Genomic DNA, 56,665 nt, shown 5'->3' with positions numbered 1-56,665 from the left:
ACGGCGGCGGGGACATCACGACCTGATTTCATCGGATAAATGACTTGAACACGCATTATTCGGCCGTTGTACGTCACTGGTCAACCCTCCTAGGTTTCCCCCGTGTTGCTGCAGATGCGGGGGATCGTCAAGGACTTCCCGGGGGTCCGCGCGCTCGACGGCGTCGACCTCGACGTCGCCGCGGGCGAGGTGCACTGCCTGCTGGGCCAGAACGGCGCGGGCAAGTCGACGCTGATCAAGGTGCTCGCCGGGGCTCACCGGCCTGACGCGGGCGAGCTCCGCTGGGCGGGTGAGCCCGTCTCGTTCGGCTCCCCGCAGGCCGCCGACGCCGCCGGGATCGCCACCATCCACCAGGAGCTCGACCTCGTGCCCGGCCTGAGCGTCGCCGAGAACATCGTGCTCGGCCACGAGCCTGCGCGGCTGGGCTTCACCCGCCCCCGCGACGCCGAGGACATCGCCCGCGCGCTGCTGCGCCGACTCGGGCACCCCGAGATCCCGCCGCGCCGCGAGCTGGGGCGGCTGCCGGCCGCGGGTCAACAGGTCGTCAGCATGGCCCGCGCACTCGCCCGCGACGCCCGGCTGATCGTCATGGACGAGCCGTCGGCGGTGCTCGACCCGCACGAGGTCGAGAACCTGTTCCGGGTCATCCGCGAGCTCACCGCCGAGGGCGTCGCCGTCGTCTACATCTCCCACCGGCTCGCCGAGATCCGCGAGATCGGCGACCGCGTGACCGTCCTCAAGGACGGCCGGACCGTCGCGCGCGACCTCCCCGCCCGCACCACCCCCACCGCCGAGGTCATCCGTCTGATGACCGGCCGCTCCAGCGAGCACGTGTTCCCGCCGCGCACCGGGGAGGCCCCGGGCGACACCGTCCTGGAGGTCGACGGCCTCGCCCGCACCGGTGAGTTCGCGGGCGTCTCGTTCACCGTGCGGGCCGGGGAGGTCGTGGGGCTGGCAGGGCTGGTCGGCTCCGGGCGCTCGGAGATCCTCGAGACGGTCTACGGCGCGCGCCGCGCCGGCGCCGGCACCGTCCGCGTCAACGGCCGGGCGCTGCGCCGCGGCTCGGTGCCCGGGGCCGTGCGGGCCGGGGTCGGGCTGTGCCCCGAGGAGCGCAAGAGCCAGGGTCTGCTGCTCGGCGAGCCGGTGTACCGCAACGTCACGCTGCCCGCGATGGGCCGCTTCGCCCGCGGCGGGTTCGTGCGCGAGAACGCCGAGCTGAGCGCCGCCACGGAGGTCACCGAGCAGCTCGACGTGCGCCCCGCCGACGCGCGGCGCGTCGTCCGGACGCTCTCGGGCGGCAACCAGCAGAAGGTCGTGCTCGCGCGCTGGCTGCTGCGCGGCTGCACGGTCCTGCTGCTCGACGAGCCCACCCGCGGCGTCGACGTCGGCGCCCGCAGCGAGATCTATGCGCTGGTCCGGCAGCTCGCCGCGAGCGGTGTGGCCGTGGTGCTGGTGTCCAGCGAGGTGCCCGAGGTGCTCGGCCTCGCCGACCGGGTGCTGGTCGTCCGCGAGGGCGCGGTCGTCCACGAGGCGCCCGCCGACGAGCTCGACGAGGGCCGGGTCCTGGACCTGGTGATGGAGGGGACGGCACATGCCTGACCAGAAGATGGCCGCACCGCCCGTCGAGCGGGTGGCGGGGGCCCCGTCCGCGGTGGCCCGGGTGCTCGACAGCGGGGCCGGTCGCAACCTCGGCCTGGTCGCGGTGCTCGTGCTGCTGTGCGTGGTCGGGGTGTCCACCGCGGACACCTTCGCCACGACCTCGAACCTGCTGACGATCCTCACCTCGGCGTCGATCATCGGCGTGATCACCGTCGGGGTCACGTTCGTGATCATCGGCGGCGGCATCGACCTGTCCGTCGGCAAGGTGATGGCGCTGGCGTCGGTGTGGGCGACCACCGTCGCGACCCAGTCCTACGGCCCGTGGGTGATGATCTTCTGCGCGCTCGCGGTCGGGGCGGGCGCGGGGCTGGTCAACGGGCTGCTCATCGCCTACGGACGCATCGTCCCGTTCATCGTGACGCTGGCGATGCTGATCACGGCCCAGGGCCTCGCGGAACGGATCTCCGCGCGGCGCAGCCAGATCGTGGTCGACCCGGTCATCGCCGGGATCGCCACCACCCGCCTGCTCGGCATCCCGCTGCTGGTCTACATCTTCGCCGCGGTGGTGGCGGTGGGCTGGGTGCTGCTCAACCGCACGACGTTCGGTCGCCGCACGTTCGCCATCGGCGGCAACCCCGAGGCGGCCCGCCTCGCCGGCCTCGACGTCAAGCGCCACACCATCGCGCTCTACGTCCTGTCCGGGCTCTGCTGCGGCATCGCGGCGATCATGATCGCCTCGCTCACGACGACCGGGTCGAGCACCCACGGCACCCTCTACGAGCTCGACGCCATCGCCGCGGTGATCATCGGCGGCACGCTCCTCACGGGCGGCCGCGGCACGCTGATCGGCTCGATCCTCGGCGTGCTGGTGTTCACGACGATCACCAACCTGTTCGTGCTGAACAACCTGGCGACCGAGGTCCAGAACATCGCCAAGGGCGTGATCATCGTGGTCGCCGTCCTGATCCAGACCCGCGCGCAGCGCTCGTCCCCCTGAATCCCTTCCCGCACACAGGAGTGCCCACCATGTCTGACTCGTCCGGTCTCGCGCGCCGCGGTTTCCTCGTCGGCGCCCTCGGTGTCGGTGCCGCCCTCACCGCCGCCTGCACCAGCAACGCCGCCCCGGCCGCCGCGGGCGGAGGCGCCAACGTCGCCGCCGCCGCGGGCGACAACGCCGAACCCGGCACGCCCGTCACCATCGGCTTCTCCGCCCCGGCCGCCGACCACGGCTGGATCGCCGCCATCGCCGCGAACGCGCAGGCCCAGGCCGGCCAGTACAGCGACGTCACGCTGGAGGCGGTCAACCCGACCAACGACATCACCCAGCAGATCGCCGCGGTCGAGACGCTGATCAACCAGGGCGTCGACGCGCTGGTCATCCTGCCCAACGACGGCAGCCAGCTCACCTCGCTGGGCCGCCGCGCGATGGACGCGGGCATCCCGGTGATCAACCTGGACCGCATCTTCGACTCGCCGCTGGCCTACCGCACCTGGATCGGCGGCGACAACTACGGCATGGGTGTCTCCGCGGGCACCTACATCGGCACCCGCCTGCGCGACGCCGGCGTCGCGAACCCGGTGATCGGCGAGATCGCCGGCATCGACAACCTCCCGCTGACCCAGGCCCGCAGCCAGGGCTTCTCCGATGCGCTGGCGTCGTTCGGGTTCGCCGTGGGCCCGCGCCAGGCGGCGGACTTCACCGCGCAGGGCGGGCAGCGGGTCGCGGCGAACCTCCTGCAGGCCGCCCCGCAGCTCGACGCCCTGTGGAACCACGACGACGACCAGGGCATCGGCGTGCTCGCCGCGATCACCCAGGCCGGGCGCAGCGAGTTCTTCATGGTCGGCGGCGCCGGCTCGGCCAACGCGATGCGCGAGATCCAGGCCGACACCTCCGTCCTCAAGGCGACGGTCACCTACAGCCCCACCATGGCCTCCTCGGCGATGGCGCTGGCGCGGCTCGTCGCGCAGAACCGCGGCATGGGCGACCTCGTGGAGAAGGAGGTCCCGACGTCGATCACGCTGGCCTCGGCCACGATCACCAAGGAGAACGTGGACACCTACCTGCCCCTCGGCTTCGAATCATGACGCTGGGGGTGGGGATGGTCGGCCACGCCTTCATGGGGGCCGCCCACTCCCAGGCCTGGCGCACCGCGGGGCGGTTCTTCGACCTCCCGCTGACGCCCGACATGGCGGTCCTGTGCGGCCGCGACGTCACGACAGCACGGGCTGCGGCCGACCGGCTGGGCTGGCGCGACGTCGAGACCGACTGGAAGCAACTCCTCACCCGCGAGGACGTGCAGCTCGTCGACGTCTGCGCCCCCGGTGACGTGCACGCGGAGATCGCGGTCGCGGCGCTGGAGGCCGGCAAGCACGTGCTGTGCGAGAAGCCGCTGGCCAACACCGTGGAGGAGGCCCGCGCGATGGTGGCGGCCGCCGAGCGGGCGCAGGCGGCGGGCGTGCGCAGCATGGTGGGCTTCAACTATCGCCGCGTGCCCGCGGTGACGCTGGCCCGGCGGCTCGTGGAGCAGGGCCGGATCGGGGAGGTCCGGCACGTCCGGGCGACCTACCTGCAGGACTGGATCGTCGACCCGGACGCGCCGCTGGTGTGGCGCCTGCAGGTCGAGCGCGCCGGGTCGGGGGCACTCGGCGACATCGGGGCGCACGTCGTCGATCTCGCGCAGTTCGTCACCGGCGACCGCCTCACCGGCGTCTGCGGACTCACCGAGACCTTCGTGCGCGAGCGGCCGCTGCCGTCGGGGGAGGGCCGGGGGCCGGTCACCGTCGACGACGCCGCGCTGTTCCTGGGCCGGTTCTCCGGAGGGGCGTTGGCGAGCTTCGAGGCCACCCGCTTCGCGACCGGGCGCAAGAACCAGATCCGCCTGGAGGTCAACGGCAGCGCGGGCTCGCTCGCGTTCGACTTCGAGCAGATGAACGAGCTGCAGTACTTCGACGGCGGTGACGACGCCGAGGTCGCCGGGTTCCGGCGGATCATCGTCACCGAGCCCGCCCACCCGTACGCGGGGGCCTGGTGGCCGCCCGGTCACGGGCTGGGCTACGAGCACACGTTCACCCACGAGATCGTCGACCTGGTGCGCGACGTCGCGGCCGGGGCCGACCCGGTGCCGTCGTTCGCCGACGGCCTGCAGGTCCAGCTCGTGCTCGACGCCGTGACGCGCTCCGCCGCGGCCGGGAGCCAGTGGAAGGAGATCGACGCATGAGACCGGTCACGCTGTTCACCGGGCAGTGGGCGGACCTGCCGTTCGAGGAGGTGGCGCGCCTGGCGGGGGAGTGGGGCTACGACGGTCTGGAGATCGCCTGCTGGGGCGACCACTTCGACGTCTGGGCCGCGGTGGAGGACGACTCCTACGTGCAGGGGCGCCGCGACATCCTGGACGAGCACGGCCTCCAGGTCTTCGCGATCTCCAACCACCTCACCGGCCAGGCCGTCTGCGACGACCCGATCGACGCCCGCCACGAGGCGATCCTGCCGCCGCGCGTGTGGGGCGACGGGGAGCCCGAGGGCGTGCGGCAGCGCGCGGCCGAGGCCATGGCGATGACGGCGCGGGCGGCGGCGAGACTCGGCGTCGACACCGTCGTCGGGTTCACGGGGTCGAGCATCTGGAAGACCGTCGCGATGTTCCCGCCGGTGCCGCAGTCGATGGTCGACGCGGGTTACCGCGACTTCGCCGACCGCTGGAACCCGATCCTCGACGTGTTCGACGAGGTCGGCGTCCGGTTCGCCCACGAGGTGCACCCCAGCGAGATCGCCTACGACTACTGGACGACGGTCGCCGCGCTCGAGGCGGTCGACCACCGCCCGGCCTTCGGGCTGAACTGGGACCCCAGCCACTTCGTGTGGCAGGACCTCGACCCGGTCGGTTTCCTGTGGGACTTCTCCGACCGGATCTACCACGTCGACTGCAAGGACGCGAAGCGCCAGGTCGGCAACGGGCGCAACGGCCGGATGGGGTCGCACCTGCCATGGGCCGACCCGCGGCGCGGCTGGGACTTCGTGTCCACCGGCCACGGCGACGTCCCGTGGGAGGCGTGCTTCCGGATGCTCAACACCATCGGCTACTCCGGCCCGATCTCGGTCGAGTGGGAGGACGCGGGGATGGACCGGCTCGTCGGGGCCCCGGAGGCCCTGGAGTTCGTGCGCAGCCAGGCGTTCGACCCGCCGTCGGCGGCGTTCGACGCGGCGTTCTCCCAGAAGTAGCAGTGTTTGCGTAGTCAACTAGTGTGGGGTGCATGACGGACCTCGCCCCGCACGGGCTGCACCACGTCACCGCGATCGCCTCCGACCCGCAGGCCAACGTCGACTTCTACACCGCCGTCCTCGGCCTGCGGCTGGTCAAGCAGACGGTGAACTTCGACGCACCCGACGTGTACCACCTCTACTACGGCGACGAGACGGGGTCGCCGTCGTCGATCCTCACGTTCTTCCCCTGGCGGGGCGTCCCCGCCGGGCGGCAGGGCACCGGGCTGACGACGGCGACCGCGTTCAGCGTGCCGCCGGAGTCGCTGGGCTGGTGGCAGAGCCGGGTCGCCGGGCTCGGGATCGAGCACGAGGGCCCGCGCACCCGCGACGGCGAGGAGGTGCTGACCTTCCGCGACCCCGACGGCCTCGTCATCGACGTCGTCGCGGCTCCCGGCGACACCCGCTCCGGCTGGGACGGCGTCGCCGACGTGCCCGCCGAACACGCGGTGCGCGGCCTGCACTCCGTGACGCTGTCCGAGCGCCTGCCCGAGCCCACCGTCGAGCTGCTCACCGGGCTGCTCGGCATGACCGCTGCGGGCGAGGACGGCGACCGCGCCCGGTTCGCGATGGCCGGGGGCGGCGCGGGCGCGGTGCTCGACGTCGCGGGCGACCGCAGGCCGGAGGGGCTGCAGGCCGGAGGCACCGTGCACCACGTCGCGTTCCGGGTGGCGGACCGGGCCACGCAGGCCGCGTGGCGCACCGAGCTGGTCGAGGCGGGGCAGCAGGTCACCGAGATCCTCGACCGGCAGTACTTCACCTCCATCTACTTCCGCGAGCCCGGCGGCGTGCTGTTCGAGATCGCCACCGACGAGCCGGGCTTCGCGGTCGACGAGCCGCTGCTGGAGCTGGGCCGCGCGCTGAAGCTGCCGCCGTGGCTGGAGCCCTCGCGCGAGCAGATCGCCGCGTCCCTGCCGACGCTGCGGGTGCCGTCATGACCTTCGAGCACGTGCTGCTCCCGGGTGCGGGCACCCCGTTGCTCCTCCTGCACGGCACCGGTGGCGACGAGCACGACCTGCTCCCGCTGCGCGACCACCTGGGGTGGGCGGGGGACGGCGCAGGCCCCGTCCTCTCCCCGCGTGGGCAGGTGTCGGAGAACGGGGCGAACCGGTTCTTCCGGCGCCTCGCCGAGGGTGTGCTCGACGAGGACGACCTGCGGGCGCGCGTCGACGAGCTCGCCGACTTCGTGCTCGGCGTCGACGCCGGCCCGTGGGTCGCGGCGGGGTTCTCCAACGGGGCGAACACCGCGTCGGCGCTGCTGTTCCGTCGCCCCGAGGTGCTCTCGGCCGCGGTCCTGCTGGCGGCGATGGTGCCGTTCCGGGACGGTCCGGGAGACGTCGACCTCTCCGGCAAGCGCGTCGCGGTCTCCAACGGCCGCCGCGACCCGCTCGTGAGCACGGCCGAGACGGCCACACTGCTCGCCCAGCTGCGCGGGTGCGGCGCCGAGGTCGAGGAGTTCCCGCACGACGGCGGTCACGGTATCGACGCGTCGGTTCTGCCGGAGGTCAAGGCGTTCCTGGAGCGCTAACCTCGCGGGATGGCCCGCTACTTCGATGTGCATCCCGTCGACCCGCAGCGGCGGTCGATCACCCAGGTCGTCGACCTCGTCCGCGACGGTGGCCTGATCGCCTACCCCACCGACTCGTGCTTCGCGCTGGGCTGCCAGCTCGGCAACGGCAAGGGGCTCGACCGGATCCGCGAGATCCGGCACCTCGACGACCGCCACCACTTCACGCTGGTGTGCGCCGACTTCGCGCAGCTCGGCCAGTTCGTGCAGGTCAGCAACGCGGTGTTCCGGTCGGTCAAGGCGGCGACGCCGGGCCAGTACACGTTCATCCTCCCCGCCACCAAGGAGGTGCCCCGGCGGCTGCTGCACCCGAAGAAGAAGACCGTCGGGGTGCGGATCCCCGAGCACGTCGTCACACAGGCGCTGCTGGCCGAGCTGGGCGAGCCGCTGCTGTCCTCGACCCTGCTGCTCCCCGACCAGGAGGAGCCGATGACGCAGGGCTGGGACATCAAGGAGCGGCTCGACCACGTCGTCGACGCCGTCATCGACTCGGGGGAGTGCGGCACCGAGCCCACCACCGTCGTCGACCTCTCCGGTGACGAGCCGGAGATCGTGCGGGTCGGGGCGGGGGACCCGTCCCGCTTCGAGTAGGGCCTGGCGTGCAGGAGCTGCTCAGCCGACGCGGCCGAGCAGCTCCGGGGCGATGACCGGCTGCTCGGCGAGCACGATCGGGGTGAGGTCCTCGGCCGAGGCCGGTCGACCGATCAGGTGGCCCTGCACCAGGTCGCAGCCCAGCCGGCGCAGCTCGCGGAGCTGCCCCGGCCGCTCGACGCCCTCGGCGACGGTCCGCAGCCCGAGGTGGCGGGTCAGCTCGAACAGCCCGACGAGGAACCGCTTCTTCTGCACGTCGTGGTCGATGTCGGCGACGAAGTACCGGTCGATCTTCACGGTGTCGACGGGGGTGCTGGACAGCCGGGCCAGCGTCGAGAAGCCGGTGCCGAAGTCGTCGAGCGCGAGCCGGACCCCGCAGGCCCGCAGCGCGTTCATCACGTCGACCGCGGTCTCCGGACGGGTGGTCATCCCGCTCTCGGTGATCTCCAGGGCGAGCTGCCCGGCGGCGAGCCCGTGCCGGGCGAACAGCTCGACGATCCGGTCGGGGAAGGTCGCGTCCATCAGCTCGGAGGGGTTGACGTTGACGGCCACGCGCAGCCGCCGGTGCCCCAGCGCACGGTTCCACGCACCCAGCTGGGCGCACGACCGGTCGAGCATCAGCCCGGTCAGGTGCTCGGAGAGCCCGGCGCGCGCGGAGATCGGCACGAACGTCGTCGGCGGGATCTCGACGCCGTCGTGGGTCCACCGGGCCAGCGCCTCGAAGGCCCCGATCCGCCCGGTCACCGGGTCGACGACCGGCTGGTAGACCGCGCGGACCAGGCCCTGCTCCAGCGCCGCGGCGAACGCGCGCGCCACGGCGGGCTCGTCGCGTCCGCGCCCGACGTCGAGCGAGGGGGAGTGCTGCAGGATCCCGCCGCCCCGGCCGGCCTCCTTCACCGCGTACATCGCGACGTCGGCGCGGTGCAGCAGGGAGGCTGCGCGGTCCGCCCCCGGCGGGTCGACGCCCGGCTCGACCGAGGCCACGCCGATGCTCGCCGACACCGACACCGTGCGCCCCCGGATCTGGAACGGGGTGCTGAACGAGTCGAGCAGGTGCTGCGCGACGGTCGCGGCGTCGTCCTCGAAGCGCGACCCCTGCTCGACGAGCACCGCGAACTCGTCGCCGCCGAGGCGGGCCAGGGTGTCCGAGGCCCGCAGGGTGGCCCGCAGGCGCTCGGCGACGCGGACCAGCAGGGCGTCGCCCATCGCGTGGCCGAGGCCGTCGTTGACCGCCTTGAACCCGTCGAGGTCGAGGAACACCACCGACACCGGCCGGCGGTCGCGCGCGGACAGGTCGAGGGCGTGGCCCAGGCGGTCCAGGAACAGCGCGCGGTTCGCGAGCCCGGTGAGCCCGTCGCGGAAGGCCAGCTCGTGCAGCTCCGCCTCCCGCACCTGCACGGTCCGGGCGAGCGTCACGTTGTCGCGGACGGTGGCGTACTGGCGGACCAGCACCAGCCCGACCAGCACGACGATCACCGCGACCGCGACCGGGTCCAGCCCGGTCCCGGTGGCCGACTCGACCGCCGCGACGAGCACGACGGCGGACAGCGGCAGGTAGGGCAGCAGGCTCGCCGGGGCCACGGTCCGCTCCGCCGGGGGCCGGGGCTGCCCGGACCTCGGCCCCGTGACCAGCGACCCCGCCGTGCCCAGGAACAGGAACGCGGCCCACCACCCCCAGTCGACGGCCGAGCCGGACAGGTAGGTGCCCGCCGTCGTCGCGTAGGAGAACAGGACGTCGGAGACCGTCATCGCGACCATCGAGAGCCCGAGCAGCGCCCACAGCAGCGGCTTCTCGCCCGTCTGGGTCAGCGTCAGGACGGTGACGGTGAGCAGGACGACGTCGAGGACCGGGTAGGTCAGCGACACCGCGGCCTCGAGCAGCGGATGGCCCGCCGCGAGGGGGTCGATGACGGTGAACCACGCGAGGAGCCCCAGCGCGCAGCCGACCGTGAGCGCGTCGAGCAGCCGGCGCGGGCCGGCCCACCCCGACCGCGGGGACAGGAGCGCGAGCCCGACCAGAGCGGCCACCGGGAACGTCAGGTAGCCGATGTCGGCCACCGACGGGAACGGGGCCGTGATCCCGAGGGACTCCAGCGCCGTCCAGACGACCTGCCCCGCGCCCCAGGCCCCGGCCCCGACGGCGAGGGCGGCCCAGCCCCGGCGGGAGCGGCCCCGGGAGCGTCGCGCCGCCCGCACGCATCCAACGACCGCGGCGGCCGCGAACGCCAGGACCCCGATGTTCGCCGCCCACTGCTGCGCCGCCCCGTCCACCGCGGTCGTGAGCCCGGCCAGGAACAGGAACGCCGTGACGGCGGCGACGCCCGTCCCGGGCACCACCGCGCGCGCGGCGGGGAGCGGTGAGACCGTCATGGCTCTGACTTCGGTGGCCGGGGCCGTCGGGTTGACGTCGTGGGCCCGGGGTGCGTCACGCGGCGAGGATCCTGAGATCGGCGGTCGATGCGCGGTTCAGCGGCTCTGCAGCGCGTCCAGCGCCACCGCCATCGACGCCGCCACCCGGAAGTCCAGACGCGGATCCTGCACGGTCACGGCGTAGCGGTCGCGGACCGAGCGCTGCCGCTCGCTCGTGAGCACCGGCGCTCCCGTCACGGTGTCGACGAAGTCGAAGTGGAAGACGAACGGCACCCAGACCTCGCCCAGGTAGGGGATCGCGGTCCAGACCCGGCGCAGCACCGCGATGACCGGACGGCGCTCCTGCCCGCGCGCGTCGAGACCGGGCGCGCCGAGCGTCCAGGTGGAGCGCAGCAGGCTGGCCGCGAACTCCTTCTTGAAGTAGCCGATCGGCTGCCCGGACTCGTCGAACACGTCGTGCTCGGCGCGGACGTCGAGGCGCTGGCGGGCCTTGAAGGAGAACACCCGCCGCTGTTTCGACTCGTCGGTGAAGAAGGTGATCTCCTCCTTCAGCTTCATCCGCTTCTGCTCGGCGAATGCCATCAGCCGCCCCTCGGTGCCGTCCGGGTTCGCGGCGTACACCAGGTACCGGTTCACCATCAGCGTGACCTTCTGGCGGACGAAGAACCGGGGGACCTGCATCGTCATGCGGGCGAGTGTGGCAGGTCACGCAAACGCAGCGCGGAGCGGAACCGGCGGGCCGCGCCGGTGACCGGGTCGGTGAACGCGAGCTCGGCCGCCAGCAGCTGCAGGGGCCGGCTGAAGTCGTCGAGCGGCTGCTCACGGACGTCCGGGTAGAAGTCGTCGTCGACGATGGGCACGCCGAGAGAGGCCATGTGCAGGCGCAGCTGGTGCGTGCGCCCGGTCCGCGGGGTGAGGCGGTAGCGGGCCAGCCCGCCGCCCACCTCCACCACCTCGACGAGCGTCTCGGCGTTCGGCGGGCCGTCGACCTCCCGGGCCTGGAGCACGCCGCGCTCCTTGACGATCCGGCTGCGGACGGTCCGCGGCAGCTCCAGGGCCGGGTCGTGCGGGGCGAGCGCCTCGTAGACCTTGTGGACGCGGCGGTCGCGGAACAGCGTCTGGTAGGCCCCGCGGCGCTCCCGGTGCACGACGAACATGACGAGCCCGGCGGTGACGCGGTCGAGCCGGTGCGCGGGGCTCAGCTCGGGCAGCTCCAGGTCGCGGCGCAGGCGGACCAGCGCGGTCTCCGCGACGTGCTGCCCGCGCGGGATGGTGGCCAGGAAGTGCGGCTTGTCGACGACGAGCAGGTCGTCGTCGCGGTGCACGATCCCGATCGGGAACGGGACCGGGGTCTCCACGGGCAGGTCGCGGTGGAACCACAGGTAGGTGCCCGGACGGTAGGGCGCCGCGGCGTCGAGCGGGCCGTCGGCGTCGACGATCCGCCCCTGCTCCAGCATCTCCTCGACCCGCTCGGCGGCGACGCGCGGGAGCCGTTCGACGAGGTGGTCGCGCATCGTCGCCCAGGGGGCGCTCCCGGCGTCGGGCGTGCGGAGACGGACCGGGTCGAGACCCAGCCTTTGGGGGAGGGGGGATGCCGGCCGTTTCCGCAGGGCTACAGCTCCGCCCGGATCGCGCGGAGGATCGCGCGGGTGCGGTCGAGCGGCTCGATCTGTGCACACAGCCGGTCCATCACCTGACGGTACTGCTCCACGTCGGAGGGCTCGTCCAGGTACAGCGCGCCGCTGAGCTGCTCGAGGTGGACGACGTCGGGCACGTCGCGCCCGGGGAAGCGCAGGATGGTGAACGGCCCTCCCGCCGCGGCGTGACCGGCGAAGTGGAACGGGGCGACCTGCACCTTCACGTGGGGCCGCTCGGACAGTGCGATGAGGTGGTCGAGCTGGGCCCGGCTGATCTCGCTGCCACCGATCGGGCGGCGCAGCGCGGCCTCGTCGACCACGGCCCACAGCGTCGGGCCGCCGGGCGCGGTGAGCAGCGCCTGGCGGCGGACGCACAGCGCGACCCGGCGGTCGACCTCGCGCGCGTCGTCGTGGCTCAGGCGCGTGACCGCCCGCGCGTAGTCCGGGGTCTGCAGGAGGCCGGGGACGAACTGCACCTCGTAGGTGCGGATCAGGCTCGCGGCCCGCTCCAGGCCGATAGGGTTCTCGTCCCAGCCGGGGTGCAGGTCGTGATAGCGACCGCCGTCGTCGTCCTGCACCGGGCTCCCTGGGTCGACCCGCCGGATCGGGGTCAGCCGGCGAGGTCGTCGAACTCCCCGGCGCGGACGCCGTCGAGGAACGCCGCGATCTCGGCGCGAGTGTAGACGAGCGTGGGACCGGTGGGATGGCGGGAGTTGCGCATCGCCACCGCCCCGTCGGGCAGGGCGGCCACCTCCACGCAGTTCCCGCTGGGGTTGCTCGCGGAGCTCTTGCGCCAGGCGAGTGGAGCTTGCAGATGCACGTGCAGATGTTCACGCAACAGCACTTGCAGATGCAAGCTCGTTCCGACACGATCAGGTTGCGGTCGACACAGCGGGGGCTGCACGTGCAATCGGGGGGATGCTCATGAACCGGTCGTGGGGGGCGGATCCGCCGGTACGGCGCACCGCGGAGGCGCCGGCGGGCTCGGCGCGGGTCACACCCCTGCCGAGGATGGGCGATCCCGACGCCCCCGGGCTCACCAGCCCCCAGCACTTCCGCCTCGCCGACGAGCTGGCCCCGATGGTCGAGGTCTGGGAGCGGCTGCTGACGCTGCACCTGCCCGACCGCACCGGTCGCTGCCGCACCTGCACCCAGGGCGGCACCGGGCTCCCGGGTACCGCGTGGCCGTGCGCCCTGCACGGCATCGCCGAGCTCGCCCGCCGCCGTCACGGCCGCGCGCAGGGCGCCTGAGCACCGGCGTATCTTGCCGGGGCGCATGAAGCACACCCGTCTCGTACCGAGCGTGTTCACGGTGCTGCACGACCCCGTCACGGGGCGTGCCGCGGCCGGGCACCGCGCTGTCCGCGCGGCGCTGGTCGGGGCCCAGCTGGTGAGCCTGATGATCTCCGGGCGGCTGGCCGTCGAGGGTGACCGGGTGGTGCTCGTCGGCCGCCGCGGCCCCCGCCACGACGACCCCGTCGGCGACGTCGTCGTCGGGGCCGTCGCCGCCGACGGGGCCGAGCGGGACGTGCGGGGATGGGTCGAGATGCTGGGCGGCACCGTCCACGACCTCGCGTCCCGGGAGCTGGTCGAGGAGGGCGTGCTGCGGTGGGAGGCGCCGCGGCGGCTGCGCTCGGCCGCGCGCTGGCCCGCGGCCGACCCGGTGCGGGCCGCCCGTGCCCGCCTGGAGATCGAGCAGATGGTCGCCGACCCGACGTCGTTCGACCTGCCGGGGGCGGTGGCGCTCGCGTGCACGCTCGCCGCGGGGGCGGAGGGGGTGATCGGGACCGGGTCCGGCTTCCTCGACGAGCTGGTGGCCGAGCTGCCGGCGGGCCCGGCTGCCGTCGTCGCCGCGCTGGCCGAGGTCCCGGTGCGGGCGATGCCGGGCGGGGGCCGGTTCGCGGGCTCGCGGCTGGTCGTCGAGAGCGCGGTGATGCAGCGTCGGGCCGAGGACCCCGCCGCCCGTCCCGGGCGCGCCGGGCTGCGCGCCCGGCACGACGCCGGGGCCGCGCTCGTCGCCGCCGACCGCCCGCACGACGCGGTGCCGGTGCTGGAGGAGGCCGTCGCCGAGGCCGTCCAGGACCTCGGGGCCATCGACCCCGACACCCTCGTCGCCGAGGGCAACCTGGCCGTCGCCTACCTCGCGGCAGGGCGTCCCGGGGCCGGCATCCCGCTGCTGGTCGACACGCTCGACGACCGCGAGCGCACCCTCGGGGCCGACCATCCGCTCGCCCTCACCGCCCGCGACGTCCTCGCCGCGGTGCACCGGACCGCCGACCGGCCCGCGGAGGCGCTGGCGCACTACCTGCTCGTGGTGGCCCACCGCACGCGCGTGCTCGGGCCGGCGCACCCCGACACGCTCACCTCGCGCCTGGGTGCGGGTCTGAGCCACGCCGACGACGGCGACACGCGCGCGGCGCTGGTCGTGCTCGGATCCGCGCTGCGCGACGCGCTGGAGACCTGGGGTGCGGGGCACCCCAGCACGGTCGCGCTCCGTGGTGCGCTCGCCGAGTGCCTCGACGCGGCCGGGCGCCCGGTCGAGGCCCGCTCGGAGTACGACCGGGCCGCCCGCGACGCCGCCGACGGACTCGGCCCGGCCCATCCCGACACCGAGGCACTGCGGGAGGCGTCAACCCTGCGGTGAGGGCACCAGGCCGCGGGCGATCGCGACCGTCACCGCCGCCGTGCGGTCGCCGACCGCGGGCTTGTCGAACACCCGCAGCAGGTGGCTCTCCCCGTCGCCTCGACCATCGCGGTGATCGCGGCGATCGGCGCGGTCGTCGTCGGTGTGGTGCGGGTGATCACCGGCCTACTGCGGGGCGGGTGGAGGACACAGGCGTAGGTCGCAGGTCGAGCAACCGGGGCCGGACGTCGTCGAGGGCGACGCGGACGGCCCCGAGCAGCACGCCGCGGTCGGCGAGGGCCGACGCGGCCAGCCGGACCGGCCGCTCCGCCACCCGGGCGACCTCCCGCCGCAGGGGGGTCAGCAGGACGTCGCCCGCGGCGGCGACGGCGCCGCCCACCACGAGCAGCTCGGGGTCGAGCAGGGTCGCCAGCACGGCGAGGGCCCGCGCGATCCGGCGCGCGACGGCGTCGAGGACGCCGCGGGCGGCCGCGTCGCCCGCGGCCGCCGCCGCGACGACCTGCTCGGCCCGCACGGTCCGCCCCAGCTCGGCGGAGCCCCAGCGCCGGGCCAGGTTGCCGATCGCGGCGGTGCCGCCGACCCCGTCGACGAGGTCGAGGAAGCCCATCTCGCCGACGCCACCGCGGTGCCCGCGCACGATCCGCCCGCCCAGGCAGACCCCCGCACCGAGGCGTTCCCCGGCGAGCACCAGCACGACGTCGTCGACGCCGCGGGCCACGCCGCGCCAGCGCTCCGCGACCACGGCGAGGTTGGCGTCGTTCTCGACCACCGCCACCGCGACGGCAGGGGCGAGCGCGGTGCGCAGGTCGAGCGCGGCGAGCCCGGGGAGGTAGTCCTCGTCGGCGCCCGCGCGTCCGATGGCGTCGACGGGGGCCGGGACGCCGAGCACCGCACCGAGCAGCTGTTCCGGGGCGGCACCCGCGGCGTCGAGGGCACGTAGGCAGGTCTCGCGGGTCAGGGCGAGGCGATCGGGCGCCGCGACGTGCTCGTGGGCGAACACCGCGCCGGCCTCGCCCGCGACCGCTCCACCGAGGTCGGCCACCGCGGCCCGCACCGAGGTGGCCCCCATGTCGACGCCCAGCACGAACCCCGCACCCGGCCGGGGTGCGTAGATCCGGGCCGGGCGGCCGGGCCGGGCGGCGTCGGGCCTCGGGGGTTCGACGAGCCAGCCGCGGCCGATGAGGTCGTCGCAGAGCGCGTGCACGGTGGGGCGGGACAGGCCCGTCCGCGCCATGAGGTCGGCACCGCTGCAGCGGCCCGTGTCGAGCACGGCGTCGAGCACGCTCTGCGTGTTGAGCCGCCGCACCACATCGGTTCCGGACACCCGCGCACACCCCTCTTGCCGGACTCGGGGAGAGTAACGCAAGGTAGCGAATCAATCCGACTCCCGAGGAGCGCGATGAGTACGGCGACGACGACCTCCACGACGACGACGGCGGCGTGGTGGCGCGATGCCGTGGTCTACCAGCTCTACATCCGCAGCTTCGCCGATGGCAGCGGCGACGGTCTGGGGGACGTCGCCGGGATCCGCGCCAAGCTCGGCTACCTGCGCGATCTCGGCGTCGACGCGCTGTGGATCAACCCGTGGTACCCCTCGCCGATGGCCGACGCCGGCTACGACGTGGCCGACTACCGCGCCGTCGAGCCCGCGTTCGGCACCGCCGACGAGGCCGCCGCGCTCGTCGAGGAGGCCCACGCGCTGGGCCTGCGGGTGATCCTCGACATCGTCCCCAACCACACCTCCGACGAGCACGAGTGGTTCCGCGCGGCGCTGGCCGCCGGGCCCGGTTCGCCCGAGCGGTCGCGGTACGTCTTCCGTCCGGGGCGCGGCGACGGCCCGCCCAACGACTGGCGCAGCGTGTTCGGCGGCCCGGCCTGGCAGCAGGTTCCCGACGGCGAGTGGTACCTGCACCTCTTCGACGTCAAGCAGCCCGACCTGAACTGGGACCTCCCCGAGGTGCGCGCCGAGTTCGAGTCGATCCTGCGGTTCTGGTTCGACCGCGGCGTCGACGGCTTCCGGATCGACGTCGCCCACTCGCTGGTCAAGGACCCGGCGCTGCCGGACGTCGGCCCGGACCGGCAGATGGACACGGTCGGCGACGGCGCGCACCCGTTCTGGGACCTCGACGGCGTGCACGAGGTCTACCGCGGCTGGCGCCGGGTGGCCGACTCCTACGCCGAGCCGCGGATCTTCGTCGCGGAGGCGTGGGTCGCCTCCCACGACCGGCTGGCCCGCTACCTGCGTCCCGACGAGCTGCACACCGCGTTCAACTTCGACTACCTCGGCGCCCGCTGGGAGGCCGACGACCTGCGGAAGGTGATCGACTCCTCCCTCGCGACGATGGGCGGGGTCGGCGCGCCCGCGACCTGGGTGCTGTCCAACCACGACGTCGTCCGGCACGTCTCACGGCTGGGTCGGCCCCCGGCGACGGGGCACGCGCTGGGCGACCTCGCACCCGTCGAGGAGCTCGACGTCGAGCTGGGCCGCCGCCGCGCCCGCGCCGCGGCTCTCCTGATGCTCGCGCTGCCCGGTGGCGCCTACGTCTACCAGGGCGACGAGCTGGGGCTGTGGGAGGTCGAGGACCTGCCCGACGCGGTGCTCCAGGACCCGACGTGGGAGCGGTCCGGGCACACCGAGCGCGGCCGCGACGGGTGCCGGGTGCCGATCCCGTGGTCGGGCGCCGCGGCACCGTTCGGGTTCAGTCCCTCCGACGCGACCGCGGAGCCCTGGCTGCCGCAGCCCGCCGGGTTCGCGGACGTCAGCGTGGAGGCGCAGGACGGCGACCCGGCGTCGATGCTCTCGCTCTACCGCGCCGCGCCGCGCTCGCTCTGCGCCGCTCGCATCCCGCGCTCGGGGACGGGACGCTGGAATGGCTGCCGTCCGACCCGGGGGTGCTCGCGTTCTCGCGGGGGGACGGGTTCACGTGCATGGTGAACCTGTCGGAGTCCCCGGTCGCGCTGCCGTCCGGCGCGCAGGTCCTGCTGGCGACGGAGGCCCTGCTCGACGTGCTGCCGGTCGACGCGGCGGTGTGGCTGGCGACCTGACCCCACCCCTCCCCGACCGCGGGTCGTGGGTCCTCCGGCGCTGACGAGGCGCCGCGGAGACCCGGCCGGGTGACCACGCCCGACGGCCTCCGCCACGCTGTGCTCATCCCGTCGCGGCCTGAGGCCGCGGCTCAGAGGAGTGCCTCGACGCCTCGACCGGCGCGCAGGCCTACTGCCAACCCCGCGGCCACGGTGAGCACCCCGATCCACACCGCGGGACCGGGGACGGGGCCGCCCAGCACCACGCCCGTCCCGGCAGCGGCGATCGGGGCCAGGCCGCACAGCAGGCCCGCGCGGCCGGCCCCGACCCGCCCGACGCAGCCGTACCAGAGCACGAACGCCAGCGCGGTCACGACGACGGCGAGGTGCAGCGACGCCGCGAGGTGCTCCGGGCGCAGTGTCGCGGCGGCACCCGGGCCCTCTGTGACCAGGCCGATCCCGGCGAACGCCGCCGTCGCGAGGGCGCAGGTGTGCACCGACACCCCGAACGGGCCGTGCCGGCGCAGCACCGGCACGGCGAGCAGGGTGAAGCCGACCTCGCAGGCCAGCACGAGCGCCGCCCAGCCGACGCCCGCCGCGTCGGTGCGCCCGCCGCCCTGCACCAGAGCCGCGCCCGCGGTGACGACCGCCGCCCCCAGCAGCAACCCGGGGGACGGACGGCGCGCGCCGCCCAGCGCGAGGGCCAGCGGCACGCACGCGACGGCCACGCCGAGCACCGCGGGCTCGGCGTGCTCCGACCCCCGCACCAGCCCGACGTTGAACAGCACGAGCCCCGACCCGGCCACCCCGGCGAGCCACGCCCACTCGACGCCGCGCGGGCAGCGGACGCGATGCCCGGTGAGTCGGGCGGCGAGCAGCAGCAGGACGGTGGCGAGGGCGTAGCGCAGGGCCTGCGCCGTCCAGAACGGCGCATCGGCGAGCAGGCCGGAGACGGCCACGCTGCTGCCGACGAACATCATGGCGGCGGCCCCGGAGGCGAGGGCGCGGAGATCGGTCACGCAGCGAGCCTGCGCCGCGTACGGTCCTGCGGACAGGTCCATCGGGACCATGATCGGGAGGACCAAGATGTCGGGTGCCGACTTCCTCCAACTCGACCGCGCACACGCCCCGGCCGGTGACCTGGCCGGCTGGCTCGCCGACGCCGTGCACGCCGCGGCCTCGGACGGACGGCTGCCGGTGGGGTCGCGGCTGCCCGCCAGCCGGCTCCTCGCCCGCGACCTCGGCGTCTCGCGCGGTGTCGTCGTCGCGGCCTACCAGCGGCTCGTCGACTCCGGGGTGGCGCTCGGCGCGGGTGCGGCCGGTACGCGGATCGCCGCCCGCCCCAGCCCGGCCCCGGAGCCGGCCGGCCCCGTCGTGACCGACACCGACCGCGTCGACCTGACACCGGGCGTCCCGGACCTCGCCGCCTTCCCCCGTGCCGCCTGGCTGCGCGCGGAGCGGGAGATCCTCGTCGGGACCGACAACGCCGACCTCGGCTACGGCGACCCCCGCGGCCACCCCGTCCTGCGCCGCGAGCTCGCCGCCTGGCTCGGCCGGACCCGTGGCGTGCGCGCCGCGGCGGACGACATCGTGGTCGTGGCGGGCGTCGCGCAGGCACTGGCCCTCCTCGCCCGCGTACTGGGGGAGCGCACGCGGATCGCCGTCGAGGACCCCGGCTCGCAGGGCGCCCGCGAGCAGATCGCGTTCTGGGGGCTCGACCCCGTACCGGTGCCGGTGGACGAGCACGGCGTCGACGTCGACGCGTTGTGCGCCACGGGCGTCCGCGCGGCCCTGCTCACCCCGGCCCACCAGTTCCCGACCGGGGTCGTGCTCGCCCCGGACCGTCGACGCGCGCTGCTCGACTGGGCCCGGTCCGGCGGCCTGGTCATCGAGGACGACTACGACGCCGAGCACCGCTACGACCGTGCCCCGGTGCCGGCGTTGCAGGGGCTGGCGCCCGCGCACGTCGTCCACGTGGGGAGCGTGTCCAAGACACTCGCCCCGGGGATGCGGATCGGTTGGATGGTGCTTCCCGAGCCGCTGCGCGAGCCCGTCGCGCACCTCAAGTCGATGGCCGACCTCGGCAACGCGGCGCTGCCGCAGCTCGTGCTGGCGCGCCTGATCGCGACGGGGCAGCTGGAGCGCCACGTGCGGCGGGTCCGGCCGCGGCAGCGGGCCCGCCGCGACGCGATGCTCGACGCACTGGCGAGGCACCTGCCCGACGCGCGGGTCCACGGCGTCGCGGCCGGGATGCACCTGCTGGTCACCCTGGGTGCCGGTGACGACCGCGAGCTCGCCGCCCGCGCCCGCGACGTCGGGGTCGTGGTGCACGCGCTGTCGAGGCACCGCGTCGCGCCCGGCCCGCCCGGTCTCGTCCTCGGCTACGCCGCCCAGCCGCCCGACCGGATCCGCGACGGCATCGCCCGCCTGGCCGCGGCCCGGTGAACCCCGCCCCTTACCCTCCGTGCGTGTCCAGAATGCACCGCACCGTCCTCGCTGCCCTGATCGTGCTGTTCACCGTCGCCGGCTGCGGCGCGGGCGGCTCGAACACCGACTGCGGCCTCGACGGCTGCACCGTCACCTTCCCCCGCTCCGGCGACGCGTCCGTGTCGGTGCTGGGCATCTCGGCGCAGCTCGTGGGCGTCGACGCGGGTGCCGCGACGATCGTGGTGGCCGGGCAGACGGTCACCGTGCCGGTCGGCGGGGAGACGCAGGTCGAAGGCTTCGCCGTCGGCGTGGAGTCCGTGACCGACACCGAGGTCGTCGTGCGCGTTCGTCCCGGAGCGGGCGGCTGAGCTACGCGAGCGGGTCGTCGACGTCGGGTTCGTAGACCCAGGTCCCGCCCTCCGACGGGTGCGGCCCGCGCCGTCGGTAGGCCCGCTCCGGGATGCGGACCGGCAGGTGCCCGGTGTCCTCGGTGTAGATCGTCGTGTCCCGGAACCGGGGGATCAGCCGCGGCGGTACGCCGTCGGCGTCGAGCGTCACCTCCTCGGTGTGCCCGTCCCACGGACCGCCCACCAGCACTGCCGTCGCCATTGGTGCATTCTGCACGGCATGAGCGACGAGGAGTGGTACTACAGCCTGACCGACGGCCGGGTCGTGACCGCCGACGAGGGCGTGCGGGCGGCCGACCGGCTCGGTCCCTACCCCGACCGGGAGACGGCCGCCCGGGCCCTGGAGATCGCGCGGGAGCGCACCGAGGCCAACGACAGGGCCGACCGGGAGTGGAAGGGGAACGACGACTCCGACGACGAGGACTGAGCCGCCGGGTCAGGCCAGGCGGCGCCGTCGCGCGAGCACGGCGCCGCCCACCAGCAGCAGGGCCAGCCCGCCCGCGGAGACCAGGAACGGCAGCGAGCCCGGCTCGGTGCCGTACGCGCCGATGCCGACGAAGGCGGTGACGGCCGGGAGCATCCCGAGCCCGCTGCCGACCAGGTAGTCCCGGGTGCGCAGCGCCGACAGCCCGCACGCCATGTTGATCACCGCGAACGGCAGGATCGGGACCATCCGGATGACCAGGACCGCGACCAGCCCGCGGCGGCGCAGGAACGCGTCGAGGCGGGCGAGGCGTTCGCCGCCGACGCCGTCGAGCGCGGTGCGGCCCAGGTGGCGGGCGAGCAGGAACCCGATCGCCGCGCCGGTGAACGCCCCCGCCATCACGACCGGCACGCCGACGGCCCACCCGAACAGCACCCCGGCGGCGATGCTCAGGACGGTCGCGGGCACCGGCGTCAACGACAGGCCCGCGTAGAGCCCGGCGAACAGGACCGGGCCGGCCCACCCGGCACCGGCGACGGCCGCACGGACCTCCGGGATCGGGGGCACCCCGACCGTCAGCGCCACGACGACGGCGGCCACGACGATGGCAGCGAGCAGGGCGGGCTTCCACCATCGACGCACCGGACACCTCCTCGACCTCGCGCCACGGTAAGGCCCGGGTCGGGTGCACGTCCTGTCGAACCGCCGCAGCGCGTGCGACCCTGATCGGGTGCTGCGCCGTGCCCCGCTGGTCGCGCTGGCCGTCGCCCTCGGCGCGGGCCTGCTCGCCGTGCCCGGGGTCCTGCCGGACGCGCCGCCCGGACCGACCCCGCCGCCGGTGTCAGCCTCCCCGGTGGCCGCCTCCCCGGTGGAGGCCGCCTCGACGGAGGCGCCGTCCCCGGCCGTGCCGCCTGCCGATGCCGCCGCCGGGATCCTGGAGGCCGTGGTGCCGCAGGTCGGGACGGGGGCGACGGCCGTCGTCGCGGGTTCGGCGGCGGCCCCCGGGGCCGGGCCGGTCCGGACGGTGCGCGTCGAGGTCGAGGGCGGGCTGCCCGTCGACGGGGCGGTGTTCGCGGGGTTCGTCCTCGCCACGCTGAACGACCAGCGCGGCTGGGGTCGCGACGGGGCGATGACGTTCGCCCGCACCGACGGCGACGCCGAGATCGTCGTGGTGCTCGCGAGCCCGGACACCTCGGCCGCCCTGTGCCGCCCGCTCGTCACCTACGGGAAGCTGTCGTGCCGTTCCGGTCCGCGCGCGGTGATCACGTTCCACCGCTGGGTCCTGGCCCATCCCGACTACGGCGACGACCGCACCGGCTACCGGCACTACGTCGTCAACCACGAGGTCGGGCACGTGCTGGGGCACGGGCACGAGTCGTGCCCGGCGCCGGGTGCTCCCGCGCCGGTGATGCAGCAGCAGACCAAGGGCGTGCCGCCGTGCGCGCCGAACCCCTGGCCCTACCCCTGACGCAGGCGTCCGAGCAGCGGGATCGCCGCGATCTTGGCCTCGGTGAGCTCCGACCAGCGGATGCCGCCGGTGGGGCGCTCGGCGCGGCGGCCGCGGCAGTCGACGATCCGGTCGGGTGTGACGACGAGGTCGACGGGGGCGTCGTGGCCCGCGGTCGGGATCGTCCCCGCCGGGCGGACCTGCAGCTCGTGCACCGTCGTGACGACGAGGGTGTGCGGACCGATCAGACCGGCGGCGCTGGCGAGCGCGAACTCGAGGTCGGCGAACCCCCCGCCCTTGCCGAGCCGGGCCCCGTCCTCACCGACGGCGACGCAGCCGGTGACGACGAGGTCGACCGGCTCGAGATCGGCCACCGCGACCCGCCGCGCCGAGCGGGTGGCCCCGGCGATGGAGGCGGCCCTCCGCGGCGGGTCGGCGAGGTGGTCGGGGTCGAGCAGGAAGAACGGGTCGGCCTCGGCCAGGCGCGGCACCGCCATGTAGACGGTGCGTCCGTCCTCCAGCGCGCGCTGCCGGACGGGGAGCTGCGCGGAGTCGGGGTTGGCCTTGACCGTCCGCGCCGCGGCCCACGCGTCGGTCCCGCGCAGGCGCTGGGCCGCGGCCTCGGAGCCGGTGAAGTTGGAGATCCGGTTGCGGGCTCCGGGGAAGCGGGACACGCCGCCGTCGACCAGTGCGGTCCACACCTCCTCGCGCAGCGCGGCCTTGGCCGCGAGCAGGTCGGGGTCGCCGCCCGCGTCGTGATCGTGGCGGGTGCTCACGACCCCGCGACGCGGCGCTGCTCGCCCTGCGCCCGCATCCGCGCCAGCACCGGCAGCGCGACGCTGGGCAGCACGGACCCGGAGCGGGCCATCACCGCGCGGCGCAGCGGGAGCGAGAGCACCAGCCGCTTGCCGTCGAGCAGGCCCATCGCGGCGTCGGCGACGGCCCCGGGGGTGAGGAGGGTCTTCTGCGAGTGCAGGATCGCGGTGTCGCGGTGGCCCTGCTCGGCGCGGACGAGCGCGGTGTCGGCGGCGTCGGGGCACAGCGCGTGGGCCCGGATCGGGATGCCGTCGAGATCGAGGTCGCCCTGCAGGCTGGTGGTGAAGTTCAGCACCGCCGACTTCGACGCCGCGTAGACCGCGAGCCCCGGGACCGGGCCGTGCGCCGACATGGACGCGATGTTGAGCAGGTGCCCGCCGCGCCTGCGCATCACGCCGATCGCGGCGCGGGACCCGTGGATGACGCCGTGGACGTTGGCGTCGATCATCAGTGCGATGTCGTCGTCGGAGTGCTCCCAGACCTTGCCCGCCTTGAGCACGCCGGCGTTGTTGACCCACACGCCGACGGTCCCGAGCTCGACCGCGGCGGCGGCGACGCGGGCGTGGTCGGCGGCGATCCGCGCGTCCGCGGCGATCCCGGTCGCGCCCAGCTCGGCGGCCGTGGCGGCGACGGCGGCCTCGTCCAGGTCGGTGATCACCACCCGGTGCCCGCGGGCCACCAGCCGCCGTGCGATCTCGCGCCCGAACCCACGGGCCGCGCCCGTCACCACCGCCACCGTAGCCACTCCTGGGTTACCCACGGGTACACCCTCTCATCCGGTGCGCAGCCACCGACAGCCGTACGGGCCGAGCGCCACCGGCGCCGAGCCGTCCTTCCCCACCCGGACGGGGGCGGCGGTGGGGTCGAGGACGTCGGTCAACACGGCCCCGGCGAGCTCGGGCAGCCACCCGTTCGGGGTGCGCCGGAACGCGGCCCGGGGACCGGGGTCACCGCCGCCGGTTCGCCGCCGCCGCCACGTCGCCGGCCATCAGCTTCTGCAGCAGGCCGGTGAGGGTGGCGGCCTCCTCGGTGGTGAGGGCGGACGCCCAGCTCCGCTCGCGCTCGTGGTGCGCGGTGAACGCCTCGGTCAGGGCGTGCTCGCCGGTCGGCGTCAGCGTCAGCTCGACGGCCCGACGGTCGCGCTCGGCCGTGCGCCGCGACACCAGCCCGTCGCGCACGAGCGTGTTGACCAGCGCCGACACCGCGGCCCGGCTCATCCCCGACAGCTGGGCCACCCGCGAGGCCTCCAGCGGCTCGCCCGTCGTCCACAGCACGAACAGCACCCGGAACCCCGGCCAGGACCAGCCGCGCGGGCGGTGCACGGCCGACTCCAGGTCGTAGACCAGCGCGTTCGACGCCCGGTACAGGCTCAGCACCAGCCGCATCGCGCCCGCGTCGAGACCGGGCAGGCGCTCCGCGGCGCGGTCGACGGCGACGTCGACGAAGGACCAGAAGTCGGGTTCGCTCACCGGAGCTCCCCCACGAGGAGTTCTCGCAGGACCGTGAGCCCGTCGTGCACCTCGGTGAAGCTCGTCGACAGCGGCGCGAGGCCGAGCCGGATGCCGTCGGGCTCGCGGTAGTCGGGGATCACGCCGCGCTTCCACAGGGCGTCGAGGACGTCGCGGAACCCGGGGCGGCGGATCGTGAGGTGCCCGCCGCGGCGGTCGGGATCGCGCGGGGAGACCAGCTCGACGTCGGGCAGCCAGGCGTCGACGAGCTCGAGTGCGTACGCCGTGAGCGCCCGCGACTTGGCCCGCACCGCGGCGATCCCGGCCTCCTCCAGCAGCTCCAGCCCGGCCAGGAGCGGCACGGCGGCGAGGATCGGGGGAGTGCCGCTGACGATCCCGCGCACGCCAGCGGCCGGGGTGTAGCCGGGGCCCATCTCGAACGGGTCGTGGCGGCCCATCCAGCCCTGGACCGGCTGGCGGAGCCGGTCGTGCAGGCCGCTGCGGACGTAGCCGAACGCGGGGGAGCCCGGGCCGCCGTTGAGGTACTTGTAGGTGCAGCCCACTGCGAGGTCGACGCCCCACGCGTCCAGCTCCAGCTCCACCGAGCCGACGGAGTGGCTCAGGTCCCAGAGGACCGGCGCGCCGGCGTCGTGGGCGATCGCGGTGATCGCGGCGGCGTCGGCGATCCACCCCGACCGGTACGCGACATGGCTCAGCAGCACCACCCCGGTGCCCGGTCCGACGGCGGCGGCGACCTGCTCCGCGGTGATCCCGGCGGCCGGGTCGGTCTCGATCCAGCGCAGCCGCGCGCCGCGCTCGGCGGCGATGCCCTCGGCGACGTAGCGGTCGGTGGGGAAGTTGTCGGTGTCGAGCACGATCTCGCGGCGGCCGGGGTCGAGGTCGACGGCGGCGCGGAGCAGCTTGTAGAGCAGCACCGTCGTGGAATCGGCGAGGACGGTCTGGCCCGGGGCGGCGCCCAGGGCCGCGGCCGCGATCCGGTCGCCGACCTGCTCCGGCCACCCCATCCAGCCATCCGTCCACCCGCGGATCAGCCGTCCCGCCCACTCCTCGCGGACGAAGGCGTCGAGCCGGTCGGGGACGCCGGCGACGGGGCGGCCGAGCGAGTTGCCGTCCAGGTAGGCGACGACGCCGGGGGCGGGGAGGAACCGGTCGCGCAGCGGCGCCAGTGGATCGGCGGCGTCGAGCTCCCGCGCGCGGTCCCGCATCAGCCGATCTCCGTCCGCACCGCGAACAGCTCGGGGAAGAACGTCAGGTCCAGGGCCTTGCGCAGGAACCCGACCCCGCTCGACCCGCCCGTCCCGCGCTTGAACCCGATCACCCGCTCGACGGTCTTGAGGTGCCGGAACCTCCACAGCTGCACGTTCTCCTCCAGGTCCACGAGCTCCTCGCACGCCTCGTAGGCCTCCCAGTACCGGGTCGAGTCCTCGTAGATCGTGCGGAACACGGGCACCAGGTCCGGGGTGAACACGTGCGCCCGGGTGACGTCGCGCTCCAGCAGCGCCGCCGGGACGTCGTGGCCGGCGCGGGCGAGCAGGCGCAGGAACTCGTCGTAGAGGCTCGGGCGGGCGAGCTGGTCGGCGAGCAGTGCGCGGGCGTCGGGGTCGTCGTCGAAGAAGTCGAGCATCGCGGCGTCCTTGTTGCCGAGCGCGAACTCCACGGCCCGGTACTGGAACGACTGGAACCCCGAGGACGTGCCGAGGAAGCTTCGGAACTGGGAGTACTCCGACGGCGTCAGCGTGGCCAGCACCGACCACTGCTCGGTGAGCTGGCGCTGGATGTGCTTGACGCGGGCGAGCCCCTTCAGCGCGGGCCGCAGGTCGTCGGCGGCGAGCTGGGTGCAGACGGCGCGCAGCTCGTGCAGCACGAGCTTGAGCCACAGCTCGGAGGTCTGGTGCTGCACGATGAACAGCAGCTCGTCGTGGTGCTCGGGACGGCTCACCGGGTGCTGGGCCGACAGCAGCTCGGGAAGGTGCAGGTAGGCGCCGTAGGACAGGTTGCGGGCGAAGTCGCTGACCAGCCCGTCCTCGAGCGGTCGCGTGCCGGTCTCGTCCATCACCCCACTCTCGCAGGTCAGAAGTGGGTTCCGGCGTACGGCTCGCGATCCGCGGCGCAGGCGGCGTCGAACCGGCCCAGTACCTCGGGGGCGTCGGCGGAGAGCCGTCCGGCGCGGGCCAGCGTGTGCGCCCGCGTTCCGCCGAACGCGACCGCGCCCAGGGCGGGGACGTCCAGACATAGGTCGGCCGCGGCCTCGGTGGGGGCACACTCGGCGCCATCCGGGCCGCCGCGCACCCGGAACCGCCCGCCCGCGTACCCGTCGGGGTCGTCGACCTGCAGCACCACGTCGACCTCGACGGCGTAGCGGCGGGCGGCGAGCACGGCCGGGGTGTCCAGGACGCGCGCCCACACGCCGTCGGCGACGCCGGTGGTGCGCACGGCCCGGGCGTCGGTGAGCAGCCAGCGCAGCGGGTCGTCGTCGGCGACGGCCTCGGTGGTGATGGTCCTGACGAGGTCCATCCTCAGCAGCACCCGCCACAGGGCGAGGCGGGCCTCCTCGGTGACGGCGAAGAAGTCGACGACCCGGCAGACCCCGGAATCCAACCGGTACCCCACGTAGCCGTCGGCGTGCAGCAGGTGGAACCGGGAGGTACCGCCGCGGCGCTGGTGCGGCCGGTCGAGCAGGGCGAACTCCCACCACCGCGGAGGGCGCGACAACGCGCCCGGCTGGACGGCGCACCAGCGGCGGTGGATGGCCGGGACCCGCTCGCGCACCTCCTCGGTGTCGGCGAAGCGCACGCCTGCCGGATCGGGGACGTCGGCGCGCAGCACCGCGCGGGCCCGGTCGATCTCGACGTCCCGCGAGGCGGTGGCGACGCCGTAGCCGAAGCGGCCGTAGATGCCGCCCTCGCTCGCGGCGAGCACGGCCAGCGGTGTGCCGGCGCCCGCGTAGCCGGAGTGGAGCTCGCCCATCATCGAGCGCAGGATCCCGCGGCGGCGGTGGGTGGCGGCCACAGAGACCCAGGTGACCCCCTCCGCGGTGATCGGGACCCCGCCGGGAGGGGTGATCTCGAACGGGAACGACCCGGCGACCCCGACGACCTCGCCGCCGCCGCCGTCGCGGGCCAGGACGAACCGGTCCGGGTCCAGGATCAGGCGGAGGTCGGTGAGGTCCTGCTCGGAGTAGTCGATCCCGAACGCGCGCCCGTCGGTGGTGGCCATCGCCGGCAGGTCGTCGGCGGTGGCCCGGTGCAGGGCGACCGTCACGCGAGCACCCCGTCGTAGAGCGTGCGCAACCGCTGGGCCCAGCCGACGGCCTCGAACTCGGCGAGGTAGCGCCGCCGGGCGGCCGCGCCGAGGCGCTCGCGCCGCGCCGGGTCGGCCGCGAGCGCGACGATCGCGTCGGAGATGGGGCCGGGCTGCAGCGACACCAGCACCCCCGTGTCGCCCGAGACGACCTCCGGGACCCCGCCGACGCGCGTCGCGACGGCCGGGACGCCGGCCGCCATCGCCCGCAGCAGAGCGGTGGGCAGCGCCCCCGACGCGCTGGTGTGCAGGACGAGGTCGGCGGAGGCGAGCAGCGTGGCGGCGTCCTGGCCGCGGTGCACGAACCGGACGCGGTCGCGCAGGGTGTCGGAGGCCGCCACGCGCGACTCCAGCCACGGCCGCAGCGGGCCGTCACCGGCGAGGGCGACCGTCAGCGGGGTGGCGACCGGGATCAGCTCGAGGGCGTCGAGGAGCAGTTCGTGACCGGCGTCTCGGCGCATCGGGGCCGTCGACAGGGCCAGCGTCCCGCCGTCACCGACCTCCAGGATCGCCCGCACCCGCTCGCCCTCGGCCACGTCGACCGGCGCGGGATCGACCACGCCGTCGGGCAGCACGACGATGTCGCCCGCCGGCCCGCCCAGCCCCCGGTACCACTCGCGCTGGGTCCGCGAGATCGCGACCGTGCGCGACATGAACCGCTGCCGCGCCAGGATCCGGGCGGTGCGCCGCAGCCGGTCGAGGCGGTCGGCGGGCTCGTTCTCGATGTGGTGCAGCGTCGACACGACCGGCACCCGCATCCGGAGCGCCGCCGCGGCCCCCACGACGTCGGCGTGCGGCAGATGGGTGTGGATCAGCTCCGCGCCGCGCTCACGCAGGGCCCGCGCCACCCGGCCCGCCGACCGTGGGTCGTAGGGGGCGAGACCGAGCTCCGCCACCGGGACCCCGAGCCGCCGCAGGGCGCTCACCTGCGTGGTGTCCGACGTCGTCGACAGCGCGACGACCATCAGCTCCAGCCCGGCCTGCGACGCGGCGGCCGCCAGGTCGACGAGGCCGGTCTCCGGCCCTCCGGGATGCAGGGTGGGGACCAGGTGCGCAACCTTCACGGGCTCTCCGACTTCTCCGGCGGCGCCCCCGCGGGGGCGATGACGGCCGCCGACCCTACCGTCCGGATCACCCGTTCGTGCGACCCGATTCCCGGCGGCCCGGCCACCGGACCGCGCCGGGGGCGTTCCGTGGAACACCGCACAGGACCCGGTCTGCGGCGATCGGTGCCGTTCAGTGCGATCAGGCCGCAACCCCCTCCCCGGGCGACACGTCCTCCGCCGGTTCCGCGTCGTCGTCGATCCCGGCTCCGACGGTCAGGGGCAGCAGTTGCGCCAGGATCGCGTGCCGGTCGAGGGGCTCCCCGCCCCAGCTGGGGGTGAGCCCGCGCGCATCGATCCGCAGGTCCGCGCGGGCCTGCATCTCGATGAGGCTCTCGACGTCGCCCACCAGCGGTTCGCCTGCCGTCGGTACGGGGGTTCCGTCGGGGCGCAGCGACACCCACCCGGACCCGGACTTCCGGATGCCGAAGCCGCGTTCGTGGATCAGCGTGTGGTGGAAGCCGCACAGGAGGACGAGGTTGTCGAGGTCGGTGCGGCCCGCCCGTAGCCAGTGCACCACGTGGTGGGCGTGCAGGTGCCGGTTCTGCGTGCATCCGGCGAATCGGCACCGGCCACCGTCGCGGACCGTGAGTGCGGCGATCTGGGCGGGGGAGGCCAGCCGCCGGCGCCGCCCGAGGTAGAGCCGGTTGTGGCGTCGGTCCCTCAGCAACACCTGCGCCCGGGCGTCGCAGGCCAGCCGTTCGGCGGTGGCCGGGGGGATCTCCGGGCCGCCGGTGATCTCGGCATCCCCGTCCGCGGCGTCGATCAGCACGACGACGTCGGTGCGGCTGCGCCGGACCGTCGAGGGCCGGGCGCCCGCCGGCGTCGGGCCCGGGTCGGCATCGACCCCCGCCTCGGTCGCGGTCGTGACCAGCGACAGCAGCGCGTCGGCCCGGCGGGCGGCGAGGCGGTCGGTGGCGGCGCCGGGGTACTCCGACTCCGCGCGTTCCCGCCAGCCGGGCGGTGAGGGCCGGACGGGACGGCGGACGGGTGCCGGAGCGGGGCCCGTCGTCGCGTCGATAGCGCTGATCAGGGCCGCTCCGTCGGCGGGGGTGAGGCGGGCGGTGACGACGAGCGACCCGTCGTCGGCCCACCGCCAGGCCAGGGACCGGCGTGCGGACTGCCGGGCGGGATCGGCCTGGATCCGCCGGGTGGCTCGGACGATCGTCTCGACGTGGCTGGCGGTGCCGCCGAGGGCCAGCTTGAGCAGGGTCCGCTCGGCGTCCGCACCGGGTACCCGGAGGGGGCGCGTCGCCCAGCCGGCCTGATCGTCGGCGGCTATCCGGCCGTCGGGGGAAGGGGCCGCGGGTCGGACGGTCTCGTCGCCCGGCGCAGGGGAGTCGGTGGCAGGGGAGTCGGTGGCCGGGGAGTCGGTGGCGGCGGGCCGGGCGGCGGCATCGGGTGGGGCGGCGTCCGGTGCGGGAACGGTGATGCGGGTGATCGCCCGCACCTTGGAGTAGGAGATCCGGCCCTGGGCGAACGCCTCGGCGACGAGCGGCAGCCGTCGCAGTGCGTGGGCCACGCGCACGTGCTCGTGCGCGGTGCGCAGGCTCATCCCGATCCGCCAGGTCAGCCAGTGGGCGCACGACCGCAACCCCGGTCCGGCCCAGCCGGACCGGTCGTCGAACTCCGCGAGCAGGCTCAGGAACCGGTATTGGGCCGCGGCCAGGTGCCCGGCCAGGCCGAGCAGCTCGTCCTCGAGCTGGGGCAGGGTCAGGGTGGGTCGGGTGGGCTGGAGCACGGCGTCCTCCGGATCGGGTGTCGAACATGTGTTCGTGACCGTGCCACGGGGGTACGACACTTTCGGCCCGACGGCGGGGTCGTTCCGCGGAACGCCCGTCGATGATCACCGGTGGGTGACCCCGATCACCGGATGAGACAGGATGGGGTCGACCGTCGGGGCCGGCGTCGGAACGCAGTACGGAAGGGGCGCGGATGGGACTCGCGACGGAGACCGGGCCGGTGCAACCGTCGGTCGGTGCGACCGAGGACTCCGGGGCGTCGACGATCCTGCTGGTGCAGGCGTCCACCGACGTCGAGCGGGGCCTGATCTCGCGCTGGGCGCAGGAAAGCGGCCTCGACCCGGTGCAGGTGCTGCCGCTGCACGGCCCCGCGCTCACCCGTCCGCTCGCCGATGCCGACGGCGCCACGGTGGTCACCGCGGCCCGCGTCGCCTGGCTGCCCCGCGAGCGCAACGGCGTCCGCCGGGTCCGCTGGGCCGATCTCGCCTCGCTCACCGACCCCCGCCGCCCGCCCGCGCGTCAGCAGGCCCGGATCGCGCGACGCGAGCCGGACCGCGCGCCCGTCGTCGTCGCCGAGCCGGCCACCGTCGCGGAGCTGCGGGCCCGGCACGGCGGGGGCGGTGACCTGGGCCGGTTCGTCGCGGGCCAGGCCACGCTGGCGCTGGAGCGGGCGGAGCGGTCGCTGGTGGGCGACCGGTACAAGGTGCCGAAGCAGATCGTCGAGATGATCGAGGACGACCCGGCGTTCCGCCGCGAGGTCACCGCGCTCGCCGAGCGCCTGGAGCTGCCCGAGGTCGAGGTGGCAGGCAGGGCCCACTCCGACCTGGAGGGGCTCGTCGCATCGATGAGCCCGATGGCCGTCGACCTGCTCTCGGGTGCGCTGCGCCCGCTGCACGCCCGCGCGTGGGACGTCCAGGTCGACACCGCCGGTCTGGAGCGCCTGCGCGAGCTCAACCGTCGTGACGCGCTCGTGTTCCTGCCGAGTCACCGCTCCTACGCCGACCCGCTGCTGCTCGCCGACGTCCTCGCCGAGCACGACTTCCCGCGCAACCACGTCCTGGGCGGGGAGAATCTGCGGTTCTGGCCGGTCGGGCCGGTCGCGAAGCGGGCCGGGGTCGTGTTCATCCGCCGCAGCTTCGGCGACGACGAGGTCTACAAGCTCGCCGTGCGCGAGTACTTCGGGTTCCTGCTGTCCAAGCGCTTCAACCTGGAGTGGTACATGGAGGGCGGCCGGTCGCGCACCGGCAAGCTGCGCCCGCCGAAGTTCGGGCTGCTGGCCAACGTCGCCGAGGCCGTCGAACGCGGCCGCGTCTCCGACGTCCACCTGGTCCCCGTCTCGATCACCTACGACCAGCTCCGCGAGGTCGCCGCGATGGCCGCCGAGCAGGCCGGGGCCGCGAAGCAGGGCGAGGGCGTCGCCTGGCTCGCCCGCTACGCCCGGGCGCAGCTGAGCCAGATCGGCACCGCACAGGTGCGGTTCGCCGAGCCGATCTCGCTGCGCGCGGCCCTCGACGCCGGGCCGGACCGCCGCCTCGCGCTGCAGAAGGCCGCGTTCGAGGTGGCCGTCGGGATCAACCGCGTCACCCCGGTCATGGCGACGGCGCTGGTCACGCTCGCGCTGCTCGGGGTCCGCGACCGTGCTCTCACCCTCGGTCAGGTGCGCCGGGTGCTCGCCCCGGTCCGCGAGTACGTGCTCGACCGCGACCTGCCCCACTCCGGCGATGCACTCGACACCGACGCCGGGGTCCGCGGCGTTCTCGCCGCCCTCGCCGCGTCCCGGGTGGTCACGACGTACGCGGGCGGGGAGGAGCCGGTGTACGCGATCGAGCGGGGCCAGCACCTCGTCGCGGCGTTCTACCGCAACAGTGCCATCCACCACTTCGTCGACCGCGCGGTCGCCGAGTTGGTGCTGCTCAGCCCGCCCGAGGAGCGGTGGGACTTCGCGTTCACCCTGCGTGACCTGCTGAAGTTCGAGTTCTTCTTCCCCGACCGCGACACCTACCGGGACCGGCTCACCGCCGAGCTCGAGCGGCTGGACCCCGGGTGGGAGACCGCGCAGGACGGGCGGACAGTGCTCGCCCGCGCCCCGTTCCTCATGGCGCACCGCGTGCTGCGGTCCTTCGTCGACGCGCAACTCGTCGTGGCGGAGCGCCTCGCCGCCCGCGTTCCGCGGAACGCGATCGTGGAGAAGGAGTTCCTCGACGAGTGCACCGGCGTCGGGCAGCAGATGCTGCTGCAGGGCCGGCTGCACGGGCCGGAGTCGCTGTCCCGGGAGTTGTTCGCCAGCGCGCTGCGCCTCGCGGGCAACCTCGATCTGGTCGACCCGGGTCGCGAGGAGCTGGGTCTGCGCCGAGCCGACCTGGCGAGCAGACTGCGGGCCGTGCTGGAACGGGTGATCACGATCGACGAGCTGGACGCGGCGTCGCGACGGGAGGTCGTCGGTGTCGCACCCTGACCTCACATGGACCGAGTCCGACCTGATCGCCGACGTCGAGGCCGGGCCGCAGGGCCCGGAGATCGGCGCGTTCTTCGACTTCGACGGCACGCTGATCGACGGGTTCTCCCTCGGCGCGTTCGCCCGCCACCACGTGCGGTCCGGGCACGTCGAGCCCGTCGACCTCGGCCGGATGCTGCTCATCGGCATGCGGGGGCTCACGACCGAGGACGATTTCGAGCGGTTCTTCGTCCTCGGCATGCGTGCGTGGGCCGGGCGCAGCGAGGACGAGCTGACCGAGCTGGGGGAGCGGCTGTGGCGCCAGGGCGTCGCCGGGTCGCTGTTCCCGGAGGCCTGGCGGCTCGTCGCGGCGCACCGCCGCGCCGGGCACACCGTCGTGCTCGCCTCCAGCGCCACCCGGTTCCAGGTGGAGCCCGCGGCGCGCGCGATGGGGGTGGAGCACGTGCTCGTCACACCCGTCGAGTTCGCCGACGGGCTGTGCACCGGGCGTCCCGGCGGCCCGCCGCTGTGGCGGGCCGGGAAGGCCGTGGCGGTGCGGGAGTTCGCGCCCCCGCACGGCGTCGACCTGGAGCGCAGCTACGCCTACTCCAACGGTGACGAGGACGTGCCGTTCCTGGGCGCCGTCGGTCGCCCGCGCGCGCTCAACCCGGGCGACGGGCTGGCGCGCGAGGCCGCGGAGCAGGGCTGGCCGGTGGCGCGGTTCCGCTCACGTGGCCGTGGTGGGGCGCGGGAGATCGTGCGGGCGCTCGGGGCCATCGGCGGCACGCTCGGGGGCTTCGGCGCGGGCATCGCGCTCGGTGCGGTCAACCAGCTGCTCGGCCAGGGCAGCCGGCGCGACGCGGTCGACCTGGGGCTGAGCCTCGCCGGCGACCTGGGCACGGCGCTCGCCGGCGTCACGCTCGACGTGCACGGCGCCGAGCACCTCGTCTCGCACCGCCCCGCGGTGTTCCTGTTCAACCACCAGAGCCAGCTCGACGTCATCGTGCTCGCCAAGCTGCTCCGCGGCGGGTTCACCGCGGTCGCGAAGAAGGAGGCCGCGAGCATTCCCGGGTTCGGGGCGGCGTTCCGGCTGGCCGACGTCGCGTTCGTCGACCGTGGCGACACCACCGCCGCGAAGGCCGCGCTGGAGCCCGCGGTCCAGCGGCTGCGCGAGGGGATCTCCCTGGTCGTCGCGCCGGAGGGCACCCGCAGCGTCACCCCGGCGCTCGGGCCGTTCAAGAAGGGCGCGTTCCACGTCGCGATGCAGGCCGGGGTCCCGGTCGTGCCCGTCGTCATCCACAACGCGGGCGAGCTCATGTGGCGCGGGGCGTCGACGATCCGGGAGGGGACGGTGCAGGTCACGGTCCTGCCGCCGGTCGACACCTCCGGTTGGCGGGCCGACGAGCTCGACGCGCGGGTCGCGGAGGTGCGCTCGGGCTACCTCGACGTGCTCGACCAGCGCGAGGTCGGGGCGTCGCGGGGCACCGTCGAGGTGACCACCGGGCCGCGCGGGCCGGTGGCCGTGCCCCTGGCCTGGGAGACCTCGGCCGAGATGGACGTCGACGCCGCCACGGTGTGGCGCACCGGATCGGCCCGGTCGACGTTGACGCTGCTGGAGCTGCTCGACCCCGCCCCCGACCCCGGACGGCTCGCCGCCGCGCACGAGTGGGCGTCGCGGATGGTGCCGCGGATGCGCCAGATCGTCGCCGAGCCCGCACTGGGCGCCGGGCCGCCGGTGTGGGCCGGGGTCGAGGGGATCGACCTCGAGCACCACGTCACCCGGATCACGCTGCCCGCACCGGGCACGCACCGCCAGCTCCTCGACGCCGTCGCGGGGTTCGCGGCGGCGCCGCTCGACCGCACCCGTCCGCTGTGGGCGGCGCTGCTCGTCGACGGGCTGGCGGACGGGTCCGCTGGCTATGCCGTGAAGATCCATCACAGCGTCACCGACGGTGTCGGCGCCGTCCGGCTGATGGGGATGCTGCACAACCGTTCCGCGGAACACGATCCGCAGCGCCCCGAACCGCCGGTGCCGCCCGTCGTCGCCGCGCCGTCCGCGGCCGGAGCACTGGCCCGGCTCGGTGCCGAGGTGCTGGCCCACCCCGTCGGCACCGTCGGTGGGCTCGTCCGCTCCGTCGCCCGCGTGCTCGCCCCGCCGGTCGACACGGCGGCGCGCCGGGCCCCGCTGCTGGCCGGCCGGGGTGGCGTGCGCCGCGTCGAGGTGCTGGAGGTGCCGCTCGCGGGCCTGCGGGCCGGGGCCCTGGCCGCTGGCGGGTCACCCACCGACGGGTTCCTCGCCGCCGTCCTCGGTGCACTGCGGGACTACCACCGGCACTTCGGGGTCGACGTCGACGACACGACCGTCGCGCTCGGGCTGCCGGTCGGCCTCGGCACGCAGGACGGGGCCGACGGACGCCTCGCCGGGGCGGTGGTGCGGGCGCCGCTGACCGTCGCCGACCCGGGCGCCCGGGTCCGTGCGGTGCGGGAACTGCTGCTGTCGACCGGACCGTCCGACGTCCTCGGCGGCGCCGACGTCCAGGTGGCGTCCGTGCCCGGCATCGGACACCCGGTGTGGTTCGCGGGGTCCCGGGTCACCCGGCTCTACCCGCTCGGGCCGCTGGCCGGGTGCGCCGCGACCGTCACGATGGTGGCGCACGACGGCACCGCGTGCGTCGGGATCGTGCTCGACGACGCGGCCGTCACGGAGCCGGATCTGCTGCTCGACGGGGTCCGCGCGGGGCTGGCCGAGGTGATCGCGCTCGGCTAGCCGGTCACACGCCGGCGGGTCACACGTCCTGCTCTACCGCCTGGTTCCACTCCGCCTTGCTGGACCGCCAGCCGTCCTCGGTGAAGGTGCGTCGCCAGTAGCCCGACACCGACAGGTCGCCCTGCGGCACGTTCCGCTCACCGAGCAGGTGCTTGCGCAGCGCCCGCGTGGCGACGGCCTCGCCGTGCACGAACGCGCACACCCGCCCGTGCGGGAACTCCAGCTTCTCGACGGCGCGCAGGAGCAGGTCGGGAACCGTGGGGTCGGCCTCGCGGTGCAACCAGGTGACGTGGAGGTCGCCGGGTGAGGACAGCGGGAGCTCGTCGGACGGACCGTCGGCTTCGAGGAAGACGTGCACCGGCTTCCCCTCGGGCACGCGCGTCAGCGACGAGGTGATGGCGGGTAGCGCGCTCTCGTCGCCGGCCATCAGGTGCCAGTCGGCATCGGGGTCGGGGGCGAAGGCGCCGCCCGGGCCGCTCAGGGCGAGCAGGTCGCCGGGTTGCGCGGACCGCGCCCACGGCCCCGCGACACCCGTGTCGCCGTGCACGACGAAGTCGATCGTCAGCTTCCCGTCCTCCCAGGACCGCACGGTGTAGGTGCGCAGGACCGGCCACTGCTCGCGGGGCAGCGTCGCGCGCACCTCCGCGGGGTCGAACGGCACCGTGTACGGCGCGTCCGGTGGCGGGAACGCCAGCTTGACGTAGTGATCGGTGAACTCGCCCGCGGAGAACCCGGCGAGGCCGTCACCTCCCAGCACGATGCGCACCAGGTGCGGGGTCAGCTGCTCGACGTGCTCCACTCGTCCGTACACGCGGGATCTCCTACTCGCTGGAAGTAAGGACGACCTTACTCCTCGATCTCCGAGTGTCGCTGCACACGCACGGCGTCGTCGACCGGGGGCACGGGGAGCCGGCGAGCCCGTCGTCGGTGGCCGCGGGTGGCTCCGCGGCGAGCGCTCCGGGCGCCGTGGCCCCGGCGCTCGAGGTGGGTCGCGAGCAGCTCACCCGCGTCGGCGAACGGCTGCCTGCGCCTGCCGTCGATCATCTCGGAGAGGACAATGAGGTCGTGCTGCCACTCGACGGAATCCTGGTCGTCTCCTGCGAGCAGGCGGTCGCCGCGCCGTTCGCCACGCGCCAACTGGCGGAGCTGGGTGCGCGCGTCATCAAGGTCGAGCGGCCCGGGGAGGGTGACTTCGCGCGGGCCTACGACACCGCGGTGCACGGCCAGTCGAGCCACTTCGTGTGGCTGAACCGGTCGAAGGAGTCGATGGCGGTGGACCTCAAGGCCGACGCCGCCACCGTGCACCGGCTGCTGGAGCGCGCCGACGTGTTCGTGCAGAACTTCGCCCCCGGGGCCGCCGAGCGCCTCGGCCTGGGCGCCGACCACCTGCGCGCCCGGTACCCGCGGCTGATCACCTGCTCGATCTCCGGCTACGGCCCCGACGGCCCCTACCGCGACGCGAAGGCCTACGACCTGCTGATCCAGTCCGAGGCCGGGCTCGTCTCCGTGACCGGCACCGCGGACGAGCCCGCGAAGGCAGGCATCCCGGCCGCCGACATCGGGGCCGGGATGTACGCGTTCTCCGGCATCCTCGCAGCCCTGTACGACCGCGAGCGCACCGGCGCGGGCACGCATGTGGAGATCAGCCTGTTCGACGCCCTCGTCGAGTGGATGGGGTTCCCGCTGCAGTACACCGCCGGCACCGGGGCGCCGCCGCCGCGGACCGGCACCAGCCACGCCGCGATCGCCCCGTACGGCACCTTCCGGGCCGGTGACGGCGTCGAGATCGTCCTCGGGATACAGAACGAGCGGGAGTGGGTCGCGTTCTGCGCGGGCGTGCTCGCGCGGCCCGGGCTCGCCGTCGACCCGCGCTTCGACACCGGCGCGCGGCGCGTCGAGCACCGCCCCGCGCTGCACGCCGAGATCGACGCCGTGCTCGCCGACCTCACCGGTGCGGAGCTCGTCGACCGGCTCGCGGCGGCCCGGATCGCGTACGGGCGGCGCCGCGAGGTCGCCGAGGTGCTCGAGCACCCGCAGCTCGCCGCCCGGGACCGCTGGGTGACCGTCGACTCACCGGGCGGGCCGGTGCGCACCCTGCTCCCGCCGATCACGCTGCCCGGCCGCCCGCCGCGGCTCGACCCGATCCCCGCCGTCGGCGAGCACACTTCCGCGATCCTGGCCTGGCTCGACGGGGAGGCCTGACGGAGCAGGTGGTGCTGGTACGACCCCCGGCCGGCGGGGGAGCACGGTTCTCGGGAGGGCGCCCGGCGACGAGTGTTTGTCTCGGTCCACCACCGAGACCCCAGGAGACAACCGTGCACGAGCCCACCACCGTCGTCCCGCACTTCGCCGGACCCCCGATCCCCGCCCAGTACCCGCCGGCCCAGTACCCGCCGGCCCAGTACCCGCCGGCCCAGTACCTGCCGGCCCAGAACCTCCGGCCCCAGCAGCAGTGGGGCCCGCCCGCGCCCCCACCTCCACCGCGTCGCCGCACGGGCCTGATCGTCGGCGTCGTGCTCGGCGTCCTGGTCCTGCTCGGCGCCGGTGTCGTCGCGGTGGTGCTCGTGCTCGCGCCGAGCCGACTGGACGTGGACGACGTCCGCAGCGAGATCGTCCGCGTCACGCAGGAGGAGGTCGGGATCGTGCCGGTCGACGTGGCCTGCCCGGAGACGATCGACGTCGTCGTGGGTGCCAGCACCACCTGCACCGCGACGCTCGACGGCCAGCCGCTCGGCTACACCGTCCGGCAGAACGACGACCAGGGCAACCTGACGATCTTCCACGACCGCACGCTGCTCGTCGCCGACCTGGAGGAGGCCACCGCGGCACTGCTCAGCGCCGACATCGGCGAGCAGATCACCGTCCTCTGCAGCCCGGAGGCCCGGACGGTCCTGGTCAACGCGGTGGGCACGCCGATCCCCTGCGGAGCCGTGAACCTCGCCGACCCCTCGCTCACCGCGGAGCTGACCGTCGCCGTCGACGAGGCGGGAAGCGTCACATACGAGGTCCTCTGACCGAGCACGGGAGGCGCCGCGGTGGTGGGATGCCTCGTGCACATCTGGCCCGGTAAGCCCTATCCCCTCGGTGCCACCTACGACGGTGGCGGCACCAACTTCGCGATCTTCTCGGAGGTCGCCCACCACATCGAGCTGTGCCTCGTCGACGACGCCGGGGTCGAGACGCGGCTGGCGCTGCCCGAGCGCGACGGGCTGGTGTGGCACGGGTACCTCCCGCGCTGCGGCCCGGGCCAGCGCTACGGCTACCGCGTGCACGGCCCGCACGATCCCGCGTCCGGACTGCGCTGCAACCCGGCGAAGCTGCTGCTCGACCCGTACGCGAAGGCCGTCGACGGGGAGAACACGTGGGACGAGGCCCTGTTCGGCTACCACTTCGGCGACCCGGACTCCTACAACGAGGCCGACTCCGCCCCGTACGCCGCCACCTCGGTGGTCGTGAACCCCTACTTCGACTGGGCCGACGACCGCCCGCTGAAGATCCCGTACCACGAGACCGTCATCTACGAGGCGCACGTCAAGGGGATGACGATGCGCCACCCCGACGTCCCCGACGACGTCCGCGGCACCTACGCGGGGCTCGCGCACCCGGCGATGATCCGGCACCTGCAGTCCCTCGGGGTGACCGCGCTGGAGCTGATGCCGGTGCACCAGTTCGTGCACGACTCCACGCTCGACGACAAGGGCCTGCGCAACTACTGGGGCTACAACACCATCGGCTTCTTCGCCCCGCACAACGGCTACGCCTGCTTCGGCACCCGCGGCGAGCAGGTGCAGGAGTTCAAGACGATGGTGCGCTCGCTGCACCGCGCGGGCATCGAGGTGATCCTCGACGTCGTCTACAACCACACCGCGGAGGGCAACCACCTCGGCCCGACACTGTCCTTCCGCGGTGTCGACAACCAGGCGTACTACCGCCTCGTCGACGGTGACGAGAAGTACTACTTCGACACCACCGGCACCGGCAACAGCCTCAACGTCCGTCACCACGAGTCGCTGCGGCTGATCATGGACTCGCTGCGCTACTGGGTCACCGAGATGCACGTCGACGGGTTCCGGTTCGACCTCGCGTCGTCGCTGGCCCGGGAGTTCCACCAGGTCGACCGCCTCTCCGCGTTCTTCGACCTCGTCAACCAGGACCCGATCGTCAGCCAGGTCAAGCTGATCGCGGAGCCCTGGGACGTCGGCGACGGCGGGTATCAGGTCGGTGGCTTCCCGCCGCTGTGGACGGAGTGGAACGGCCGCTACCGCGACACCGTGCGCGACTTCTGGCGCGGCGAGCCGGGCGGCATCGGCGAGTTCGCGGCCCGCTTCACCGGCAGCTCCGACCTCTACGAGGCCGACAGTCGCCGCCCCATCGCCTCGATCAACTTCGTCACCGCGCACGACGGGTTCACGCTCAACGACCTCGTGTCCTACAACGAGAAGCACAACGAGGCCAACGGCGAGGACAACAACGACGGCGAGAGCCACAACCGCTCGTGGAACTGCGGGGAGGAGGGGCCGAGCGAGTCGGCCGAGGTCAACGTGCTGCGCGAGCGGCAGAAGCGCAACTTCCTCGCGACCCTGCTGCTGAGCCAGGGCGTCCCGATGATCTCCCACGGCGACGAGCTCTCCCGCACCCAGCACGGCAACAACAACGTCTACTGCCAGGACACCGAGATCGCCTGGGTCGACTGGGAGGACGCGCGCGAGCACGAGGTGCTCACCGAGTTCGCCGCGGGCGTGGCGAAGCTCCGCCAGGCGCACCCGGTGTTCCGGCGCAGGCGGTTCTTCCAGGGGCGCGCGATCACCGGGTCCAGCATCGAGGACATCGCGTGGCTGCGGCCCGACGGGCAGCAGATGTCCGACGAGGACTGGAACTCGGGCACCCGCAGCATCGGGGTGTACCTCAACGGCAAGGGCATCCCCGAGCGCGACGACCTCGGCGAGCAGATCGTCGACGACTCGTTCCTGCTGCTGATCAACGCCCACCACCAGCAGGTCCAGTTCACGCTGCCCGACGAGTCCTACGGGCGGGCGTGGCAGGTCGTCGTCGACACCGCCGACCCGCTGCTGGCCAACGCCCGGCGCCGCCACCCGTCGCCGGGGGGTCGGGTCCGGATCCCGGCGCGGGCGATGCAGGTGCTGCAGTGCCGCTACTGATTCGTGATCACCAGTTGGTCGGTGCGTAGTCCTTGAGGAAGCACCCGTGGACGTCCTCGCCCGCCTCGCCCCGGACGATCGGGTCATAGACGCGCGCGGCGCCGTCGACCAGGTCGAGGGGGGCGTGGAAGCCCTCCTCGGCCAGGCGCAGCTTGGTGGGGTGCGGGCGCTCGTCGGTGATCCAGCCGGTGTCGACGGCGGTCATCAGGATGCCGTCGGACTCCAGCATCTCCCCGGAGCTGGTACGCGTCAGCATGTTCAGCGCGGCCTTGGCCATGTTCGTGTGCGGGTGGCCCGGCCCCTTGTACGCGCGGCTGAACTGCCCCTCCATCGCGCTGACGTTCACGACGTACTTGCGGCGCGCGGCCGCGGCGGCCATCGCCGGGCGCAGGCGGCTGATCAGGATGAACGGCGCGGTCTGGTTGCACAGCTGCACCTCGAGCAGCTCCAGGGGGTCGATCTCGTCGACGTGCTGGGTCCAGCTGTTCACCGGCGCGGTGTCGGGCAGCAGGCCGCCTGCGTCGATCGCGGTGCCGGCGGCGATCCGCTCCGGTGACGCGGACCGCGCCGCGAGCGCGAGCTCGGTGACGGCATGGGGGTTCTGCTGCTCCAGGCTCCCCGCGAGCGCCGCCGGGTGGGCGTCGCTCACGTGGTCGAAGGTGATCACCTCGACCGGCGTCTCCGGCAGCGCGGCGCGCTCGGCCTCGACCAGTGCGGAGTACGAGCCGGGGGAGCGGCGGACGGTCTGGGCGGCGTTGTTGACCAGGATGTCCAGCGGGCCCTGCGCAGCCACGGTGTCGGCGAGCGCGACCACCTGCGCCGGGTCGCGCAGGTCGACGCCGACGACGCGGAGCCGGTGCAGCCAGTCGGCACTGTCGTCCATCGCGGAGAAGCGGCGCACGGCGTCGTGCGGGAAGCGGGTGGTGATCGTGGTGTGCGCGCCGTCGCGGAGCAGCCGCAGCGCGATGTACATGCCGATCTTCGCGCGGCCCCCGGTGAGCAGGGCGCGGCGGCCGGTGAGGTCGGTGCGGGCGTCGCGGCGTGAGTGGTTCAGCGCGGCGCACGGCGGGCAGAGCTGGTGGTAGAAGGCGTCGACGACGGTGAACCGGCGCTTGCAGGTGTAGCAGGCCCGCGAGCGCAGCAGCGTGCCCGCACTCGCGCCGACCGCGCTCGAGACCAGCGGCAGCCCGGCGGTCTCGTCGTCGATGCGCCCCGGCGCCCCGGTGGCGGTGGCCGCGGTGACGGCGTCGTCGGCGGCGGCCACGGCGTCGCGCTTGGCGTGGCGGCGGGCGAGCTTGACGGACTTCCAGATCCCGGCCGTCGCCCGCCGGATCGCGACGGAGTCGGGGTGCTCGGGATCGAGGTCGGTGACCTGGTCGAGCACCCGCAGGCAGGTCTCCAGGTCGGCGGGGTCGATGGGCACGTCTGAAGAGGTTACGGGGCGGGCTCGTCCATCTCGGCGAGTGCCTTGCGCGCCTGCTCCAGCTCGGCCTCCAGCGTCGCGACGCGGGCTGCCCGCTGCTCGCGCGCCGCGCCGATCACGGCGTCGATCGGTCCGGCGACCTCGGCGTGCAGCTCGGCGGCCGCGCGGGACACGGCGGCGGCGCTGACCGGCAGACCCCGGGTGAGCCAGGTGGTGCCCTGCTTGAGCTCGGCCTGCCACTCGCCGTCGGCGGTGCCGCTGACCGTGAGCGTCAGCTCGACCACGCGCGTGGTGCGGGCGGTGGAGCTGGAGCCCTTCGGCCGGCCGCGGCGCCGCTTCTCGGGCTCGGCGGGAGCGTCGGCCGTGGGGACCGGGCCGGCAGCGGTCTCGAGGACGGGCTGGGTCTCGGGGCTCATCTCGCGTCGGACTCCCTCTCGTGGACGGTCGGCGATCCATGGTGATGATAGAACACTTGTTCGATCCTGGCGCCTTCGGGGAGTGATCCCCGTCGCACGCTGCCGCGTCACGAGCTGCAGCCGGATCGGGGCCAAGCGCACGCTGATCGCCGGGCCGGCGCTGATCGTCGTCTTCGTCGCGGCGGCCGGGCTGGCGGGTGACATCGCCGGGATCGCCGTGCTCGGCCGGGGTGCTGCTGCGGACCGTGCGCCCGGCCCTGGACGCCGCCGACTCCGAGCAGGAGCAGGCGGTCCACGAGCGGGCGGACGCCGAGGCGGTCATCGCGGCGGACGCCTACCGGCACGGCGGGTCGGTGCGGCGCTGAGCGGGTCCTCGGGCCAGGGGTGCTTCGGGTAGCGACCGCGCAGCTCGGAGCGCACCTGCGGGTACCCGGTCGTCCAGAACGACGCGAGATCGGCGGTGACGGCGGTCGGCCGTCCGGCGGGGGAGAGCAGGTGCAGGACCACCGGCAGCCGCCCGCCCGCGACGGTCGGGGTGGCGGTCCAGCCGAAGCACTCCTGCAGCCGGACGGCGAGGACGGGCTGGTCGCCGGACCAGTCGAGCGTGATCGACGACCCGGTCGGCACCGTGATCCGCTCCGGGGCCAGCTCGTCGAGGGTGGAGGTGTGGCGCCAGTCCAGCCGCGACCGCAGGACCGGCCCGGCGTCGATGCGGCCCAGGTCGGCGCGGGAGCGGGCCCTCGCGAACGGACCCGTCCACCACGGGTCGGGGTCGGCGAGCAGGGCCTCGTCGGACACGTCGGGCCACGCGTCGCCGATGACCCGGTGCAGGGTGGCGAGCCGGTCGCGCAGCCGCCTCGCCCCGTCCGACCAGCGCAGCAGGCCCAGACCCTCCGCTCGCAGGCCCTGCAGGAGGGCGGCGCGGACGAGGTCGCGGTCGGGGCGGTCGAGCCGACGCTCGTGCAGGACGATCGCACCGAGGCGCCGGACGTGCCGGGCCGTGACGTCGCCCTTCTGCCAGGTGACCTCGTCCTCCTCGACGAGCAGGGCAGGCGCCGCCAGCTCGGCGAGCTCCTGGTCGGCCACGGCGGCGAGGCGGACGGTGCCGTTCTCCGCACCCGGCGCCCGGTCGGCGACGGCGACCGCCAGCCACTCCGCCGCGGCCAGCGGGCTGCCCGGCGGGAGCGCGACCGCCGTGCCGCCCGCCATCAGGTACAGCGCCCCGCGTTCGGGCCGGCGCCCGGGGGCCGGGGGGCCGGTGGGTGCCGTGGCGCGGCGTCGGGCGAGCCGCTCCGGGTGGGCCAACGCCACGACGAGCGCCGCATGATCGTGATCCACCGCACCGCCGCGCCCCCGTGAGGGCGCTGACGTGCGGCCGGGCGTGACCAGACGGCGCAGGCGGGCCGCCTCCGTGCGCCACCGCTCGCTGCCGGGGGCGGAGCCGGAGCGCAGGCGGCGCAGCTCGGAGTCGGCGTCGGCCCCGGAACCGAGGGTGTCGTCGTCGAGCAGCGCCACGATCTCCGCCGCGGTCCGGTCACCCACCAGGTCGGCCCCGTCGAGCAGGGCCCGCGCCAGGCGGGGGTGCAGGCCGAGCCCGGCCATCCGACGGCCGCGGTCGGTGACCGTCCCGTCCGCGGCCACCGCGCCGAGCGCGCGCAGCACCTCCTGCCCCGCGTGCAGCGGACCCTCCGGCGGAGCGTCCCACCAGCGCAGACCGCTGCCGTCGGGGGTGCCCCAGCAGGCCAGGTCCAGCGCCAGGCGGGTGAGGTCGGCGGTGCGGATCTCCGGCTCGGGGTAGCGGGGCAGCAGCTCCCCCTCGGGCCAGCAGCGGTGCACCCGCCCCGGCGCCTCGCGGCCCGCGCGCCCGGCGCGCTGCCGCGCCACGGCGTCGGAGACCCGGACGGTGACCAGCCCGGCCAGCCCGCGTCGATGGTCGACCCGCGGTGTGCGGGCCAGCCCGGCGTCGACGACCGCGCGCACACCGGGGACGGTCAGGCTCGACTCGGCCACCGCCGTCGACAGGACGATCCGGCGGCGCGGGCCGATGCGCAGCGCGGCGTCCTGCTCGGCCGCGGGCAGCCGTCCGTGCAGCGGGAGGACGTCGGCGTCGACACCGGACAGGGCGCTCGCGGTCCGCCGGATCTCCGCGACGCCCGGCAGGAACGCGAGCACGTCGCCGTCGCCGCCGTCGAGGGCGGCCCGGACGGCCCGGGCGACGGTGCCCTCGATCCGTTCGTCGCGCAGCGGGGGATCGTGGCGGACCGTCACGGGGAATGTGCGCGCATCCACCCGCAGCACCGGTGCGTTCCCCAGCAGCTCGGCCAGGCGGGGGGTCGCGACCGTCGCGGAGGTCGCGAGCAGCCGCAGGTCGGGGCGCAGTCCGTCGCGCGCGTCGAGGAGGAGGGCGAGGAGCAGGTCGGCGTCGAGGTGGCGCTCGTGGCACTCGTCGAGCAGGACTGTGCCGACGCCCGTCAGCTCCGGGTCGGCGGCCAGGCGGCGCAGCAGCAACCCGGACGTGACGACCTCGATCCGGGTCCGCGCGGACGTGCGGGAGTCCCCGCGCACCGAGTACCCGACGGTCCCGCCGACCGGTTCACCGATCAGGTGCGCCATCCGCGCGGCGGCGGCCCGGGCCGCGAGGCGGCGGGGCTCGGCGACGACCACCCGGCCGTCCAGCGCCAGCAGCGCGAGGGGCACGAGCGTCGTCTTGCCGGTGCCCGGGGGCGCGACCAGCACCGTGCTGCCGTGGGCGGCCAGCGTCGCCGTGATCTCGTCGAGTGCGGCCCGCACGGGGAGATCGGGGAGGTCCATCGTCGGCCAGTCTCCCCGAGCGGCGTTCCGGGGCTGCTGCGAGGATCCGGCCATGACCTGGTTCCCCCGCACGCTCGGCGTGCTCACCGCGGCCTACGGCCTGTCCACGCTCGTCCGGCCGGCGATCTTCGCGAAGCCCGCGGGCCTCTCGGGCGACGAGCCGCCCGCCCCGGTCGGGATCCTCGTGCGCGCGGTCGGCGTCCGCGACCTCGCCAACGGCATCGCGATGGCCGTCGCCCCCGCGGGCCCGGCGCTGCAGCTCGCCGTCGCCGCCCGGATCGCCGGCGACCTCGGCGACGCGATCACCTTCGCCCTGTCGCCCAACGACGACCGGGACGCGAAGAAGAAGGCGATCGGCGTCGGACTGGGCTGGGGTGCGCTCAACGCGATCGGCCTGCTGGCCGCCCGCCGCTGATCACGCCCGGCACGACGACGGGGCACCGCCGCGATCGGCGATGCCCCGTGTCGTGCGGTCGGGATCAGACGCCGGCCTCGTCCTTCGCCACTGCGGCGAAGCGGGTCTGTGCGGCCGAGACGACGCCCGCGCGGTTCTTGTGGGTCTCCTCGTAGGTGACGACGGCCGTGATGTCCTCCGGCGTCGACAGCTCGCGGATCGCGGCGATCGAGTCCTGCGCGTTGAGCTCGTCGTAGTCGCGGACCGGCAGCTCGGAGGCCTTCAGCGTGCCGAGGTTGCGGCGCGTCTCGTGCACGGCCTTCGCGGTGTCGTCGGCGCCGTCGCGGCGGGCGACCTGCTCGGCGCGGCCCAGCGCGGCGTCGCGCCCTGCGGTGGCGACCTCCCGGGCGCCGGTGCCGAGACGGGTCACGGTGGCGGAAGCCTCGCGGGCGAGGTCCTCCGCCCCGTCGCGGACCTGCTCGCCGGTGCGCGAGACGGCGGCGACGGCCTGGTTGAACCGCTCGATCGCGAAGCGCGTCGGCAGGCTCACGACCCGGGTGACGCCACCGGCGACGCGCTGCAGCGGCGTCGCGACGAGTGCGGCGACCCCGCCCATGGCCTCCTCGGCCAGCACGGTCGTCAGCCAGTCGACGGTGGCCTCGTGCGCGGTGACCAGGTCGTCGGCCAGGCGCTCGGTCGAGACGCGCTCGGCGCGACGGGCCAGCGTGCGGACGTAGCGGGCCCGGTCGAGGAGCTGGTGCTCGAGGGTGAGATCGCCCAGCAGCGCCTCGTCGAGGGGCTGGCCCTGCTCGACGGTGGACTTCACCAGCGCGAGGACGCGCCCGATCGCCGGGGTGACGACGTCGGGTACGCCCCCGACCCGGCGCAGCTCGTCGGTGATGCGCTCGGTGCGCCGCTCGGCGTTGGCCGCGTTCTGCTGCAGCTCGCGGCGCACGGCGTCGGTCCGGGCCTGGCCGACGCGGACCTTCGCGATCTGCGCCTCGGTCTGGGTGAGCTGCTGCAGCGCACGGAGCTGGGTGATCAGGGTCGGGACGACGGTGCGGGTTTCCATGTCAGCAGGGTGACCGCGGCGACGGGGGGCTCACACCTCGTCACGGTGTGTCCGCCCGCACAAGCCGATCACTCGTCCTCGACCCGCGCCCGGGCACGGGCGGTGCGGGTCGCCGCGGTGCCCGCCTCCCGGGCCGCGGCCCGGGCAGCGGCGGCGGCCTCGCGGCTGTCGGCGGCCGCGGTGCGCTCGTGGCGCTGCGCCGCGTCGAGCTCCGCGGTCAGCGTCGCGACGCGCTCGCGGGCCTGCTCGTGCTCCTGCGCGGCCCGCTCGTGCCCGGCCTCGGCCTCGTCGCGCCGCTCCCGGGCCGTCGCCTCCATCGCCTCGGCGTCGGCGAGGTCGCGGCGGCGCTCCTCGCGTTCGCGTTCGCGGCGGGCGGCCTCGGAGGGGTCCCCGCCGTCGGGTTCGTCGGTTTCGGCAGGTGGGGGAGCGGCCGCCTTCTCGGCGGCCCGCTGCGCGGCCGCCTCCGGGTCGGAGTCGGGCCCGAAACCGGAGTAGGTGATCGTTCGGGTCAGGCGCCCGGACCGCACCTCCTCGGCGACGACCGGGTCGGCGAGCGCCGCCTCCAGGATGTCGCCCAGCTCGCGCAGCAGCGGCTCGGTGACGGGCTCGTGCGCCTCACGCGCCAGCCGTCCGGCCTCCCGCGCCATCCCCGCGACGAGCTTGCGGCGCTGCGAGGACAGGGCGCGCAGCGCGGCCCCGTCGAGGGTGCGCTGGGCGTCGGCGAGGTTCGTCGCGAGCGCGAGCAGCCCGTCGAGCTGCTCGCGGCGGTGCCGGGCCAGGAGGTTCGCCAGCCACGCGGCACGGGTGGGTCGGCGGAGCTTCCCCGCGGCCGTCGCGAACTCCTTGTCGCCGCGTTCCCGCGCCGCGCGGACCGCATCGTCCCGCGTTGCGACGAACTCGCCGGGCGGCGCGGAGTAGAGGGCGTCGGCCAGCTCGTCGAGATCCACGGGGCGACCCTAGAGCGGCTGCACAGCGGGAGCACAGCACGCGCACAGGAACGGTCCCGAGACTGGGTCCCATGAGCGACCACCACGACGGCCCCCACGAGCACGACCTGGGTCTGGCCCACGACCTGCCCCGCCTCATGGGGCGCCGCAGCCTGCTCGGTCTCTTCGCCGGGGCCGGCGCGCTGGTCCTGGCCGGCTGCGCCCCGGCGGCGACCGGCTCGACCGTGACCGGCTCGACCGGCTCCGTCAGCGAGATCCCGGAGGAGACCGCGGGGCCGTACCCGGGCGACGGATCCAACGGTCCGAACGTGCTGACCGAGAGCGGAGTCGTGCGCAGCGACATCCGGTCGAGCTTCGGCTCGTTGTCGGGCACCGCGGAGGGAGTGCCGCTGACGATCACGCTCGCGTTGATCGACTCCGCCACCGGGGCCGCACTGCCCGGTGCCACCGTCTACCTCTGGCACTGCGACCGGGACGGGAGGTACTCGCTCTACGACGTCGAGGACCAGAACTACCTGCGCGGCGTCCAGGCCGCCGACGCCGACGGTCGCGTCACCTTCACGACCATCTTCCCGGCCGCGTACTCGGGCCGCTGGCCGCACGCGCACGTCGAGATCTACCCCGACCTCGCGTCGGCGACGACCCCGGACAACGCCACCGTCACGACGCAGCTCGCCCTCCCGCAGGACGCGTGCGAGCTGGTCTACGCCACGACCGGGTACGAGTCGAGCGTGCGCAACCTCGCGCAGACCTCGCTGGACCGCGACATGGTCTTCAGCGACGGCTACGCCACGCAGCTCGCGGGCGTCACCGGCGATGTGACGGCGGGGATGGCCGCGACCCTGACGGTGGGCGTCGACACCTGACCCCTCATCGGGGCTGATGGCGGACATCGGGAGAGTCGTCTTCCCGGATGGTTCTCCGGCTGGCCGGACCATGAGGCACGTCACCCAGGTCCGAGGACACCGTCGTCGCCCCACCGCGCCAGCGGCGGGCCGGAACGCTCCAGCTCGTGCTCCTGATCGCCGGGAGCTGCATGTCCGTGCTCGGCACGGTGCTGATCGCGCCCGTGCTGCCCCGGCTGGCCGCGGAGTTCGCGGGCACACCCGGGGTCGACATCCTGGTCCCGATCGCGCTGACCGTGCCGGCGCTGATGATCGGGCCGGCGGCGCCGTTCGCCGGGATCGTCGTCGACGCCGTGGACCGCAGGCGCCTGCCTGATCGGCGCGATGGAATGTCCGGCGCCCGAGGCGTTGTGGTGGCACCCGGTGCACGATCAGGACCCCGAGCACGCCTGCCTGTGCTCCGCGCTGGTCGCGGCCGGTGCGCGGATCAGGGGCAGCCCGCCGCACGCCCCCGTTTGACAGGATGGGCCGGTGATCGAAACCGCGGCCGCCCGATCCGACGGCGAACGGGCCCGCAGCGCGGCCGACGCGCTGGCGCGGCTGCGTCCGGGGGTCGTCGAGGAGGCCGTCCGGTGCCTCGGGGCGGGCGAGGCCGTCGGGTTCGTCGCGCGTCTGGACCGCTGGTTCGCCGACGTCCACGTGCCGCTGGCAGCGCTCTACCCCGACCCCGACGCCCTCGCCGCCGCGATCGTGGACCTCGCGCTGCGCGCCGCCGTGCAGCGCCCGGCCGACCTGCGCGCGGTGGACCGGCGCCGCGAGATCGACCCGGGCTGGTTCCAGCACCAGCGGATGGTCGGCTACGTCGCCTACACCGACCGCTTCGCCGGGACCCTCGACGCACTCCCCGCGCGGCTGGACCACCTCGCGGAGCTCGGTGTCACCTATCTGCACCTGATGCCGCTGCTCGCCCCGCGCGAGGGCGCCAACGACGGCGGCTACGCCGTGGCCGACTACCGGTCCGTCGACCCCCGCCTCGGCACGATCGACGACCTGTCCGACCTGGCCTTCGAGCTGCGGGCCCGCGACATGAGCCTGTGCGTCGACCTCGTTCTCAACCACACCGCCCGCGAGCACCCGTGGGCCCGCGCCTGGCAGGCCGGCGACCCCGCGTACGAGGGCTTCTACCTCGCCTTCCCGGACCGCACGATGCCCGACGCGTACGAGGAGACGATCAATGACGTCTTCCCCGACCAGGCGCCCGGCTCGTTCACCGAGGTGCCCGGCACGGGCTGGGTCTGGACCACGTTCTTCGACTACCAGTGGGACCTCGACTACTCCACCCCGCGCGTGTTCACCGCGATGCTGGAGGAGATCCTGTGGCTGGCCAACCGCGGCGTCGAGATCTTCCGGATGGACGCGGTGCCGTTCATGGGGAAGCGCCTGGGCACCTCCTGCATGAACCAGCCCGAGGTGCACGACATCGTGCAGGCGCTGCACGCGGCGGTGAAGCTGGCCGCCCCGGCGACGGTGTTCAAGGCCGAGGCGATCGTCGCGCCCGACGAGCTGGTCGCCTACCTCGGGGCGCACGAGAGGTACCGCCCCGAGTGCGAGCTGGCCTACCACAACCAGTTGATGGTGATGCTGTGGTCGAGCCTCGCCACGAAGGACGCGCGGCTCGCCGTGCAGTCGCTGCGCCGACTGCGCCCGATCCCGGCCGAGACGTCATGGGCCACCTACGTGCGCTGCCACGACGACATCGGCTGGGCAGTCGGCGACGTCGACGCCCGCGCGGTCGGGTACGACCCGTACGCCCACCGGGACTTCCTCAACGCCTTCTACGCAGGCGAGTTCCCCCTGTCCTACGCGCGCGGCGCCCGCTTCGGCGAGAACCCGGAGACCGGCGACGCCCGCATCTCCGGCTCCACCGCGGCGCTGTGCGGGATCGCCGAGGCGCGGGAACGGGGCGACGCGCACGCCCTCGAGCTCGGCATCCGCCGCTTCGTGCTGCTGCACGCGGTCACGTTCGGCTGGGGCGGGGTGCCGCTGGTCTACATGGGCGACGAGCTGGGGCAGGGCAACGACACCACCTACCTCGACGATCCCGCGCTCGCCGGCGACAACCGCTGGATGCACCGCCCGTACTTCGACGACGCCGCGGCCGCCCTGCGCCACGACCCGGCCACCGTGCAGGGGCGGGTGTTCGGCTGGACGAAGGCGCTGGCGGCGGCCCGGGCGTCGCTGCCCGCCCTGCACGCGGCGGGGGAGGGCCGGGTGCTCGACGTCGACTCGCCGCACGTGCTGGCCTGGCACCGCCGCCACCCGCGCAGCGGCCACTTCGTCGGGCTGGTCAACGTCGCCGAGCACCCGGTGACGGTCGACGCCCGCGTCCTCGACGGGTTCGGCGCGCTCGACACCGTGTTGTCGAGCGACGGCCCGCTCCTGGTGCACGACGGGCGGCTCGTCGTCCCGGCGCTGGGGTTCGTCTGGCTCGCCGAGCCCTGATCAGTGCTGTTGTTGCTGCGCCAGCCGCTGTGCCACGACCTGCTGCATCCGCTGCAGCCCGGACAGCCCGAGGCCGGCGATCTGCCCCTCCAGCTGCTGCAGCAGGTGCGGGTCGGCCACGGTGTTCTCGCTGGACTGGATGAGCACGGTGCCGGCTCCGGTGAAGTCGAACTGGCGCTCCTCGCCGGAGTTGCTGCCCAGCATCCCCATCGCGCTGGACAGGAACCCGCTCATCCAGCGGGCGTCGTAGTGGTGGCTCGGTGACGGGCAGTCGGCCCACCCGACCAGTGCGTCCGGGTCGACGCGGATCGGCGGCTCCGCGAAGATCACCGGTCCGGAGCTGGAGGCGAGGAACTTGCCGGTGCCGATCAGCGTCAGGAAGCCGGGGACGATCGACTGCTTGAGCTCGAGGGTGGAGTCGAAGGCGAGCAGGTTGGACGCGCGCAGCGTCAGGTTGCCCGCGTCGAGGTCGTAGCTGTTGATGTCGTAGCCGCGGTCGCCGAGGATCAGGTGCCCGGCGCCGGAGGCCACCACCCAGTCGCGGGTGTAGAGCGGCGCGGAGAACCGCGTCGCGACCATGCCGCCGATGCTCCCCGACGTCAGCGGCTCGAAGCGGATGCCCTGGCTGTGCGGCGCGGGGTAGTAGGCGATCATCCGGCCGGTCTGCATGAACAGCTGCCCGTCGAGGCGCACGCAGTAGGCGTAGTGGTTGCCGGGGATGTTGTCGTTGTCCGGCAGCGTGGCGGGGTTGAGGGGGATCACAGCTTCTGCTCCGATGCCTGGACGTAGACGGTTCCCTGGCCGGTGATCTTGAGCTGGACGGCCTCGCCGGAGCCGCGGCCGACGGCGTCGCGCCAGCCGACCGACGCCGAGATGTCGACGTTCACCTGCCCGACGTGCGCGACGTAGGCCTGGGGGTCGACGGCCACGGGACGGCCGCCGACGGGGATCGCGATCGTCCCACCGTGGGAGAGCACGGCGGCGGTGCCGTAGCCGTGCAGCTGCGTGGTGAACAGCCCCTGCCCGGAGACGGCGCCGCGGACCGCCCCGCGGATGCCGCCCTGGGAGCCGAGGAACACCACGGTCGACTGCAGCGCGGCGTCGTGCGCGACGAGCCGGTCGGCCTCGACGGACAGCGGGCCGGACCCGTCGAGCTCGATGATCGTCACGTAGAGGCCGCGGTAGCCGTAGTGCACGGTGCCGGACCCCTGCGCGACCATCATCGGCACCTGCTCGCCGGCCACCATCCGCCCGACCATGCCGCCCGCGCCACCCGGCCCCGTGTGGACGGGCGAGAACCCGACGTCGCCGGTGTAGGCGAGCATCGCGCCCCTGCGCGCGAGGATCTCCCGGCCGGGGGCGACCGCGGCGGCGACGACCTTGTTGTTGACCTGCTCGAAGGAACCCATCAGCGCTCCTCGGGCTGGATGTAGACGACGCCGCTGCCGTCGAAGCGCAGGGAGAACGCCTCGCCGGAGCTCTCGCCGATCAGGTTGCGCCACGACACGTCGGTGACGAAGGACTGGTTGAGCTGCCCCTGGCTGGCGATGAACGCGTCGGGGTCGACCACCAGCGGGTACTGCGGCGAGACCTCCAGCGCGATCGGCGGGCCGCCCGCCGAGAGCAGCGCGACGGTGCCGTACCCGGTGACGGTGGTGGTGAACAACCCCTGCCCCGACGACGCACCGCGCACCCCGGCGAAGGCGACGTCGGTCCTCAGCTTGTCGGACAGCGCGAGGAGCTGTTCGGACTCGACCTTGAGGGTGTCGCCGTTCAGCTCGACGACCAACACCTCCATCGCGTCCTTCGCGAACCACACGGTGCCCTGCCCCGTGCAGTGCATGAGCGCGACGGACTCGCCCGCGGCGCGGCGCTTGAGCCCCGCCATCAGGCCGTCGCCGCCGCCCATACCGGCGTTCTTGAACGTCACGTCGCCGGTGTAGGCGATCATCGAGCCGGTGGCGGCGCGCACGGCGTCACCCACCAGGTCGATCTCCAGCACCCGCGACCCGTTGAGTCGGAATCCCTGCACGGCGGGGATCCTGACACAGACCGGGCCGCGGATGGCAGGCGTCAGCCCAGGACGGCGGCGAGCTGCGGGGTGATGAGCTCGGCGGCGTACGGCAGGCTCAACGGGTTGCCGAAACCGACGGCGCCGGCGAAGTCGCCGTCACCGGGGACGTAGACCGCGCGCCCGTCCGCGACCGCGCCCAGGCCCTGGAACACCGCGTCGCCCGTGAGGTCCGCCTCGTTCGCCCCGAGCACGACGAGCGCGTCGCGGTCGAGCTGCCCGATGGTCTCCGGCGACAGCTCGACGGTCGAGTCCGGGACCGTCGTGCCGATACCGGCGAACACCGCGGTGTGCAGGTCATCGGCGCCGAGCAGGTAGGGGACCCCGTCGACGACCAGGTCGATCGCGACCTCCCGGCCGGCGAGACCGGGGTTCGCCGCCCGGATGTCGGCGAAGGACTGCTCGACCGCCGCGACGACCTCCTCGGCCTGCCGCCCCGGCCCAGTGTCGTGCCGGTGATGCGGGTCGGCGCGATCGCGCTCAGTGCGTCGTAGGTCGACCGGTCCATGAAGGAGTAGACGCCCATGATCAGGTCCGGCTGCAGGGCGGTGACGGCCTCGACGTTCAGCTCGATGCCGCCGACGTCGGTGGGCCGGGCACCGCCCCTTCGGTCGGACGGGACGAAGAGGTGAGGTTCGCCTATCCATACTCGTACGGCAAGTTGCGGCGTCGGTAGTTCCGCGGTCGTCGCCGGTCGGGGTGCCTCCTAGGGTTCAGCTCGTCCCGACCGTCGGGGCCGGAGGGAGGTGGGGCGTGGGCGCGCGGATCGCAGGGGTCGAGGTGCACCTGCCCGGGCGGCGGGTCGGCACCGACGAGGTCGAGGCGCGGATCGCGGCGTCGGGGTGGGCACCCCCCGCGGGCATCGTCCACCGGCTCACCGGGATCACCTCCCGGCACGTGGCCGGCGACCACGAGCAGGCCTCCGACCTGGCCGTCGCCGCGGCCCGGAAGGTGCTGGCCGCGACCGGCACCGCTGCCGCCGACGTCGACCTGCTGATCTTCGCCTCGGCCAGCCAGGACATGGTCGAGCCCGCGACCGCGCACATCGTCGCGGCCAAGCTGGAGCTGTCCTGCCCGGTCATGGACGTCAAGAACGCCTGCAACAGCGTGCTCAACGGCATGGAGGTCGCGGACGCGCTGATCGCCGGCGGCCGCTACTGGCGCGTGCTCGTCGTCAGCGGGGAGACGCCGTCGCGGGCCGTGCGGTGGGAGGTCGACGGGATCCGCGCGTTCCTGCGCGCGTTCCCCGGCTACACGCTCTCCGACGCGGGCGCGGCCGTCCTGCTCACCGCGGGGGAGCCCGGCACCGGGATCCTCGGGTCGGGTTTCACCGCCGACTCCCGGCACTGGGAGGCGGGCACGCTCGCCGCGGGCGGGTCGTTGCACCCGCGCGACGTCGAGCACACCTACTTCGCGATGGACTCGGCCCGTCTCAAGGCGGCGTTCCTGTCCGTCGGCACCGGCGTCCTCGACGAGACGCTGGCCCGGCTGGAGCTGACCTGGGACGACATGGCGGTCGTGGCGGTGCACCAGGTGTCGCTGCCGTACCTGGGGGTCTTCGCGCGCGGGGCCGGGGTGCCGGGGGACAAGCTCGTCGTGACGGTCGCCGAGCACGGCAACGTCGCCTCGGCGAGCCTGCCGCTGCAGCTCGTCACCGCCCGCGAGCTGGGCCGGTGCGGGCCCGGTGACCTCGTGGCGCTGGTCGGGCTGGCCGGTGGGGTCAGCCTGGGGATCACGGTGGTCCGGCTGTGAACCTGTGGGTGGTGGTCCCGGCGTTCGACGAGGCCGCGGGCATCGGGGCCACGCTCGACGCGCTCGCCGCGCAGCAGGACCGCGACTTCCGGCTCGTCGTCGTCGACAACGCCTCGACCGACGGGACCGCCGACGTCGTGCGCGCGCACGGGCTGCCCGCCGAGGTCGTGCCCGAGCCGCAGCGCGGCACGGGGGCAGCGGCCGACACCGGGATGCGGTTCGCGATCGCCCACGGCGCGACGCACCTGGCCCGCACCGACGCCGACTGCCTCCCCGCCCCCGACTGGACCGCCCGGATCCGGGCCGCGTTCGCCGGTCTCGACCTGATCGCCGGGCGCCTGCTGCCGCGCACCGACGAGGGCCTTCCCGCCTGGCAGCGCGGGGTGCTCGTCGGGGCGGTGGGGGCGGCTGCGACGTTCGGCCGGTTCCGGCCGGGCAACCGGGTGCCGGGCGCGCTCGGGCCCTACGTCATGTCGGCCGGATGCAACATGGCGGTCACCGCGGAGCTCTACGAGCGCGCGGGCGGCTTCCCGCGCACCCGGATCCAGGACGTGCACGAGGACCGCGCACTCGTCAACGCGGTGCGCCCGCTGACGACCCGGTACGGGACCCGGCGCGACGTCGTCGTCCGGGGGTCGAGCCGGCGCGTGCAGGCGTGGGGTCTGGTCCGGACGCTGGGCTGGTACGCCGACCACCGTTACCGGCCCGAGCACGTCGACATCCGGGCCGGGGAGAGCCGGTGAGCGGCGCCGCCGCCCGTGCGCGGGCACGCCCGCCCCAGCCGCCCCATTCGCGCGCGGCCGACCGGTGGGAGCGGCGCGTCCAGCTCGGAGCCCATCCCGTCGCGTACCCGCTGGTCCGGGGACTGGCGCGGATAGCGCCGGTCGTCCGGGTGCCGCGGGTGGGGGTCGTCGTCAGCGACGCCGCGATCGCGCGGGCCGTGCTCACCGACACCACCTCGTTCACCAAGACCGGCCCGGGCTCGCCCGCCGCGCTCTGGACCCCGGTCGTCGGGCCGAGGGTGCTGCTCAACATGGAGGGCGCGGAGCACGTGGCGCTGCGCCGGGCACTGGCCGACCTGTTCACCCCGGCCGCGGTGGCGGAGCTGTGCACACGGGTGCTGGCCGAGCCGTGCGCCGCGCTGCACGACCGGTTGGCCGCGGGGGAGGCCGTCGACCTGGTGCCGGTCGCGCAACGGGCGGCCGGGGCCGTGATCGCGGGACTGGTCGGGCTCGACGCGCGCGACGCCG

At 74.6% G+C, this 56,665-nt stretch carries 55 protein-coding genes and 1 pseudogene (2 of these 56 cut by a window edge); 28 read left to right on the top strand and 28 right to left on the bottom strand.

The features are described 5' to 3' along the window. On the bottom strand, positions 1-16 hold the beginning of the coding sequence (locus I4I81_RS10035) for an ROK family protein (protein ID WP_225925331.1). It extends 1,211 nt beyond the left edge of the window; 16 of the gene's 1,227 nt are visible here — the first part of the coding sequence; it begins with the start codon at positions 14-16; its stop codon lies off the left edge, out of view. Between the two features lie 98 nt (positions 17-114). On the opposite strand from I4I81_RS10035, the gene I4I81_RS10030 reads away from it, so the two are divergent. Genes I4I81_RS10030 through I4I81_RS09995 form a run of 8 tightly spaced genes read left to right on the top strand, consistent with a single transcriptional unit; the run spans position 115 to position 8,012 of the window. Next, on the top strand, positions 115-1,599 hold the full coding sequence (locus I4I81_RS10030; protein ID WP_218616550.1) for a sugar ABC transporter ATP-binding protein: 1,485 nt from the start codon (positions 115-117) through the stop codon (positions 1,597-1,599). Next, on the top strand, positions 1,592-2,596 hold the full coding sequence (locus tag I4I81_RS10025; protein ID WP_225924530.1) for an ABC transporter permease: 1,005 nt from the start codon (positions 1,592-1,594) through the stop codon (positions 2,594-2,596). The genes I4I81_RS10030 and I4I81_RS10025 overlap by 8 nt, the downstream gene beginning before the upstream one ends. Before the next feature lie 29 nt (positions 2,597-2,625). After that, complete coding sequence (locus I4I81_RS10020) at positions 2,626-3,684, top strand: substrate-binding domain-containing protein (protein ID WP_218604459.1); 1,059 nt, start codon at positions 2,626-2,628, stop codon at positions 3,682-3,684. Beyond that, a complete protein-coding gene (locus I4I81_RS10015; RefSeq protein WP_218604458.1) occupies positions 3,681-4,817 on the top strand; it encodes a Gfo/Idh/MocA family protein in 1,137 nt (378 codons plus the stop codon). Before I4I81_RS10020 ends, I4I81_RS10015 begins: the two co-directional genes overlap by 4 nt. Further along, positions 4,814-5,815, top strand: coding sequence for a sugar phosphate isomerase/epimerase family protein (locus I4I81_RS10010; protein WP_218604457.1), 1,002 nt, complete (start codon positions 4,814-4,816; stop codon positions 5,813-5,815). Before I4I81_RS10015 ends, I4I81_RS10010 begins: the two co-directional genes overlap by 4 nt. A 32-nt stretch (positions 5,816-5,847) precedes the next feature. Continuing rightward, complete coding sequence (locus I4I81_RS10005; RefSeq protein WP_218604456.1) at positions 5,848-6,792, top strand: ring-cleaving dioxygenase; 945 nt, start codon at positions 5,848-5,850, stop codon at positions 6,790-6,792. Then, entirely contained in the window at positions 6,789-7,382 is a 594-nt protein-coding gene (locus tag I4I81_RS10000; protein WP_218604455.1) for an alpha/beta hydrolase, read from the top strand. The genes I4I81_RS10005 and I4I81_RS10000 overlap by 4 nt, the downstream gene beginning before the upstream one ends. 9 nt (positions 7,383-7,391) lie before the next feature. Further along, entirely contained in the window at positions 7,392-8,012 is a 621-nt protein-coding gene (locus I4I81_RS09995; protein WP_218604454.1) for an L-threonylcarbamoyladenylate synthase, read from the top strand. Positions 8,013-8,033: 21 nt separating this feature from the next. Here I4I81_RS09995 and I4I81_RS09990 read toward each other — a convergent pair whose 3' ends face one another. The 5 genes from I4I81_RS09990 to I4I81_RS09970 form a co-directional block, all read right to left on the bottom strand. Beyond that, a complete protein-coding gene (locus I4I81_RS09990; protein ID WP_218615996.1) occupies positions 8,034-10,382 on the bottom strand; it encodes a putative bifunctional diguanylate cyclase/phosphodiesterase in 2,349 nt (782 codons plus the stop codon). 96 nt (positions 10,383-10,478) lie between these two features. Further along, positions 10,479-11,069 (bottom strand): LURP-one-related family protein, encoded by a 591-nt coding sequence (locus tag I4I81_RS09985; RefSeq protein WP_218606022.1) that lies wholly within the window; start codon positions 11,067-11,069, stop codon positions 10,479-10,481. Then, entirely contained in the window at positions 11,066-11,992 is a 927-nt protein-coding gene (locus tag I4I81_RS09980) for an RluA family pseudouridine synthase (RefSeq protein ID WP_218606024.1), read from the bottom strand. The genes I4I81_RS09985 and I4I81_RS09980 overlap by 4 nt, the downstream gene beginning before the upstream one ends. 2 nt (positions 11,993-11,994) lie before the next feature. Beyond that, positions 11,995-12,597, bottom strand: a complete 603-nt coding sequence (locus I4I81_RS09975) for a DUF5753 domain-containing protein (RefSeq protein ID WP_218606021.1) — start codon at positions 12,595-12,597, stop codon at positions 11,995-11,997. A gap of 32 nt (positions 12,598-12,629) precedes the next feature. Continuing rightward, positions 12,630-12,869 (bottom strand): DUF397 domain-containing protein, encoded by a 240-nt coding sequence (locus tag I4I81_RS09970; RefSeq protein WP_218606023.1) that lies wholly within the window; start codon positions 12,867-12,869, stop codon positions 12,630-12,632. A 161-nt stretch (positions 12,870-13,030) separates the two neighbouring features. On the opposite strand from I4I81_RS09970, the gene I4I81_RS09965 reads away from it, so the two are divergent. Together I4I81_RS09965 and I4I81_RS09960 are read left to right on the top strand one after the other, a co-directional pair. Beyond that, positions 13,031-13,270 (top strand): hypothetical protein, encoded by a 240-nt coding sequence (locus I4I81_RS09965; RefSeq protein WP_218606020.1) that lies wholly within the window; start codon positions 13,031-13,033, stop codon positions 13,268-13,270. Between the two features lie 25 nt (positions 13,271-13,295). Next, positions 13,296-14,663, top strand: a complete 1,368-nt coding sequence (locus I4I81_RS09960; RefSeq protein WP_218615995.1) for a GPP34 family phosphoprotein — start codon at positions 13,296-13,298, stop codon at positions 14,661-14,663. Positions 14,664-14,820: 157 nt separating this feature from the next. Here I4I81_RS09960 and I4I81_RS09955 read toward each other — a convergent pair whose 3' ends face one another. Then, entirely contained in the window at positions 14,821-15,987 is a 1,167-nt protein-coding gene (locus I4I81_RS09955; RefSeq protein ID WP_218605560.1) for an ROK family transcriptional regulator, read from the bottom strand. Between the two features lie 75 nt (positions 15,988-16,062). Between I4I81_RS09955 and I4I81_RS09950 the strand changes: the two are divergent. Then, positions 16,063-17,708, top strand: a pseudogene (locus I4I81_RS09950) (glycoside hydrolase family 13 protein). Positions 17,709-17,839: 131 nt separating this feature from the next. On the opposite strand, the gene I4I81_RS09945 reads toward I4I81_RS09950, so the two are convergent. Further along, positions 17,840-18,706, bottom strand: coding sequence for a DMT family transporter (locus I4I81_RS09945; RefSeq protein ID WP_218605561.1), 867 nt, complete (start codon positions 18,704-18,706; stop codon positions 17,840-17,842). A gap of 49 nt (positions 18,707-18,755) precedes the next feature. Between I4I81_RS09945 and pdxR the strand changes: the two genes are divergently transcribed. Then, positions 18,756-20,132 carry a MocR-like pyridoxine biosynthesis transcription factor PdxR gene (pdxR, locus tag I4I81_RS09940; RefSeq protein WP_218615994.1) on the top strand — a complete coding sequence of 459 codons (1,377 nt, stop codon included), beginning with the start codon at positions 18,756-18,758 and terminating at the stop codon, positions 20,130-20,132. Positions 20,133-20,155: 23 nt separating this feature from the next. After that, a complete protein-coding gene (locus I4I81_RS09935; RefSeq protein ID WP_218603883.1) occupies positions 20,156-20,482 on the top strand; it encodes a hypothetical protein in 327 nt (108 codons plus the stop codon). A gap of 1 nt (position 20,483) precedes the next feature. Here the strand turns inward: I4I81_RS09935 and I4I81_RS09930 are convergent, their stop codons facing one another. Further along, the gene (locus I4I81_RS09930) at positions 20,484-20,723 is read right to left on the bottom strand and encodes a hypothetical protein (protein WP_218603884.1); all 240 of its coding nucleotides are present in this window, start codon (positions 20,721-20,723) and stop codon (positions 20,484-20,486) included. A gap of 18 nt (positions 20,724-20,741) precedes the next feature. Between I4I81_RS09930 and I4I81_RS09925 the strand changes: the two genes are divergently transcribed. Then, positions 20,742-20,948, top strand: coding sequence for a hypothetical protein (locus I4I81_RS09925; protein ID WP_218603885.1), 207 nt, complete (start codon positions 20,742-20,744; stop codon positions 20,946-20,948). 9 nt (positions 20,949-20,957) lie between these two features. Here I4I81_RS09925 and I4I81_RS09920 read toward each other — a convergent pair whose 3' ends face one another. Then, complete coding sequence (locus tag I4I81_RS09920; protein WP_218603886.1) at positions 20,958-21,587, bottom strand: TVP38/TMEM64 family protein; 630 nt, start codon at positions 21,585-21,587, stop codon at positions 20,958-20,960. 88 nt (positions 21,588-21,675) lie between these two features. Between I4I81_RS09920 and I4I81_RS09915 the strand changes: the two genes are divergently transcribed. Next, a complete protein-coding gene (locus I4I81_RS09915) occupies positions 21,676-22,413 on the top strand; it encodes a DUF3152 domain-containing protein (RefSeq protein ID WP_218603887.1) in 738 nt (245 codons plus the stop codon). On the opposite strand, the gene I4I81_RS09910 is transcribed toward I4I81_RS09915, so the two are convergent. The 8 genes from I4I81_RS09910 to I4I81_RS09875 form a co-directional block, all read right to left on the bottom strand. Continuing rightward, positions 22,404-23,168 carry a 5-formyltetrahydrofolate cyclo-ligase gene (locus I4I81_RS09910; protein WP_218603888.1) on the bottom strand — a complete coding sequence of 255 codons (765 nt, stop codon included), beginning with the start codon at positions 23,166-23,168 and terminating at the stop codon, positions 22,404-22,406. The genes I4I81_RS09915 and I4I81_RS09910 overlap by 10 nt on opposite strands. Then, positions 23,165-23,944 (bottom strand): SDR family NAD(P)-dependent oxidoreductase, encoded by a 780-nt coding sequence (locus I4I81_RS09905; protein WP_226363859.1) that lies wholly within the window; start codon positions 23,942-23,944, stop codon positions 23,165-23,167. Before I4I81_RS09905 ends, I4I81_RS09910 begins: the two co-directional genes overlap by 4 nt. Positions 23,945-24,155: 211 nt before the next feature. Further along, positions 24,156-24,677, bottom strand: coding sequence for a MarR family winged helix-turn-helix transcriptional regulator (locus I4I81_RS09900; RefSeq protein WP_226363858.1), 522 nt, complete (start codon positions 24,675-24,677; stop codon positions 24,156-24,158). Next, positions 24,674-25,882, bottom strand: a complete 1,209-nt coding sequence (locus I4I81_RS09895; RefSeq protein WP_218603890.1) for a kynureninase — start codon at positions 25,880-25,882, stop codon at positions 24,674-24,676. Before I4I81_RS09895 ends, I4I81_RS09900 begins: the two co-directional genes overlap by 4 nt. After that, positions 25,882-26,730: a tryptophan 2,3-dioxygenase gene (gene kynA / locus I4I81_RS09890; protein ID WP_218603891.1), complete on the bottom strand. Its 849-nt coding sequence runs from the start codon at positions 26,728-26,730 to the stop codon at positions 25,882-25,884. The genes I4I81_RS09895 and kynA overlap by 1 nt, the downstream gene beginning before the upstream one ends. A gap of 17 nt (positions 26,731-26,747) precedes the next feature. Further along, positions 26,748-27,938 (bottom strand): GNAT family N-acetyltransferase, encoded by a 1,191-nt coding sequence (locus I4I81_RS09885; RefSeq protein WP_218603892.1) that lies wholly within the window; start codon positions 27,936-27,938, stop codon positions 26,748-26,750. Continuing rightward, entirely contained in the window at positions 27,935-29,041 is a 1,107-nt protein-coding gene (locus I4I81_RS09880; protein ID WP_218603893.1) for a glycosyltransferase, read from the bottom strand. The genes I4I81_RS09885 and I4I81_RS09880 overlap by 4 nt, the downstream gene beginning before the upstream one ends. Positions 29,042-29,222: 181 nt before the next feature. Beyond that, positions 29,223-30,821 (bottom strand): HNH endonuclease signature motif containing protein, encoded by a 1,599-nt coding sequence (locus I4I81_RS09875; RefSeq protein WP_218615993.1) that lies wholly within the window; start codon positions 30,819-30,821, stop codon positions 29,223-29,225. Between the two features lie 194 nt (positions 30,822-31,015). On the opposite strand from I4I81_RS09875, the gene I4I81_RS09870 reads away from it, so the two are divergent. Then, the gene (locus I4I81_RS09870; protein ID WP_218604976.1) at positions 31,016-33,277 is read left to right on the top strand and encodes a glycerol-3-phosphate 1-O-acyltransferase; all 2,262 of its coding nucleotides are present in this window, start codon (positions 31,016-31,018) and stop codon (positions 33,275-33,277) included. Next, positions 33,264-36,023 (top strand): HAD-IB family hydrolase, encoded by a 2,760-nt coding sequence (locus I4I81_RS09865; RefSeq protein ID WP_218604977.1) that lies wholly within the window; start codon positions 33,264-33,266, stop codon positions 36,021-36,023. The genes I4I81_RS09870 and I4I81_RS09865 overlap by 14 nt, the downstream gene beginning before the upstream one ends. Before the next feature lie 19 nt (positions 36,024-36,042). On the opposite strand, the gene I4I81_RS09860 is transcribed toward I4I81_RS09865, so the two are convergent. Beyond that, positions 36,043-36,834, bottom strand: a complete 792-nt coding sequence (locus I4I81_RS09860; protein WP_218604978.1) for a siderophore-interacting protein — start codon at positions 36,832-36,834, stop codon at positions 36,043-36,045. Positions 36,835-37,088: 254 nt separating this feature from the next. Between I4I81_RS09860 and I4I81_RS09855 the strand changes: the two genes are divergently transcribed. From I4I81_RS09855 to glgX, 3 genes are all read left to right on the top strand, one after another. Continuing rightward, the gene (locus tag I4I81_RS09855; RefSeq protein WP_218604979.1) at positions 37,089-38,225 is read left to right on the top strand and encodes a CaiB/BaiF CoA transferase family protein; all 1,137 of its coding nucleotides are present in this window, start codon (positions 37,089-37,091) and stop codon (positions 38,223-38,225) included. 113 nt (positions 38,226-38,338) lie between these two features. After that, positions 38,339-39,037 (top strand): DUF4333 domain-containing protein, encoded by a 699-nt coding sequence (locus I4I81_RS09850; protein WP_218615992.1) that lies wholly within the window; start codon positions 38,339-38,341, stop codon positions 39,035-39,037. A gap of 36 nt (positions 39,038-39,073) precedes the next feature. Continuing rightward, a complete protein-coding gene (glgX, locus tag I4I81_RS09845) occupies positions 39,074-41,182 on the top strand; it encodes a glycogen debranching protein GlgX (RefSeq protein WP_218602758.1) in 2,109 nt (702 codons plus the stop codon). A gap of 7 nt (positions 41,183-41,189) precedes the next feature. Here glgX and I4I81_RS09840 read toward each other — a convergent pair whose 3' ends face one another. After that, positions 41,190-42,605: an SDR family NAD(P)-dependent oxidoreductase gene (locus I4I81_RS09840; protein ID WP_218602757.1), complete on the bottom strand. Its 1,416-nt coding sequence runs from the start codon at positions 42,603-42,605 to the stop codon at positions 41,190-41,192. 11 nt (positions 42,606-42,616) lie between these two features. Then, positions 42,617-43,021 carry a DUF6319 family protein gene (locus I4I81_RS09835; protein ID WP_218602756.1) on the bottom strand — a complete coding sequence of 135 codons (405 nt, stop codon included), beginning with the start codon at positions 43,019-43,021 and terminating at the stop codon, positions 42,617-42,619. 197 nt (positions 43,022-43,218) lie between these two features. Between I4I81_RS09835 and I4I81_RS09830 the strand changes: the two genes are divergently transcribed. Then, on the top strand, positions 43,219-43,386 hold the full coding sequence (locus tag I4I81_RS09830; protein WP_218615991.1) for a hypothetical protein: 168 nt from the start codon (positions 43,219-43,221) through the stop codon (positions 43,384-43,386). Here I4I81_RS09830 and hrpB read toward each other — a convergent pair. Further along, a complete protein-coding gene (hrpB, locus tag I4I81_RS09825; protein WP_218602755.1) occupies positions 43,340-45,832 on the bottom strand; it encodes an ATP-dependent helicase HrpB in 2,493 nt (830 codons plus the stop codon). The two genes, I4I81_RS09830 and hrpB, sit on opposite strands and share 47 nt — an antisense overlap. Before the next feature lie 52 nt (positions 45,833-45,884). Between hrpB and I4I81_RS09820 the strand changes: the two genes are divergently transcribed. Continuing rightward, positions 45,885-46,247, top strand: a complete 363-nt coding sequence (locus tag I4I81_RS09820; RefSeq protein WP_218602754.1) for a hypothetical protein — start codon at positions 45,885-45,887, stop codon at positions 46,245-46,247. Positions 46,248-46,311: 64 nt separating this feature from the next. Here I4I81_RS09820 and I4I81_RS09815 read toward each other — a convergent pair whose 3' ends face one another. Both I4I81_RS09815 and I4I81_RS09810 read right to left on the bottom strand, forming a co-directional pair. Beyond that, positions 46,312-47,298 (bottom strand): ferritin-like domain-containing protein, encoded by a 987-nt coding sequence (locus tag I4I81_RS09815; RefSeq protein ID WP_218602753.1) that lies wholly within the window; start codon positions 47,296-47,298, stop codon positions 46,312-46,314. Between the two features lie 68 nt (positions 47,299-47,366). After that, positions 47,367-48,245, bottom strand: coding sequence for a hypothetical protein (locus I4I81_RS09810; RefSeq protein WP_218602752.1), 879 nt, complete (start codon positions 48,243-48,245; stop codon positions 47,367-47,369). A 71-nt stretch (positions 48,246-48,316) separates the two neighbouring features. On the opposite strand from I4I81_RS09810, the gene I4I81_RS09805 reads away from it, so the two are divergent. Together I4I81_RS09805 and I4I81_RS09800 are read left to right on the top strand one after the other, a co-directional pair. Beyond that, a complete protein-coding gene (locus I4I81_RS09805) occupies positions 48,317-49,111 on the top strand; it encodes an intradiol ring-cleavage dioxygenase (protein ID WP_218602751.1) in 795 nt (264 codons plus the stop codon). Between the two features lie 510 nt (positions 49,112-49,621). Further along, positions 49,622-51,592, top strand: coding sequence for an alpha-amylase family protein (locus I4I81_RS09800; protein WP_218602750.1), 1,971 nt, complete (start codon positions 49,622-49,624; stop codon positions 51,590-51,592). On the opposite strand, the gene I4I81_RS09795 is transcribed toward I4I81_RS09800, so the two are convergent. From I4I81_RS09795 to I4I81_RS09780, 4 genes are read right to left on the bottom strand one after another with little or no spacing between them, the layout of a single operon-like run. Then, the gene (locus I4I81_RS09795; protein WP_218602749.1) at positions 51,593-52,354 is read right to left on the bottom strand and encodes an AIM24 family protein; all 762 of its coding nucleotides are present in this window, start codon (positions 52,352-52,354) and stop codon (positions 51,593-51,595) included. Next, on the bottom strand, positions 52,351-53,001 hold the full coding sequence (locus tag I4I81_RS09790; RefSeq protein ID WP_218602748.1) for an AIM24 family protein: 651 nt from the start codon (positions 52,999-53,001) through the stop codon (positions 52,351-52,353). The genes I4I81_RS09795 and I4I81_RS09790 overlap by 4 nt, the downstream gene beginning before the upstream one ends. Continuing rightward, the gene (locus I4I81_RS09785) at positions 53,001-53,624 is read right to left on the bottom strand and encodes an AIM24 family protein (protein WP_218602747.1); all 624 of its coding nucleotides are present in this window, start codon (positions 53,622-53,624) and stop codon (positions 53,001-53,003) included. The genes I4I81_RS09790 and I4I81_RS09785 overlap by 1 nt, the downstream gene beginning before the upstream one ends. Before the next feature lie 41 nt (positions 53,625-53,665). Beyond that, a complete protein-coding gene (locus I4I81_RS09780; RefSeq protein WP_218602746.1) occupies positions 53,666-53,947 on the bottom strand; it encodes a substrate-binding domain-containing protein in 282 nt (93 codons plus the stop codon). 6 nt (positions 53,948-53,953) lie between these two features. Between I4I81_RS09780 and I4I81_RS09775 the strand changes: the two genes are divergently transcribed. The 4 genes from I4I81_RS09775 to I4I81_RS09760 form a co-directional block, all read left to right on the top strand. Further along, a complete protein-coding gene (locus tag I4I81_RS09775) occupies positions 53,954-54,157 on the top strand; it encodes a hypothetical protein (RefSeq protein WP_218602745.1) in 204 nt (67 codons plus the stop codon). A gap of 259 nt (positions 54,158-54,416) precedes the next feature. Next, on the top strand, positions 54,417-55,415 hold the full coding sequence (locus I4I81_RS09770; RefSeq protein ID WP_218615990.1) for a 3-oxoacyl-ACP synthase III family protein: 999 nt from the start codon (positions 54,417-54,419) through the stop codon (positions 55,413-55,415). Further along, on the top strand, positions 55,412-56,158 hold the full coding sequence (locus I4I81_RS09765) for a glycosyltransferase (RefSeq protein ID WP_218615989.1): 747 nt from the start codon (positions 55,412-55,414) through the stop codon (positions 56,156-56,158). Before I4I81_RS09770 ends, I4I81_RS09765 begins: the two co-directional genes overlap by 4 nt. Further along, positions 56,155-56,665: the start of a cytochrome P450 gene (locus tag I4I81_RS09760; protein WP_218615988.1), read on the top strand. 701 nt of this gene lie beyond the right edge of the window; only the first 511 of its 1,212 coding nucleotides appear in the window; the start codon lies at positions 56,155-56,157; the stop codon falls past the right edge of the window. Before I4I81_RS09765 ends, I4I81_RS09760 begins: the two co-directional genes overlap by 4 nt.

The sequence above is a fragment of the Pseudonocardia abyssalis genome, from assembly GCF_019263705.2.
Lineage (GTDB): Bacteria > Actinomycetota > Actinomycetes > Mycobacteriales > Pseudonocardiaceae > Pseudonocardia > Pseudonocardia abyssalis.
The sequence above is the reverse complement of the archived record's forward strand: the minus strand, read 5'-3'. Positions and strand labels throughout refer to the sequence as shown.

Excerpts from the sequence above, each read along its gene's own strand:
- pdxR (WP_218615994.1), top strand. The coding sequence starts at position 18,756 with ATGATCGGGAGGACCAAGATGTCGGGTGCCGACTTCCTCCAACTCGAC.
- hrpB (WP_218602755.1), bottom strand. The coding sequence starts at position 45,832 with ATGGACCTCCCCGATCTCCCCGTGCGGGCCGCACTCGACGAGATCACG.
- I4I81_RS10015 (WP_218604458.1), top strand. The coding sequence starts at position 3,681 with ATGACGCTGGGGGTGGGGATGGTCGGCCACGCCTTCATGGGGGCCGCC.
- I4I81_RS09835 (WP_218602756.1), bottom strand. The coding sequence starts at position 43,021 with ATGAGCCCCGAGACCCAGCCCGTCCTCGAGACCGCTGCCGGCCCGGTC.
- I4I81_RS09805 (WP_218602751.1), top strand. The coding sequence starts at position 48,317 with ATGAGCGACCACCACGACGGCCCCCACGAGCACGACCTGGGTCTGGCC.
- I4I81_RS09995 (WP_218604454.1), top strand. The coding sequence starts at position 7,392 with ATGGCCCGCTACTTCGATGTGCATCCCGTCGACCCGCAGCGGCGGTCG.
- I4I81_RS09925 (WP_218603885.1), top strand. The coding sequence starts at position 20,742 with ATGAGCGACGAGGAGTGGTACTACAGCCTGACCGACGGCCGGGTCGTG.
- I4I81_RS09870 (WP_218604976.1), top strand. The coding sequence starts at position 31,016 with ATGGGACTCGCGACGGAGACCGGGCCGGTGCAACCGTCGGTCGGTGCG.
- I4I81_RS10025 (WP_225924530.1), top strand. The coding sequence starts at position 1,592 with ATGCCTGACCAGAAGATGGCCGCACCGCCCGTCGAGCGGGTGGCGGGG.
- I4I81_RS09960 (WP_218615995.1), top strand. The coding sequence starts at position 13,296 with ATGAAGCACACCCGTCTCGTACCGAGCGTGTTCACGGTGCTGCACGAC.
- I4I81_RS10010 (WP_218604457.1), top strand. The coding sequence starts at position 4,814 with ATGAGACCGGTCACGCTGTTCACCGGGCAGTGGGCGGACCTGCCGTTC.
- I4I81_RS09820 (WP_218602754.1), top strand. The coding sequence starts at position 45,885 with ATGACCTGGTTCCCCCGCACGCTCGGCGTGCTCACCGCGGCCTACGGC.
- I4I81_RS09930 (WP_218603884.1), bottom strand. The coding sequence starts at position 20,723 with ATGGCGACGGCAGTGCTGGTGGGCGGTCCGTGGGACGGGCACACCGAG.
- I4I81_RS09990 (WP_218615996.1), bottom strand. The coding sequence starts at position 10,382 with ATGACGGTCTCACCGCTCCCCGCCGCGCGCGCGGTGGTGCCCGGGACG.
- kynA (WP_218603891.1), bottom strand. The coding sequence starts at position 26,730 with ATGGACGAGACCGGCACGCGACCGCTCGAGGACGGGCTGGTCAGCGAC.
- I4I81_RS09985 (WP_218606022.1), bottom strand. The coding sequence starts at position 11,069 with ATGACGATGCAGGTCCCCCGGTTCTTCGTCCGCCAGAAGGTCACGCTG.
- I4I81_RS10020 (WP_218604459.1), top strand. The coding sequence starts at position 2,626 with ATGTCTGACTCGTCCGGTCTCGCGCGCCGCGGTTTCCTCGTCGGCGCC.
- I4I81_RS09895 (WP_218603890.1), bottom strand. The coding sequence starts at position 25,882 with ATGCGGGACCGCGCGCGGGAGCTCGACGCCGCCGATCCACTGGCGCCG.
- I4I81_RS09815 (WP_218602753.1), bottom strand. The coding sequence starts at position 47,298 with ATGGAAACCCGCACCGTCGTCCCGACCCTGATCACCCAGCTCCGTGCG.
- I4I81_RS10030 (WP_218616550.1), top strand. The coding sequence starts at position 115 with ATGCGGGGGATCGTCAAGGACTTCCCGGGGGTCCGCGCGCTCGACGGC.
- I4I81_RS09790 (WP_218602748.1), bottom strand. The coding sequence starts at position 53,001 with ATGGGTTCCTTCGAGCAGGTCAACAACAAGGTCGTCGCCGCCGCGGTC.
- I4I81_RS10005 (WP_218604456.1), top strand. The coding sequence starts at position 5,848 with ATGACGGACCTCGCCCCGCACGGGCTGCACCACGTCACCGCGATCGCC.
- I4I81_RS09965 (WP_218606020.1), top strand. The coding sequence starts at position 13,031 with ATGGGCGATCCCGACGCCCCCGGGCTCACCAGCCCCCAGCACTTCCGC.
- I4I81_RS10000 (WP_218604455.1), top strand. The coding sequence starts at position 6,789 with ATGACCTTCGAGCACGTGCTGCTCCCGGGTGCGGGCACCCCGTTGCTC.